This is a genomic window from Nonomuraea sp. NPDC004186 (genome assembly GCF_053603495.1).
On sequence record NZ_JBSGFQ010000105.1, the window covers coordinates 1 to 43,591 of the forward strand.

Sequence of the window (43,591 nt, forward strand, 5' to 3'; positions counted from 1 at the left end):
GACTGGGAGGTGGTCCCGACAGCTCCGGCGCAAGAGGCGCACCGGTGGGTAGTGCTGGGGTCCGATGACCTGGGCACGGGACTGCCCGAAGTGCCGCCCGGGGTCCGGCACTTCGCCGAGCGGGCGCCCGGGGTGGGGAGGTCGACGTCGGGCATCCGGGTGTCCGCCTGCTCCGGCAAGGTGTCCGCGGTCTCCACCAGCCAGCGCAGCAGCACGCCGGAGAGCCGGGCCTCGACGTCGGCCAGGTCGGGGCACCCGGCGAGGTTGTGCGCCTCGTGCGGGTCGGCCGACCGGTCGTAGAGCTCGGCGGGCTCGTACAGGCGCCACACGTACGTCCAGCGTTCGTCGCGGACGGCGGCGGCCTTGCCCACGGTCATCGGCCGCTCGTGCTGCAGCGCCGCCTTGCGGTCGTACGGAAAGCCGCTGCGCTCGAACTTCGGCTCCTCCTCGACGAGGAAGCCGCCCTCGCTGAACGCGTACTCGCGGTGCCCCACGGCGGGATCGCGCAGCACCGGAAGCAGACTGCGGCCGAAGTGATGATGTCCAGGCTCGACCCCGGCGAGATCGAGCACGGTCGGGAAGACGTCGATCAGCTCCACCATGGCGTCGACCGCGCCGCGCGCCGGCAGCCCGCCGCCACTGATGATCACCGGGTCGCGGGTGATGCAGCTGTGCAGCGCCGACGGCCACTTCTCGACCACGCCGAAGTCGCCGAGGTACTCGCCGTGGTCGGAGAAGAACACCGTCACGGTACGTTCGGCCGCACCCGTACGATCCACGCCGTCGAGCAGGCGGCCGACATGTGCGTCGAGCCGCGAGACCATGCCCTGGTAGGTGGCCCGGAGCTCCCGCCACACCTCGGGCGTCGCGCGGTCCGTGCCGTAGTAGTCGCGGATCCCCTGCAGGTAGGCGGGTTCGGGGCCGCTGCCCGACACCGGGTCGCCCACGGAGTCGCGATCGTGCAGGGAGAACCACGGTTCGGGGGCACGGAACGGGCAGTGCGGCGCGACCAGCGGCGCGAACAGCACCCACGGCCCGTCCGGCGGGTCGGCGAGCCACTCTTCGGCGGTGCGCACGGCGGCCTCGTCGAAGTCGATGTCGCTGTCGTCGACCACGCGGCCGTGGTAGTAGAGGCGGTCCCACAGGTCGGGATCGACCTCGGATGCCATCCGCGGGAGCTCCATGGCCGCTCTGGCGCCACCCGCCCATCGGCCGCTGGTCGGCCGCGTGCCGAAGCCGTGCTCGTGGACGCTGAGCTCGGTCGCGCCGGGGCCGAACGTGTCGCCGCGATCCCCGGCCCAGGCCACGTGGTAGCCGTTCTCCTTGAGCGTGCGCAGGAAGTTCGGCTCGTCGGCGAGCAGCGGCGTACCGAACGTGCGGTGCCCCGCCGTGTGCGGATACCAGCCGGACAGGAACGACGCGCGGCTCGGCGAGCACACCGGATGCTGCGCATAGGCGTTGGTGAAGGCGGTGCCTGTCGCGGCGAGGCGGTCGAGGTTCGGAGTGCGCGCGGACGGGTTTCCGAAGGCGCCCACCGCGTCGGCCCTCAGCTGGTCCGCGACCACCACCAGGAAATTCGGGCGATACGTCATGGTCATTCTCCCGTTACTGAATTGGGGGGTAGCGTACCTTACCGAGTACTCGGTAAGGTCTGCCGAAACCGCGAGAACACAAGGAGAATCTCTTGTCAGGAGTGGCACCATCGGTGCGTAACCGCAGGCCGCCAGGGGTGCGGCGGGAGGAGATCCTCAGGGTCGCCACCGAGATGTTCGGCGACAGCGGTTACCGGGGTGTTTCGCTCGCCGACATCGCGGCCCGGGTCGGCATCTCCCAGCCCGGCCTGATCCACCACTTCAAGAACAAGGAAGAGCTGCTGCTCGCGGCCCTCGAACGTCGTGACGAGGACAGCCGCGACCACATGGACGCGATGTTCCAGGAGATGTCCGTCGCGGACGCGCTGATCTCGCTGTGCCGCCACAACGTCGAGGATCCGACGGCGATGCGTCTGTACGCCGTGGAGTCCGCGGAGAGCATCGAGCCGGGCCATCCCGCCCGCGAGTTCTTCCTGCGCCGCTACGCCCGCGTCCGTGAGCGCGTGGCCGAGCGCATCCGCCGCGACCAGGAACTGGGCCGGCTCCCCGCCACGCTCGACGCGGTCGTCCTGGCCGGCGAGATGATCGCCGTGATGGACGGGCTCCAGATCCAGTGGTTGCTCGACCCCACCATGGACCTCCCCGGACGCATGGCCGCCTACCTCGAGCGACTTATCATCAAGGAGGACCGGTGAACGACGGACTCGAGGAGCACCTCGACGCCCTGGTCGGCAAGCTCGACCTCCCGCGGAAGGTGCGGCTGCTGACGGGGGAGTCCCACTGGCGCACGTACGCGGAGCCGGCCATCGGGCTGCGCGAGATCAACGTGTCGGACGGGCCCGCCGGAGTGCGCGGCCCGGAATGGGACAACGGCTCCCCGTCGGCGTGCCTGCCGTGCCCGACCGCGATCGCGGCGAGCTGGGACGTCGACCGCGCCGCCGCGACCGGGCGCGTGCTCGCCGCGGAGGCCACCCGCAAGGACGTCGACGTGGTGCTGGGCCCCACGGCGAACCTCCAGCGCAGCCCGCTCGCCGGCCGCCATTTCGAGTGGTGGTCGGAGGATCCGGTCCTGACCGCCCGGCTCGCCGGCGCGCTGATCGGAACGCTCCAGCGGCACGGCGTGGCGGCGACCGTGAAGCACTACGTCGCCAACGACTCGGAGACCGAACGCGCCACCGTCGACGTCCGCCTCGACGAGCGCACGCTGCGCGAGGTGTATCTCGCCCCGTTCGAGCACATCGTCCGTGATGAACGGCCGTGGCTGGTCATGGCGTCGTACAACGCCGTCAACGGGACCGCGATGACCGAGAACGAGCTGCTCGACAGCCCGCTGCGCACGGACTGGGGCTTCGACGGGCTCGTCATGTCCGACTGGCACGCCGCCCGCTCGGTGGCGCCCGCCGCCTCGGCGGGCCTCGACCTCACCATGCCGGGCCCCGGCGGACCGTGGGGCGCCGCGCTGGTGCAGGCCGTCACCGACGGCCTGGTCAGCGAGGCCGCGGTGGACGCGAAGGTGAAGAACCTCCTGCGGCTCGCCGCCCGGCTCGGCGCCCTCGACTCGGTGCCGGTGACCCGTACGCCGGTCACCGTGGACGTACGCGGTGAGCTGCACGCCGCCGGCGCGGACGCGACCGTGCTGCTGCACAACTCCGATGACCTGCTGCCGCTCGCGCCGGAGCGCCTGCGCCGCGTCGCCGTGTTCGGCGAGCTGGCCGGCAGCCCGCGCATCCAGGGTGGCGGCAGCGCCGAAGTGCGGCCCACCCACGTCGTGTCCCCGCTGGACGGGCTCGAAGCCGCCCTGCCGCCCGGCGTCCGGGTGACCTACACCGCCGGCAGCTACCTCGAAGGCGACCCCGCCCCGGTGCCGCCCGGGATGCTCGGCGCGCCCGTGCTGATCCGCTGGCTCGACGACACGGGCGCCGAGGTGACGCGCGAGGATCGCCGGAGCGCCGCTCTCGTACGGCTCGGCGCCGACGTGCCCGCGGGGGCCACCACCGTCGAGCTGGCCACCCGGATCGTCCCGGACGTCTCGGGCACGTGGCAGCTCGGCCTCAGCGGGGCGGGCCGGATCGTGTTCGCCGTCGACGGCCGGACCCTGCTGGACGACGACGTACGGCCGACGCACGACGGCCCGGGCGCGGAGATCCTCACGCCGCCCGTGCGCACGTTCGACGTGCCGCTCGAAGCGGGCAGGCCGGTCGAGGTGCTGCTGCGGCAGCGGATGCCGAAGTCCGGCTCGGCCGTCGCGATCCGCTCCCGGGCGCCGCGGCGGTCCCGGGCCGAGGAGCTCGCCGTCGCCCGCGAGCAGGCCAGGGCCGCGGACGTCGCGATCGTCGTGGTCGGCACCAGCTCGCAGACGGAGAGCGAAGGCTTCGACCGGGCGGACCTGTCGCTGCCCGACGGGCAGGACGACCTGGTGCGTGCGGTCGCCGCGGAGAACCCGAACACCGTCGTCGTGGTCAACGCGGGCGCCCCCGTGCTGCTGCCGTGGCGCCATGATGTCGCGGCGGTGCTCGTGACGTGGTTCGGCGGCCAGGAGTCCGGCGCCGCGCTCGCGGACGTGCTCCTCGGTCACGCCGAGCCCGGCGGCAGGTTGCCGATGACGTGGCCGGACTGCGGCGAGGACGTTCCGGTGCTGGACACGGCGCCCGTGGACGGCCGGCTGGAGTACGGCGAAGGGGTCCATGTCGGCTACCGCGCGTGGCTGCGTGCCGGGGTCGAGCCCGCGTACCCGTTCGGGCACGGCGTCGGCTACACGTCCTGGGAGCTCGTCAACGTTCACAGCGGACCGGACGCGGCCGTACGGGTCTCCGTGCGCAACACCGGTTCGCGGCCGGGCAAGCAGGTGCTGCAGGTCTACCTGGCGCGGCCCGGTTCGAGCGTCGACCGCCCCGCCCGCTGGCTGGCCGGGTTCGCCGTCGTGCGCGGCGAACCCGGCGAAACGCTCACCGCCGAGATCCCGCTGCCTCCCCAGGCCTTCCAGCACTGGGACGCGGTACGGCACGACTGGGCGGTCGAGCCTGGAACGTTCGAAGTCTCCATCGGATTCTCCTGCGCGGACATCCGTGGCACGACGTCGATCAAGGTTCACGAGGAGTGATCAACCGGGTCTTCCCCCCGGCCCGAGAGAAAGTAAGTGAGGTGGTGCAGCGATGTACCCCAGTAATCGCCACGTCGATTCCATCCCCGGCGCTTCGGCCCTGTCGCGCCGGACGCTCCTCAGCGGGCTGGCCGTCCTCGGTGCGGCCGGCCTGGCCGGATGCCGTTCCGCGGTGAACGAGGGCAAGACGGCCGGCGCGGTGAGCGGCCCGACCCGCGGCGGGACCCTGGTCGCCACCGTCGCCGCGCCGCCGGACCCGGCGGCCTATTTCACCGGCCGCCCCGGCAACATCTTCTGGAACCGCAACGTCCTGGAGACGCTGGTCATGGTCGACCAGGACAACAAGCCGCAGCCCCTGCTGGCGACGAAGTGGGAGCTGCGGGACGACAACCGGACGCTGGTGCTGTCGCTGCGCGAGGGCGTCAAGTTCCACGGCGGCCGGGCCTTCGGCGCGGAAGACGTCGTGTTCACCCTCGAACGCGAGATGGCGGGCGACGGCCTGGCCACGCTCGGCGGCGCGATGAAGGGCTGGAAGGCGAGCGCCACCGGCCAGCACGAGGTCACGATCACCTCGCCGCGGCCGCTCCAGGAAGTGGTGCTGGACATCCTCGACTCGACACCGATCATCGACCGCGAGAGCTACAAGGGGCTCGCGGACGGGTCGAAGGTCATCGGCACGGGACCGTTCCTCTGGTCCGGCTACAAGGCCGGCACGGAGATCAAGATGACGCGCAACGACGCGTACTGGGAGCAGGGGCTGCCCTACCTCGACGGCATCGAGCTCACGGTCATCGGCGACTCCACCGCCCAGCTGGCGGCGCTGCGCTCAGGCCGCGCGCACCTGGCGAACGGGCTCAACATCCAGGACGCCAAGACGGTCGTCGACGACAAGAAGTTCCACCTCGACCTCAACCACGGGCTCGTGTACGCGCTGGGCTTCGACGTCACCAAGGCGCCCTTCGACAAGCCCGAGGTGCGCCGGGCCATCGGCTACGCGATCGATCGCCGGCGCATCAACCAGCAGGTCTTCGGCGGGGTGGGCACGACGACCAGCCTGCCGTGGAGCGAGGACGCGACCGGCTACCCCGCGGAGCTCGCCGCCACCTACGCCTACCAGCCGGACCGCGCGAAGAAGATGATCGAGGACGCCGGGGCGGCCGGGGCCCGCGTCGAGATCGCCGTCCACGCGCTGCCGGTGCCGCGCAACGTGATCGAGATCGTGTCCCGCAACCTGACGGACGTCGGCCTCCGGCCGTCGGCGCTCGAACTGCCCCCCGCGGAGTTCGAGCCGCGCAGGATCGCCGGCAAGCTGGGGCCCGCGTTCCTGACCTGGACCGCGGTGGCCAAGCTGCCACCGGCGCTCTCGCTGTACGGATACCCGGACCTGCGGCCGGCCAAGAACACCTCGAACTACGCCGACGCCGGTTACCGCGAGCGGGCGCAGGCGCTGATCGACAGCGCCGACGAGAGCGAGACGGCGCAGCGGCTGAAGGACCTCTCGCAGTACCTGCTCGACGCCGCCTTCCTCCAGACCATCGCCATCGTGCCGGCCACGGTCGTGCGCGCGGACGCCGCGAGGGACATCCTGGTCAGCCGCTACGGCCGCTCCATGCGCGCCGCCTACCTCACCCGGTGAACGAGGCCGAGCATGATCCATTTCCTGATCCGGCGCCTGCCGTCGGTCCTGCTCGTCCTGGTGGCGACGACCGCCATCGCCTTCCTCCTGCCCCGCCTGGCGCCCGGTGATCCGGCCGCCATCGCGGCGGGGCCGGAGGCCACCGCGGAGCAGGTCGCGGCGATCCGCGTCGAGATGGGGCTGGACCGCCCCCTGGCCGAGCAGTACGTCCACTGGATGGGCGGGCTGCTCACCGGCGACCTGGGCCAGTCGCTGCAGTTCAAGCGCCCGGTCGCCGAGCTGATCGGCAGCAGGGTGGAGAGCACGTTCGAGCTGACCGTCGCGGCCACGATCCTCCTGGTCGCGGTCTCGCTCGGGCTCGGGATCTTCGCCGGGTCGGCGCGTTCGCGGCTGTCCCGGTTCACCGCGGACGCGAGCAACACCGTGCTCCTGGCGATGCCGCCCTTCCTCTTCGGCCTGTTGCTGATCATCCTGTTCGGGGTGGTCTTCCGCCTGCTGCCGATCAGCGGGGAGGTCGCGGTGCTGGACGACCCGGTGATCGGCCTGCAGTACCTGATCCTGCCCGCGGTGGCGATGGCGGTGCCGATGGGCGGCCACGTCGCCATGCTCGTCCAGTCCTCGATGGACAACGCGTGGCGGCAGGACTACGTCGACCTCGCCGTGGCCAAGGGCGTGCCACGAAGGTGGATCACCCTGCGCCACGTCGTCCGCAACAGCCTCGGGCCCGCCGCCGTCACGATCGGCATGCGGTTCGGCGACATGCTGGCCGGCGCCGTCGTCATCGAGATGATCTTCGCGAGGAACGGGATCGGGCAGCTCGGGGTCTCGGGCGTGCTCAGCGCGGACTACAACCTCGTACAGGTGATCATCGTCGGCACGGTGCTGATCGCCGTGGTCGTGCAGCTGCTCACAGAGATCGCCATGGCGGTCCTGGACCCCCGCGTCAGGTTGGGAGCGTGAAACCATGACCACCACCGTCACCGCACCCGGAACCCCCGCGCCGGCGGTGCCGCGCCGGCCCGGCGCCGGGGCGCTGAGGCAGTACCTCACCGCGCTGCGCACCCCGCGCGGCGCGTTCGGCGGCGGGCTGCTGCTGGCCCTCGTCGCCGTTGCCCTCCTGGCGCCGGTGCTGTTCCCCGGCGGGTACGACGACCAGAGCGGCGATTCGCTGGCCGGCGCCTCGGCCGCGCACTGGATGGGCACCGACGAGCTGGGCCGCGACATCCTCGCCCGCACGATCTACGGCCTTCGTACGGATCTGAGCCTGATCCTGGCCGCGGTGCCGGTGAGCGCCGTCATCGGGACGCTCATGGGGCTCACCGGCGTGGTCTCGCGCCTGCTCGGCGCCGCGATGCAGCGCGCGCTCGACATCATCCTCGGCTTCCCGGGGCTGGTGCTCGGCATGAGCGTCGTCCTCGTGCTCGGCACGGGCTGGCTCTCGCTGTTCGTGGCCGTGCTGATCAGCGGCCTGCCCGGGTTCGGGCGGCTGTCGCGGGCCGGGCTCCAGGTCGAGCAGGAGCGCGAGTACGTGCTGGCCGCCAAGGTGCTCGGCGTGCGCAAGCGCACCGTGCTGGTGCGGCACGTGCTGCCGAACATCATGGACCCGATCGTCGTCGGTGCCGCCGTCTACATGGTGGTCGCGATCTTCATCGTGTCCGGCCTGAGCATCGTGGGTCTCGGCATCAAGCCGCCCGTCCCGTCTCTGGGCGCGATGCTCAACGTCGGCGCCCGCTACATCGAGGTGCACCCCGCGTACGTGCTCGGGCCCGGCCTGGTGCTGCTGCTCCTCGCGTTGGCGTTCACCCTGCTGTCCAACGCGCTCAACAAGGCGGTGCTGCGGAAATGACCATCCACCCCCATGGCCACCCCCATCGCCACCCCCACGGCGTCGCGCCGGCGGCCCCGGCGCGTCCCGACGCGGACGTCCTGCTCGAGGTCCGCGGGCTGCGCACCGAGTTCGCGACCGGCGCGGGGATCGTCCACGCCGTCAACGACGTCGATCTCACCCTGCGACCGGGCCAGATCCTCGGCGTGGTCGGCGAGTCCGGCTCGGGCAAGTCGGTGACCGCCCGCTCGATCCTGCGGATGGTGCCCCAACCGGGCCGGATCGCCGCCGGCGAGATCCGCTTCGGCGGCCGCGACCTGCTCGGGCTGTCCGAGGAGGAGATGCGCCGCATCCGCGGGGCCGAGATCGCGATGGTGTTCCAGGACCCGCAGTCCGCGCTCAACCCGGTCCTCACGGTGGGCGCGCAGATCGTCGAAGCCCTCACCGTGCACGGCACGGGCAGGCGCGCGGCCCGCGCACGGGCCCTCGAACTGCTCCGGCAGGTCGGGATCCCGGACGCCGAACGCAAGATCGACGACTACCCGCACCAGTTCTCCGGCGGCATGCGCCAGCGCGCCGTGATCGCCATCGCACTGGCGGGCTCGCCGTCGCTGCTGATCGCCGACGAGCCGACCACGGCCCTGGACGTCACCATCCAGGCGCAGATCCTGCGCCTGCTCAAGCAACTGCGCGACGAGCTGGGCATCGCCGTACTCATGATCACTCATGACATGGGCGTGGTCGCCGAGATGTGCGACGACGTCGTCGTCATGTACGGCGGCCGGGTCGTGGAGCGGGGACCCGTCGAGACGATCTTCGCGCGGCAGGAGCATCCGTACACCGCCGACCTGCTCAAGGCCATGCCGCGGATGGACACCGCGGGCGGCAACCGGCTGCCGGCGATCCCCGGCGCCCCGCCGGACCCCGCCGCGCTGCCGCCCGGGTGCGCCTTCCACCCGCGCTGCCGGCTGGCCGAGGACCGCTGCCGCGCCGAGGTTCCCGAGCTGCTGCCCCTGGCCACGCCGGGGCACGCCGCCGCCTGCTGGGTGACCCATCAGGGCACGCCCATACCGCCGCTCACGCTCGTCACCGCCGACCCGGCCGCGCGGGCCGAACAGGAGCGAACCCCGCTGCTGAGCGTGGAGAACCTCCGGGTCGACGTCGCCTCCGGCCGCAGGAGCCTGCTCGGCCGCCCACAGCCCGTGTACGCCGTGGACGGGGTGAGCCTGACGGTCGTCGGCGGGGAGACACTGGGCCTGGTCGGCGAGTCCGGGTGCGGCAAGTCGACCCTCGCCAGGACGGTCGTCGGGATCAACCGGCCGGCCGCGGGCACGGTCCGCGTCGGTTCCGACGGCGTCGACGCGTTCTCCCCGGCCGGCGCGCGGGCGTTGCGCTCCACGGTGCAGTACGTGTTCCAGGACCCGTACGCGTCGCTCAACCCGCGCCGCACGATCAGGCAGTCGCTCGACGAGGCGCTCGACATGCGTGGCGTGCCGGTCGCCGAACGTGCAGCGGAGGCGGACGCGCTCATCCGGCGGGTCGGCCTGAACGAGTCGCACCTGGACCGCTACCCGCACGCCTTCTCCGGCGGGCAGCGCCAGCGCATCGGCATCGCCCGCGCGCTGGCCGTCCAACCCCAGGTGCTGATCTGCGACGAGCCGGTGTCGGCACTGGACGTGTCGATCCAGGCGCAGATCATCAATCTGCTGGAGTCGCTGCGCGACGAGCTCGGCCTCGGGTACCTGTTCATCGCGCACGACCTCTCGGTCGTGCGGCACCTGTCCGACCGGGTCGCCGTCATGTATCTCGGCAAGATCGTCGAAACCGGCCCGGTCGAGGCGGTCTACGCGGCTCCGCAGCATCCGTACACGGTCGCGCTCATGTCGTCCTCGCCGGTGCCCGACACCACGGTGCGCGGCCGCGAGCGCATCGTGCTCACCGGCGACCTGCCCAGCCCGAAGAGCCCGCCGTCGGGCTGCCGGTTCCGTACGCGCTGCCCGATCGGCCCGCTGGCCCATCCCGAGCGGACGATCTGCGCCGAGCAGGAGCCGCAGCTCGCCGAGACCCCGGGCGGGCAACTGGCCGCGTGCCACTTCGCCGGGGAGCTGGTGGCGACCGGCGGACAGCGGTGAACTCACCGGGCTTCAGAGATCGGCGAGGAGGTCGTCGAGGGCCTTGTTGAGGGCTTCGGCGTTGGCCGGGGTGAACCAGGTGGTGCGGATGCGTTCGTTGTTCCCGTTCGGGGTCTCATGGTCGGCCGCGAGCCGGCGCAGCGAACGGGTCTCGTCACTCAGCGAACGGCCGACCCCCTGGAAGAGGCCGCGGACGTAGCGGTCCGCCTCGTCGGGGTCGATGCCGTGACCGACGGTCCACGACGTGAGCGTGGCGAGATACGAGTAGTGGGTGGTCAGCGTTCCCGTCAGTGCGGACAAGACGTTGAAGGCCGCCTCGTCCGCGACCGGGAGCACCCCACCCAGGTGCTCGAAGAGGGAGTTCACCACCGGGTGCGACGGGTACGTCACCGTGACGGAGCGGCGTTCGCGTACGGTGGGCAGGGGGATGGCCCGCACCAGCGGGGCGTCGGTGGCGAGCGTCCGGCGCAGGTCGTCGTTGCCGACCCCGGCCATCACGTTGACCACCACCTTGTCGCCGTCCACCCTCAGCCCGGCCAGTGCTTCGTGCCGGTCCTGGCGGCGTACGGCGATGATCATCACCTCGGAGCCGTCCACCACTTCCTGGTTGCCGGCGCACACCCGCACGCTCTCGTAGCGCTCGGACAGCGCCGCGACCGTGCCGGCTCCCCGGGGGGAGAGGAACACCTCGGGGGACCGGTCGGCTCCCTCACACAGGCCCGCCACGATGGCTCGGCCGATCTCGCCCACCCCGATGATGCCGATGCGCTTCACTGTGTCTTCCTCCATCGTCTTACCTGTCGCGATCTTCTCCATAGGAGCATGACCGTCAGGAGGCCGGCCGCGCAGGGGCGTTTCCGCTGCGTCCGATGTGCGCTACATCTCATCCGCAGGCCGTTACACCGGATGCGTGGCTGGTGTCTCCCCGGAAGAAGCCCGGGCAGCGTTGAATTCGTTCCGGACCGCGCTCGCGACCGGGGACCTGCGGGGCTGCTCAACGTACTCGCCCCGGACGTCGTCTTCGTCAGCGACGGCGGCGGCCTCAAGCCGGCGGCCCTGCGGCCGGTCGTCGGCGCCGACAAGGTGCTCGGTTACGTGGCAGGCAGTGTCGCCAAGGTCGGCGGCACCTTCACCGGTGAGCCCACGACGGTCGACGGCAACCCCGGGCTCATCCTGCGCCTGGACGGCGTGCTGGCCTTCCGCTGGAGAACGCCCGCGTGACCGGCCTCTACTACGTCCGCAACCCCGAAAAGCTCACGCCCGTCGAGTCCGAAGCCCCTCTTACCTCCCGCTGACCGTGCATTAATTTCATGCGATACCGTATCGAATGAGAATATATCTGGTAGCATGGGTTGATGGCTGCCGACATTCCCCCCAGAGCGACCGACCGCTCTGGGGGTGCATCGCCTTTCGCTCTCGGTTTGCTGCTGCGCCAGGCGCATTGGCGCGCGGCCACGGTGATGACGGAGGCGCTTCGGCCGCTCGGCATAGAGTTGCGGCATTTTGCCGTGCTGATCGTACTGATCGAGCGCGGGCCCACGGTGCAGCGGGACCTGGCGACGGCGACCGGGTCGGACAAGGCCGGGATCATGCGTGTCGTGGACGACCTGGAGCGTAAGGGGCTGGCCGTACGCAAGAGCGTTCCGGGGGATCGACGGGTTCGGGCAGTGGAGATCACGCCTCAAGGCGTCGAGCTCTTCGATGCGGCCCATGTGGCGGCGGAGCCGGCGGATGCGCGTCTGGTTGCCGCGTTGGGGCCCGGCGAGGCCGAACTCCTGAGGGATCTGCTGACCCGGTTCGCCTATCCAGCGGACGGCGAGGCGTAAGCGCGCCCGTGTGCCGGTTGCCCTGCCCTGGCGGCGCCGTTGCGCACCTCGTCGGCTAGCGTTGAATTCATTCCCTCCGCGATGCACGGGGCTCGTACGGTCGCCAGATAGTATTGAATGATACAATCACTGGTGATACAGTCTCGGATGTAGTGACATTAACGCATTGAGGAGGTAGGTGATCTTGGACGTCTATGAGGCAGTCACGAGCCGACGGGCGGTGCGCGGATTCACCGACCGGCCTGTCCCGAGAGAGGTGCTGGAGCGCGTGCTGTCCGCCGCGGCCTGGGCGCCGTCCGGATCGAACCTCCAGCCATGGCACGCGTACGTGCTGACCGGCGAGCCGCTGGCCGAGCTGAAGAAGCGCGCCGGTAAGCGCCTGGCCGCAGGCGACCCCTGGGACGATCGCGAGTACGAGATGTACCCGCCCACGCTGAAGACCCCGTACCACGAGCGCCGATCCGCCTTCGGCCAGGAGCGCTACAGCGCACTCGGCATCGTGCGTGAGGACTGGGAGGCGCGCCAGAGGGCCGCTGCCGAGAACTGGCAGTGTTTCGGCGCGCCCGCCGCCCTGTTCTGCTACATCGACCGCGACCTGGGCCCGCCCCAATGGGCCGACGTCGGCATGTACCTGCAGACCGTCATGCTGCTGCTGCGCGCCGAAGGGCTGCACAGTTGCCCGCAGATGGCGTGGTCGGTGTATCGCAGGACCGTCGCGGAGATCCTGTCACCCCCGGACGACCTCATCCTCTTCTGTGGCATGTCGATCGGGTTCGAGGACGTCACCGTGGAGTACGTCCGTACGGGCCGGGCGCCCCTCGGCGAGACGGTCGCGTTCGTCGAGGGTTAGCCCCGCGCGTCCTCGAGATCAACCTCACCGGCACGTACCCCCTCCTCGATTGATGAGTACGTGTCGTCAAATCCGGCTCCGGGCCTCCTACGTCGCGGTCGGCTCGCCCATGGACTGGGCAGCCACGGCATCTCCGTCACCGAACAGGTGCGCAAGACGTTCCCCGGCACTGCTGTGAGCGCGACGCGGCCGGCAGCCCGAAGACCTCGTCGGCACGGCCTCCTTCCCGCCTCTTTTTCTTGAAAGGAAACGCAATGACCTACATCGTCGGTTACATCGTCGGGAGTCTGTCCCAGAAGTCGATCAACCGGACTCTCGCTCTGGCTCTGAGCCGTCTCGCGCCGCCGGAACTCCGCCTCACGGAGATCCCCATCGGCGAGCTTCCCCTGTACAGCTACGACTACGACCCGGACTACCCCGCCGTGGCCCAGGAGTTCAAGGACGCGATCAAAGCCTCCGACGCCCTCCTGTTCGTCACCCCCGAGTACAACCGGTCCGTTCCGGGCGCGCTGAAGAACGCCATCGACTGGGCGACCCGGCCCTACGGATCCAACGTGCTGAACGGCAAGCCGTCCGCGATCATCGGAGCCTCGCCCGGCCAGATCTCCACCGCGGTCGCACAGCAGCACCTCAAGACCATCCTGTCCTTCACCAACTCCCCGGTGCTGGGTCAGCCCGAGGCCTACATCCAGTTCGCCAAGGGCCTGATCAACGACGAGGGCGACATCCAGGTGCCGTCCGTCGCCGAGTTTCTGACCGGATACATGCAGGCCTTCACGGCGCACATCCGGCGCCACCACCACGACATCCCGGACCTGTAGGCCGCCCTGAGAGCGAGCCTTCATCATCACCGCCGGGAGGAGAATCATGTCCTTGATCGTCAGCCAGATCCTGTTCACCACTGCCATCGCCGCGGCGTTGGCCATGGTGTCGCTGTACAGGCGGACACCGGCCCCGTGCCAGGACTGCTCGCCGCAGGAACGGCAGCTGCTCGTCCTGTTCATCCGCGATGAAATCGACGAGGAGGAGTACCGCCGCCGGCGAGCCTTGAACAGCCGAGTGCCCGGCAGGTTCGCGCACGCGTGCGGCGCGCCGGGCGATCTGCGAAGCGGCGAGATGACGTCATGAGTCCGGGCTCATCGCCGCGGCGGCCGCGCCTGCGCTCGACCCCGGCCCGACTCACCGTCCTGGCCCTGGCCACGGCGATCGCCGTACTGGTCCCGATGGGCATGGTCGGAGCGTCAGCCGCCGGGCAGGCCTCAGCCGACCCCGGCTGGTCGGGCGCCCGCGAGCAAGCCGGGATCACCGCCGCCGCGGCCGGGCGCCGGAATCTGACCGGCACGATCGAGACGCAAACACCCGGCATCGACCTGATCCAGGTGGTGGGAGCCGATCACCGCGTCATCGCCGCTTCTCCCGCGGCACGCGGCCGGGACCCGCTGAGCCAGGTACGACCCTCCCCGGACCACCCTCAGGCCGACGTCGAGGTGTGCGACAAGCACAGCGGCAGACGGTGCCTGCGTCTGGCCGCCGTCCGCCTCTCACCCGCCCCCACCTCCCCGGTGGTCTACGCCGGCCGGATGGTCTCGCCCGTGGCGCCGTCCCGGACGTTCCAACTGCTCTGGATCGCCCAGATCGCGCTGCTGATCCTCCTGGCCACAGCGGCGACATGGAAGATCACCAGCCGCACGTTGCGCCCGATCCAGCTCATACGCGCACAGCTGGCCGCGATCAACGTCAGCGACCTGAGCATCCGCATTCCGCAACCGCACGGCCACGGCGAGATCACCCAACTGGCGCGCACCGTCAACCACACGCTCGGACGTCTGGAGCAGGCCAAAGCCTCGACCCATCAGGCGCTGCAGCGGCAACGCCAGTTCGCCTCCGACGCCTCCCACGAGCTGCGCACCCCGCTGGCCGGCCTGCGCGTGCGCCTGGAGGAGGCACAGATGCATCCCCGCGACACCGACCTGCTCGACCTGATCGGGCACACGCTGGAGGACCTGGATCGGATTCAGGACATCATGACCGACCTGCTCCTGCTTGCCCGCCTGGACGCCACCGCTCCCCAGGCCACTCAGCGCGTCGATCTGACCGATCTGATCCGCACCGAGACCGGCCGGCGTGCCGATCGCCACCCGGCAGTCCTGAACCTCGCCGAACGGGTCGTCGTCGACGCCGTACCAGGACAGATCGCAAGGGTGCTGACCAACCTGCTGGACAACGCGCAGCGGCACGCCACCAGCAAGGTGCGGGTACGGCTTCGCAGCTCGGCAACGCACGCCGAGCTGGTGGTGAGCGACGACGGCGACGGCGTGCCCCCGGCCGACCGAGAACGGATCTTCCAGCGGTTCGTCCGCCTCGACGCCGCCCGCAGCCGCGACCGCGGAGGCACCGGCCTGGGCCTGGCCATCGCCCGGGACATCGCCACCGCCCACCACGGCACCCTGCACGTCGAGCAGGCCGCGATCGGCGGGGCCGGCTTCGTCCTGCGCCTGCCGCTGAGCACTCCCGCCGAGCAGGCCGCCCCGCCGAACCCTGGCGCCTGACCACACGCCGCAGCGCTTGCACGACCACAGTCGGCAAGGCAAGAAGTCGCAGGTGGTTACCGCTGATTTCTGCACTCAGCATCCACCGCCGACCGGTCCGGCTCCGGCTGCCGCTCCGTGACAGTGACCTCACCCATGTCTCCTCCTCAGCCCGGCAATTGCGCCACCGCAAGTATCGATACCGCTGGTAGCGCAATGGTTTATCGTGTGGGCATGACCTCGACCGCATCCGCCAGACCACCCGGTCGCCCGCGCGCCGGCCTCAACGACGTGGTCTTCGCCGCGACACTGAGCACGGTCCAGGAGCTCGGGTACGCGCGTGCCACCGTCGACCGCATCGCCGCCGCGGCCGGGGTCGCCAAGACGACGATCTACCGTCGCTGGCCGTCCAAGGGCGCGTTGATCGTGGACTGCCTCCTGGACGTGTTCGGCCCGGTGCCGCTGGACGGCACCGGTCGAGCCGAGCTCATGTCCTCGGCCATCCGCTGGATCGCGGGGAAGATCAGCGAACCCGGGGTCGGCGACGCGTTCGCCGGCGTGTTCAGCGACGCCGTCAGCGACCCGGCCCTGCGCGAGATCCTGTCCACCCGGTTGCAGGACCCCTACCGGCTCGCGCTCCAGGAGGCGCTCGGCGAGCCGGAAAACCGGGTCCTGTTCTTCATCGACGTCGTCGTCGGAACCCTGCTCCACCGGATGGGCATGACCGGCGAGCCGATGGTGGATGCCGACGTCGCCGCACTGGTCGAGATGGTCCTGTCGCACTTCACCGACGACGCGTCCTGACTGCCGATCGTTTCGACCTCGATGTCGAGCGGGCGCGGAAGGGCAACGGGCCGATGCTCGTCACGTCTCGGCGATCCCTGGCGCCCGGAAGGCATGACGAAACACCCCGCAAGGGGTGGGAACCGAATACGCAAGAAAGGGGCCGCGGCTGACGCCGTGGTTGCGGGCGGGGGCAGCGATTGAGCGGCCCTCCAGGTACGCGGTGCGGACGTCGTCGGTCTTCGCGGCCGCCACGGCGGGCGGCGCCCGCCCTTGCTGCCCTTGGCCTCGGCGGCTCGCAGTCCGTCGTAGGTCAGCTCGCGCTGGAGTTCGCCGGCGGCGGCGAGGGTCTGCACCATGAACTTCACGGTGGGACAGCAACTCCCCGGTGCGCGGGTGACGGGCGGTGAGGTCCATCGCGGAGGACGCGCCGTCGTGGATGCGCAGCGCCACCTGGTCGCGGTGGAGGACGTCGAGCACGTCGAGGATGTGCCCGGTGCCGCGTACGAGGCGGAACATCTCGGAGATGTGCACGGTGTCGCCCGGCCGCGTCGCTCGCTCTTCGCCCCGAGGCAGTGCCGTCCGTGAGCGTGAACAACGGCGGCCATGGCCAGGCCTCGGCTCTGCCAGTCGTTGCGGACCATGTACGGATTTGAGACCACGAGCAGCTCATGGCAGGCTCATGCCGCATGATCGATGAATTCGCGAAAGACAACCTGCACGGGAGGCTGCGGCGGGACCGCAAGGCGCTGCTCTGGAAACTCGACGGCTTGTCCGAATACGACGCCCGCCGACCTTTGACAGCAACCGGGACCAACCTCCTCGGCCTGGTCAAACACGTGGCCAGCGTGGAGGCCAGGTACTTCGGCGAGGTCTTCGACCGCCCTTCCCCGGAACCGCTGCCCCGGTGGCAGGACTCCGACGGCAGCGATCTGTGGGCGACCGAGGACGAGACCCGCGATCAGATCATCGGATTCTACCAGCGCACGTGGGAACACTCGGACGCGACGATCAACGAGCTTCCCCTCGACGCCCCCGGCCACGTGCCGTGGTGGCCGGAGCCTTATCCCAACACGAACCTGTTCGCCGTCATGGTCCATGTCCTCGGCGAGTCCAACCGGCATGCCGGGCACGCCGATATCCTGCGCGAGGGCCTCGACGGCCGGACCGGGGTGCGCCCCGAACACGAGATGCAGATCGACGAGGAAGCCCGTGCAGCCTACTGCGCGAAGATCGAGCAGGCCGCCAGGACTGCCGCACCAATCAAGGCTTAGGTAGACATACCAGGCAGCCTGACATCAGTTCCCCTGCCGGCGCTTGCGATTTCCGAGCACCCCGGCCACCTGATATGCCCGCTTCACCCGATATGGGCGTTCAGTCCACGCCTTCGTCGTCCTCGTCCAGCTCGGGCGCGTCCGGGTCGCGCAGCGGGCGCAGGGCGCCGGCGGCCGGGTCGAGGCGGTGAAGCTGTAGCGGCCGAGCAGGTTCAGGTTGCGGTGCTCGAGCGGGGAGAGCCGGGTGATGTCCTCCTTGCGGATCTCGTGGCCCTTGGCCTGGAACTGGGCGACGGCGGCGTCGATGTAACGGGTCGTCCAGAGCACGAAGGCGTTGAGGACCAGGCCGAGCGAGCCGAGCCGGTCCTCCATGCCGTCCCGGTACGCCTGGTGGATGGTGCCGCGCTTGCCGTGGCACACGTCCCGGGCCAGCTTGTGGCGGGATTCCTGGACGGTGAGCTGCCGGTTCATCTGGCCCCGGTAGGTGCCGCCGTCGACCGGGTCGACCACGCGCAGCAGGTGCTCGGTCTTGGCGATCCGCCCGTACTCCGCGAACGCCGCACCCAGCGGAGTCGGGCTCGCGTCCGGACATGCGCAGCAGGTCGTAGGCACGGACCTGGTTGATGACCAGGGAATCGGCGACCTTCAGCATGTCCGGCCAGTGCGTGATCACCTTGTTCAGGTTCACGCGGTTGCGCGCCAGGTCCTCCACCGCGCCGTACGTGCCCGTCTCGACGCCGGGCATCGTGGCCCGCCAGAACCGCTGGTCGTCCAGGTCGCGGAACCGCGGGCTGAAGTTGTAGCCGTCCAGGTTCAGCAGCGCGTCCAGGAAGTGCAGGGAGTCGCGCGGGGTGCCCGGGACGACCGTCTGCCCAATGCCCGCGACCTGGTCGTTGACGGCGTTGGGCCAGGTGATGCCCCGCTTGAGCCCGAAGTACTTCGGCGACGGCGCAGGCCCACTTCGCCCTTCCGCGCGCACCTGCTGTCCGAGAGCCCGCCGACATCACGGAAAGTCACTACCACGGCCCTCGGCATCGAGAACTCGCGATGGTCGAATAGGTGACTCCACCAGTACCCCCGCCGCCCAGGCGGGTGTGCCGCTCAGCCGTATGTCGTCTCGGAATGTCCGAATGGGCTCAAGCGGTCGGTCAGGAAGGCGATGATCTCGTCCCTGGCCTTCAGCGTGGGATGTCCGTCCTCGTCGACGAGGTGGGCGGTGACCACGCTGTGGGGGGACCCGACCACGTCGCCGAAGAACGGTGGCGGGCTGGTGTTCGCGGAACTGCCCGGAAGAACACGGCCGTCGAAGGCGTCGCCGAGGAGCGCCTGGTAGGCGGCGAAGCGCTGGCCGGTGCACCAGCGGTCGTCATCGAAGCGGTAGGCAAGGACCTTCAGCCCCTCGCGCGCGATGCGGTCTCGGACTGCGCGCGCGTCCTCGTCGCTGATCTCAAGTCCGGCAGGGTCGTCCAGCGGCAGCGACGGGTGGTTGACCACTGGCGCGATGACAGCCGGCTCAAGCGCCATGGTGAGAGCGAAGTTGCCGGTGAAGCACAGTCCGATCGCGCCGACTCCCGGACCGCCGCATTCGGCATGGGCTTGGCGCGCCAGCCCACGTAGCCATGCCGTGACCGGGCTGGTGCCGCCCCCGGCGAACGCGCGGAACTCGGCACTGACACACGCGCGGCGGACGACTTCCGTACCACCCTCAACCGTGGGATAGGCACCGTCGATCCCGAAGAGTGAGGGGACATGAACGGTGAAGCCCGCGTCTCGCACCCACCGCGCCAGTCGAAGGACATCAGGACTGATGCCGGGCATCTCCGGCATCAACACGACGGCCGGCCCGGAACCCGCGGCGTACACCGTCTTCACCACCCCCTCCACATCCACGAGTCGGCGGGAGAAGTCCGTGATCATGTCGTCAAGTCGTCCGCTGGCAGCGCTCATGGTGACAGCGTGGACCGATGCCCCCGCGAGGGCGAGAGGCGACATCGCCATGTATGCGGGTAATCTCGCCATAGGCTGATGGTGAGGAGGCGAGCGTGAGCGCGCTGCGGGTTGGTGTCCTGGCCTATCCAGGCTGCTTCGCGTCCGAGGTGTTCGGCGTACCCGATCTCTTGACGATGGCCACGCACGTTGCCGGTCCGGACGGCTCCGGATACGAGGTGTCGATCGTTTCGCCCCGTCGTCGTGTCGCGGCATCGGGTGGTGCGGTGTTGGACGTCTCTCCGCTGCGCGAGGTAGATGTCCTTGTTGTGCCAGGGTTCGAGCTCGTGCCGGGCCTCGACGTGGACGCGAAGCTCGCACCCCTCGCCCCTGAAATTGCGGCGATCCGTTCACACGCTGCTGCGGGCACTGTCGTCGTCTCGATCTGTGTCGGAGCGTTCCTGCTCGCCGAGGCCGGACTCCTCAACCGACGCCGTGCTACCACAGCCTGGCTCCTCGCGGACGAACTGGCTCGACACTATCCGGACGCTGACGTCCGGCCTGAGAATCTGGTCGTCACCGACACCGGGGTGACGACAACGGCGGCCTTCAGCGCCATGTACGACTTCGCGCTGGATCTGATCCGTCAACACAGTGGTGCCGGCGTGGCACGGACAACCGCGCGGGTGGCGCTCGTCGACGATGCGCGATCGTCCCAGACCCCATACGTTGACGCGCAATGTCTTCCGCAGCCCGGAAACGCGTTCTCCCACAAGGTCATGCGATGGCTCGACCAGAACCTTGCCGCCCGATACGACCTCGCCGCGTTGTCGGACACGTTCAAGGTCAGCACTCGGACGCTGCTGCGGCGCTTCGCGGACGAGACCGGCCAGAGCCCGCTGGAATACCTGCAGTCGTCGCGTGTCCGTCGCGCCCGCCACCTCCTTGAGGCCACGAACCGAACCGTCGGCAGCATCTCCGCCGCGGTCGGATACAGGGACCCCAGCACGTTCGCCACCCTCTTCGCCAAGCACACTGGACGACGCCCGAGGGACTACCGCGCGGCCTTCCGCCGTGTTGACTGATTTAGGCGCATGAAGCCGTTTTGCCGCTGGACATCACGGTCAGTTACTGCCGCCCCCCTCTGCATCGACAGTCGAATACGCGACCTCACCAGCCCCGAGGCCGGGTGAGCGGGATGCTGGTGGTGGCCAGCGCGGTGAGCACGGTCAGCGCGTCGGTATCGAGGTCGGGCTGCGTGGTGTCGGCTGCCGTGGTGGCACCAAAGCCCTCATCGCTACGACAGGGGAGATCGGGGTCGAGGAACCCAGGAACAGTCGTTGGCGGCTACAGCACCTCTGCGGCGTTCCTCAGCATGTTGTCGAGGCGCTGGCTGTGCCTTTCGAGCTGGGAGCGATTCTCCGCGATCAACCGCCGCTGCGCGGCGAGATCGGCGGTCAGCCAACTGCGTACAAAGCCTGACTCGTTTTTGCACATGATGTCGTCGAGCGCGGCCCGGCGTTCGGCTTCGGTGGGAGGGATCCCGTGTTTCCGCTGCTCTTTTGTCGGATTCGGATGCGCGGCCATCCGTTGGGAGGTCCAGTAGGAGTAGGGGGCTTCGACGGGGTCCTCGTAGTCGTGTCCCCTCCGGGTCATGCAGCGTTTCCACTCGGCAGCTGCACTCTGAACGGCCGGGTCCTTCCGCGAGGTCTTCCATGCTCTGGATTCGAGTTCTGGCACCGGGTTCCTCGCCTTGCCCGTGGCGGAGGCGGTCTCACCCCGCTCGAGCCGGCGGTTCGCCGCACCGCGGCAGCCGCCCTGGGGCAGGCCGGCGATCCGGGCCGGGTGCCCTTGCTCGTCCACGCCGCTGACGATCTGGAGCAGCCGGGACTTCCTGTCAATCTGGTCTTCCCACAGAGGGGCAGTGACCGGCGGCGCGTCGAGGGAGTACGCCCAGGTACGGGCGGTACGTACGTCATACATGCCGTACCGGTCGTTCTGCGGTACCCGATGGCGACCGGACTGCCAAGCAGGCAGTTTGACGTGGAACCTGTCGGCACACTGCTGAGTCAGCAGATACCTCGCCCGAAGGGTGGTTTCGAGCTCCGCATCGGTCAACTCGAAGGCGGCCAAAGGGTAGTCGACCTGGTCAAGATCAATGGTCTTCCCGAGGAGCTTCTCTCCCGCCTCCGGAGGGCCGCCTCCGCAACCGACGAGCACCGCCAAGACGGACAGCATCAGGGCGCCGAGCAGGCGACCATCGGCCACGGTGACGACCTCCTGAGAGCCGGGACCAAGGACGGGGACGGTCCGCGCGCCGCCGGGACCAGTGGGACTGACCCCGGACGACGCTTTGCGCTACATTCCGGACGGGGCAGGCTCAGCAGTTGAGCCAAGCCGCATAGCTCCGGTCGTTCTCGCCCGTGGCCACGTTGCGGACACCGGTCCCCGGCCAGGTGCGGAAGGCGAAGTGCCCGTAGTCGTCGGTCACATCGGCGTAGACGTAGGCGCCGCCGTACTGGTTGTCCCAGTACGAGCTCGCCTGCATCTTCATGGGGCCGGTGAAGAAGTGCCGACCGCAGGTCGTCCAGCCCTGGTAGGCGCCCTGGCAGTCGGAGTGCTGGTAGAAAAGGACCCACCCTCGGTCGGGTACCGCGGAACAGGCCGCGGCGTTCTTCGCCCCGGTGTCCGCTTTCACGGCGGTGGGAGCCTGCTGCACTGCCGAGGCGGCGGTAGGTGCCATGGCGAAGCCGATGCCGAGGGCCGCCGCAGCAATACCCACACGGATTTTCCCGTTCACGTGTTGCCCCTTTCGTCTCAGGTACGCCGCAGAAGCCGTCTGCAGGTACCAACGCCGGTCGTCAGTCGGGCGGAGTTGAGCGGGCGGAGAGAGCAGTACTCGTCGGAGGTCCTGGAGAATGCTCAGGTCCTTGCAGGTCAACGTCACGCCCTTTTGGCGATACTTGCCTTTCTGCCTGCGAAACTATCGCGGTGGCCTTTCGCCCCTCTGCCTTCTCACTGTCACGTCACTGTCGCGGTCCGGACCAGGACACCCACAGCAAGGGAACGAGCCCTCGCGACCATGACGAGATTTGAGCGGACACGAAGGCCGCCAAGCAGGCCATCCGTGCGGCCTTACGCACCTCGGACATCGACGCGGCGTGGAACGCGAAGATCGCCTGGTTCGCCCATCTGGGCGAGAACTGGGAACCCCAGCTCAAGCGCGGAGTGGCGGCGGGGCTGGGCATGCGCCGGCCCGGGGGCTCCCTGACAGCCGCCAGTGCTGGACGTCAGCGGCTGACTCACCCGTACCTGGGCCGCATATCGATGGGCGCTGTCGATTTAGCCCTCCAGTTCCTCGGGCGCAGGTCCTCTGCCAGGTGGGGCGGGGTGGTCAGCGACCGCCGTCGTAGATGAATCTGGCGACCGGGTGCTCGGCAACCCGGTCGACGGTACGCCGGTAGGCGTCCTCTTCGACCGGGGTGAGCACGACGTCGGCGGCGGGGCCGGCGGTGGCCAGGCGATCGCGCAGCAGCTCGGTGTCGGCGGTGTCGTCGAGGTCCGGCAGCCCGGCCGGCCGGGCGGCGGCCATCACGAGCTCGGGGCCGGACATGTTCACGCCGCCGTCCTCCAAGCCATCACGCACGAGCTCGTGCGCGTGCGGGGCGCCGAGCACCCGGGCCGCGGCGGACAGGACCTGAACGCCGGCCTGGTCGACGTCGACCAGGCGCAGCGGCGCGAACTCGTGGCGGCCGTCCGGGGCGAGCAGGCGGCCGGTGGTGCCGGCCTCTTGATGGCGCGCTCGCCCCGTGTGGGCGCGAGGGCGGTCTGAAGTCGTCGCAGTGCCTCCAGCGCGGCGCCGCTCGGCGAGCGGGGCGGGTACTCGCCGGGCTCGACCTGGTCGGTGTTCTCCCGCACGGCGTAGGTGAGCAGCAGCTCTTCCAGCTCGTTGAGCACGTGCCACAGGTCGTTGTTCAGGTCTGGCACCAGCACGGTTCGGATGGTGGGGCTCATGGGGTGTCCTTCCCCTTGATGGAACGCGGTCCTGGTGGACGCTGTCAGGGCCAGTGGATGTCGTCGACTAGCTCGCCGACGGGTGAGTTTTCGCCTTCGGGTGCTCTGTACAGCGTGGAGCGTCCGACGCCGAGTTCGCGAGCGATCTGGGTGACGGACTGGCCGCGGTCGCGGCGGGCCCTGGCGGCGGCGAGCACGGCCACGGTCACCATCACCGGGCAACCGCCGACGCGGCCGGCAGCGCGGGCGGCATCCAGGCCCTCCAGGGGCGCTCCTGGATGAGGTCGCGTTCCATCTCGGCGGCCATGGCCGCGACCATGAACAGCACCTTGTCCGCGATGCTCTGCCTGTTGGGCTTGTGGATGCCGGCGCAGATGCCGATAGCGGCAGAGCGGCGAATTCTTTATCCGGAGCTCCGCGGACTCTCCGTCGCCGGGCGCCGGGCCGTGCGAACCTGAAAGCCGTGGGACTTCTCCGGCTCGCCGTGCTCGTGGGGCTGACGGTGCGGCACCTGTGCCAGGGCGCCCCTCGGCCGCCTCAGAAGAATCTCCCTGTGCCCGGGCCGGCGGCGAGGCGCCCGCGCAGTCACCGGCTGATCATCGGGATGTTCGCGCTGTCCACGCTGCTCGGCGCGGCTGCCTGGAACTTGTACCAGACCGCCGCGCCCGTGCCCCTGTACACCCGCTTCGACGGGAGCATCGGCGTGTACGTGACCGTGCCGGAGGGCGAACGCGCCCTCGACCTCCTCACGCTGGCTGTCAAGGCGGATCCCTGCGGCGAACTCCAGGCGGAGGGGATCGCGCTCGACGAGAAGGAGCTGGCGCAGTGCGGGCCGGACACGTACGCGTTCGTGATGACCGGCCTTGCGACGAAGGGAGCTCCGCCGTGCTATGGCTATCGCATCACCCTCGACGGCGATGCGCGGTTGTCGGAGATGGAGCTCAACGACCGGCCTCGGCGGGTCACATCGGTGATCGACGGGCAACTCTGCCGCTCTCGCGCGGATTCCCTGCTCCTGGAGCCCGTCCACATCAGCGGGCGGGCGAGGAAGCCACTTGTGATCTCCCGCGGATACACGACCGTGCTCGCCGCTCCATCGGTCATGTACGGGGGCGCCACGAACGCCGACGAGACGCACATCTCCTGGCAGCTCGGCCGCATGCCGGTCGACAGCGTCGTGGAGTCCGGCACCGAGTACGGCCGCGACAGGTCCGACCCGCTACGGCTGGCCTGGTACCACCCCAGCCCGGAGACCGTCCCCGAGCCCACGACGGGCCTCGAGTGGCGGGCTGACCCCGATGAGCCGGCCGGGGACTCCGACCGGGGAGGATATCTCGCCGGACCGCACGCCCGGCTCATCTCCATCCCCGGCAAGCAGACCGCCGAACAGGCTCTGTTCTGGGCCGGTCTCCTGGCGGGCGCCGCCGTGTCGACGCTCACGTGGGCGGGGGAACTGCTGCTGGAAAACCGGCGATCAAGGCGATGAGGCAGGGCATGGCTTCTGCTCGCTCGATGGCTGCCGACGCCAGAGCAACGGTCTGTCATTGGGAGTCTGGCTGCGCTGGGAGCGCGGCCTGCGCGAGCTGACCGGCCTGGCGCCCTGCCCCGCCGCTGACGACCCGGCTGACGACCCGGAAAGATGCCTGCTGTTCGGCGGCCACCCGGGCGACCACTCCTTCGACCGGGCCGTGGTGATCGCGGGAATCCACAGTGAGGCATCCCCCGAGATGCCGGCCAGGATGGACGCTCTGCTGGCGGACCAGGCCGAAACTCCATGACCACCGCGTGCACGACCCGGCCTTCGAGGAGGCTGAGTGCAGAAGTTGGCGCTCTGAACTTGATCTTTTTTCGGTTCGATGACGAGAGCTGTTTGCCCTGGTGGATGGGCCTACGGCCGCCCAGCTCGGCGCGCCGTCGCCGAGAACTGGGGTTCGGGGACAACGTCACCCTGCTCGACGTGGCGACCGGCCCCAAGTCACCACTCGCCGTGACTCAAAGGGTGAGTGGTGACTGGTCCGGCAGCACGGCTCGCTGAAACTATGGCATGCCGTGGAGGAAGTGATTTCGACCCGGCTGCGCGCGAGTTGCCCACACCAAACGGACTTCGGGCTCACCGTGACACGAGGAACAACGGTGATGGCTCAGTGCCCCGGACGGACCTTTCTGTAATCTGCCTGCCTGGCGATGGGCATGTGGTCGGGAGTACGGACTATTCAGGACGCTGCCCAGAAGTACCAGCCCTGGTCATCAAAGCAGGGATGGGTCTGTGTCCCACCTGCCTGCACGCCGTTCCTCCAGTATTCGCAAATTCCCTTGGTGGAGTAGGGGCCGTACCAGTGACCTGCCGTCTCCTTGGCCTGTGCGGGACTGACGGAGAGCAGCAGAGCCGCGAGGCCGCCGATCGCGGTAATGGCAATTCTTCCGGTGACGTTTCGCTTCATTTCTCCGCTTCCTTTCGTCGTTTCTTCGTCATACGGCCGGCCATGTCAAGCGCGGAACCGGAATAGGCGACCACTACTTGCCCAGCAGAGAAGCGACAGCCAATTCGGTTCCGCGCGATTGAAGACAGACGTATGTCTGGAGGTGCCGATAATTTCGTCACCCGTGTGTCATTTACGCTAATGTCCAAGAAGGCTTGGTGCCAGGTAACCAGCAGGACATTCATAGGACATTTCGTCGCTGACAGGAGCAGTTCGTGAGAGTCAGACGCACCTGCTCCCCGCAGACGTTGGCCGCCAAGCCTCTGGAGGGGCATGGTGTTACTCGCCGCGTACACAGGTTGAATTCGTAGGGTCGGTCATGGGTTTGCCGGGGTATCGAGGGTGAGCCCGGTCTGGGCCAGGCAGCCGGTGAGCAGATGGGGCCGGTACTGGATCTTCTTCAGTTTGCGTTTGACGATCCGGACGAGTCCAGGCAGGTCGGTGACGGCGAAGTTGGCCAGGGCCCGGCGGAGCAGGGACCAGACGCCCTCGACGGGGTTCAGTTCGGGAGCGTAGGCGGGTAACTGGACGATGCGCAGCCAGTCGGCGTGCTCGGCGGCGAACTCGGCGAGCTGGCCGGCCAGGTGCACGTTGAGGTTGTCCCAGCACCAGACCAGTGGTGCGCCCAGGTGCTGGTGGGTGGCCACGATCAGGTCCCGGTAGTCGATCCAGGAGAACGACTTGGGCTCGCCCTTGCGGCCGCGGTAGATGTGCAGGCGGTAGAACAGGTGCGGGCGTTCGCCGTCCCGGTAGGCCACAACGCGGCCATGTTGACCCGGCCGGAGCCCTTGCCACGTACCGTCACCACCGGACGGGCACCGACCGGCGCCCAGGTGCGTCCCTTCGGTGGCCTCAGCCCTTGCCCGGCTTCGTCTTCGAAGCAGAGGTAGGCGCCCAGGTCCGCCGCGGTGCTTTTACCACCGGCCACACCTGCTCCTTCCAGGCAGCGATGGCCTCCTCGTCCCGCTCCAGAGCCCGCCGCACCGGGGCCTGGACCGACCAGCCATGGCGACGCAGCAGCTTGCCCACGCCCTCGATGGTGTAGCCGATGTGGAACAGCCGGCCGATCAGCGTCTTGACCCGGGCCAGCGTCCAGCACTGGTTCTCGTCGTATCCCCAGGCCAGCGGCCCGCGCCGTAACTCGGCCTCCAACCGTTGCCACTGCCGGTCCGACAGCTTCTCCTTCGACACCGGCCCCTTGGAGCGCAGCGCCTGAGTCCCGCCCTCGCGCCAGGCCTTACGCCAGCGGGTCACCGACCGCTCGTGCACCCATAACCGTGCGGCGACCGTCGTGGTTCGACTCCCCGGCCTCGAACCACTCGGCCGCTTGCAGCCGTACACGCTCCCGCCGTTCCTGCTCGGCAGGCGTATACCCACCCCTTTGCCCGTACACCCTGGGATACCGGTCACCGGCAGAGGTCTATAGTGACCTTCTGACCAGCGGTGATGCATCGACCATTTGAGACCACCATCGTTTTTTGAAGATCTTGAAACTGCCGTTTCAGAGCCCCCGAAACGCCTTCAAAAACGCGTTCAACAACCCGGTGATTCAACAACCTCCAAACACCGTTTGTTGAGTGGGTGTTGAACAACCTCGGATCTTGGCTGAGGGCCTCCGGAGATATGAGGCCGGGTGCGAGATGGTGGCGGCTTGGGTGCTGGCGACCGCCTGCGTCGTCGGGTCATTGTCGATTTCTGGAGTCGGCTGCGCAGACGTCCGAAGTCCTCTGCGCAGCACTGCCGGCGGTGCGAGGGCGCGAGTGTTGCTTGCCGCTCGATTACGACGGCCTCCTGGCGTCGAACGCCAGGAGGCCGTAGGCAAGCGAGCGGATGATGTGGGGTGCAGATCGCCGCAATCTGCATTACTGGCCCAGAATCACCTGACCGGCAGGAATTATGCTGTGGTCATAGCGCTGCTGGGCCGCGATGACCTCGGGGGTGTGCGCCGAAATCCAGCGGACCAATTGGGCGAAGGGGCGGGACAGGCCTTGACCCAACTCGGTCAGCTCATAGCTGACTTGCGGCGGGGTGGTTGGCTCCACGGTGCGCTCTACCAGCCCGTCGCGGACCAGAGTCCGCAGTTTGGCGGAAAGCATCTTCTCGCTGATGCCCTCGATGCGCTGGCGCAACTCGAAGAAGCGCATTGGCCCAGGCGTCAGGGCGGCCAGGATCAGCGGCACCCACCGTCCGGTGACGTGTTCCATCACCTCCCGCCCGGGGCAGTCGTTGTGAAATGTGTCACTGATCCACCGGGCGTCGCTCTCGTCCACCTGCTCACCTACTGCTGTCTCTCGGGCTTACCTTGAGGTGCGTACTTACAAAATGTAAGCCCAAAACCTAGCGTCTCTCGCGTCTTCGTACGACGAGTCAGGAGAGACAGATGAACAGCAAGCAGGTGGCGCTGGTTAGCGGAGCCAGCCGGGGGATCGGGGCCGCGACCGCGCGCGAGCTGGGTCGGCTCGGCTATCACGTGATCGTCAACTATCTGCGCGACGCCGAGTCCGCAGAGCTGGTGGCCAAGCAGATCGGCGCCGCGCAGGCGATCCAGGCCGACGTGACTGATGAGGCCCAGGTGACCACGCTGGTGGACCGGGTGGTCGCCGAACACGGGCGGATCGACGTGCTGGTGGGCAACGCCCACACCGCGGCGCCGCCTTTCGGCCCGCTGGAACATGTGCCGTGGGAGGCGTTTGCAGCCAAGATGAGCGATGAGCTGGCCGGCGTCTACCACCTGACCCGGCGGGTGCTGCCGGTCATGCGCCAACGGCGGTCCGGCCGGATCGTCTACGTCTCCGCTACCGCGGCCGAGCTGATCATCGGCAGCCCCGCCCAGTCCACTGCCAAAGCCGCCGTGAACGCCTTCGCCCAGCAGGTCGCCGGCGAGGCCATACGGGACGGCATCACCGTCAATGCCGTCGCCCCTGGCGCGGTTGGTACCGATGCCACCGCTGAGGTGTTCACCGATGGCATCCGGCGCCACTTCGGCGACCGGTCGGTGACCGGCACGATGCTGCGGCCGCAGGACCTGGCTCGCCCGATCGCCGCGCTAGTGGACGGCGCGTTCGCCATGGTCACCGGCCAGGTGATCCGCATCGATGGCGGATACCCGCTGCTGAGCCAGTTGCTGGACGGCCTGCCGGCCCAGTTCCCCACGGCTTCGTGAGCCTCACAACAGAGAGTGCGGCTCAACCTCCAGGTTGATGACGTCGACCAGGCCGCAGCTCGGGGGAATGCGCTGATGAGGCGGTCGTGCTCATGTCCGAGCTCCACTGGCTGACGGGCCTACGGCTGTCGTCGGCCGGTCCCAGCCGGACCACGTCCAGCGGCGCCGTCCATGAACTGCGGCCCATCGTCAGCGCTGCGACGAACGAGTACGGCCAACCCGGGATGAACTGGGAGGCGCTCTTGGCCCGGCCGTAGACGTGGCAGAACAGCCGCTCGGCTGAGCAGGTGGCGTCCGAGCGCAGCCATGGCGACACATCCACCGCGAGTACGATGCGCCCGTCCGGCCAGCGCGGTAACGGCAGTCTGGGCAGCACGTCACGCAGCTGGCGAGGTTGTTGCGGGAGGTCAGGGTGTCGGGGTGGTCGCCGAGCACCCGCTCCCGCTCGGCGAGCGTCGCCTCGTACAGAGGGATCGCCCGGTCCAGGTCCTCGGCCAGCGCGGTGCGGGTGTCCAGGCCGAGGAAGACGCTGCGGCTGGTGCGGCCCTTGCCGCGCACCCCGCTCAGCTTGGCCTTCTTCACCCGCCGCAGCTGGGCGCGGTCGCGTGGCTCCAGCTGGGCCAGGTCCAGGCCGGCGTTCTCGGCGCGGCGCAGCCTGGTGCCCAGCATGGTGTGCACGGTGGCACGATCACGCAGTGGCCGGGCATGGCGGTGCGTGGTGGCCGGGCCGGCGCCGCGGTGGCAACGGCCGGTGAGCTGGTGGAAGGACTCCAGCCGGTCCAGCACGTTCTTGACGGTGCAACGGAGTGCCCGGCGGAAGGGCGAACAGGTCGCGCGGCAGCCAGTGCGCGTGGACGTCGATGATCCCCGCGCGGAGGTCTCCTGTGATCGCCATCTTCCGCTCCTGGCCTCCAGGGCAGCCGTCGTCGCCGTCGCGTTCGCGCGGGTTGTCTCAGGTTGGCTTGCCCGGCCGCTCGCGTGCGGCGCGCGTGATCGCGCGTCTGATGGGTTCGTAGCCGGTACACCGGCAGATGTTGGAGCCGACCAGGGCGGCGACGCGCTCCGGGTCGTCGCCGATGCCGGGATCGCGCTCCAGCGCCCCGGCGGCCACCATCAGGAAGCCCGGCGTGCAGAAGCCGCACTGCAGGGCGTGCTCGGCGGAGAAAGCCCGCTGCAGGGGATGGGGCTCGCCGTCGGGACCGGCCAGCCCTTCCACGGTACGCACCGAGCTGCCGTCGCACTGCACGGCCAGCATGAGGCACGATCGCACGGCCCGGCCGTCGACCAGCACCGTGCACGCCCCGCAGACGCCGTGCTCGCAGCCCAGATGCGTGCCGGTAAGGCGGCAGTCGTCACGCAGCACGTCGGCCAGCACCCGGCGGGGCTCCACGTCGAGTGGGTATTGCTCGCCGTTCACCGTGAGAGTGATCTTCATCAGTGGCCTCCCTCGCTCGCGGCGACCCGCGCGCGCTGATCTCGCGCCGCCTCGCGCAGGGTCCTGCCGACCAGGACGGCGATGGCCTGCCGCCGGTACTCCACGTCCGCGTAGGGTTCGGCCACAGGAGCCGCGTCCTGCTCGGCGGCGATGCGGCCCGCCCGGGCGAACGGGTGGTCGCCGGGCACCCGGCGTCCTGCCGGGGGCGCGAGGTCGGTACCGATCAGCGCCCGCTCGGCGGCCCTGGCCCGCACCGGCCTGTCGGCGCAGTTGACGAGTCCGATCCTGGCCCCGATGATCACCCCGTCGCGTGCGGTGAGCGTCGCCGCCACGGCCACCTGGGCGAAGCAGAAGTGCGTGCGCCGGTGCTCGATGAAGCCGACCCCGGTGTCGCCGGTGAGCAGCGGGAACCGCACAGCGGTGATGAGCTCGTCCGGCCTGCGGGCGGTCTGGAACGGCCCATGGAAGTAGTCGCGGGCCGGAATCTCGCGTGGACCGCCGGTGCCGTGCAGCTCGAGGTCGGCGTCGAGCGCGAGGGCGAGGGCACACCATTCCGAGGCGGGGTGCGCCCAGGCGAGGCTGCCGACCATGGTTCCGCGGGAGCGGATGGGCGGGTGGGCGATGTTGGCGACAGCGCGTGCGAACAGCCTGCCGATCGGGCCCGGCACGGCCTGCTCCGACTCGAAGGCGTCGTGGCGGATCAGGGCGCCGATCCGCAAGGTGCTGTCGTCCCCGTCCATTTGCACGTCCATGCGGTCGAGCTCGGCGACGCGGTTGATGTCGACGACCAGTTCAGGACGGATGCGTTGCAGGTGCATCTCCAGGATGAGGCTCTGCCCACCGGCCAGGACCTGGGTCCTGCGCCCGTTGCCCGCGAGCGCGTCGACGGCCTCGTGCACGGTGCGCGGCGCGACGTAGTCGAAGGCGGCGGGCTTCACCGGACCTCCTCCAGTTTCGGGGCGCGGGCCGCTCGCCACACCACGTCCGGGGTGAGCGGCATCTGCAGCAGGTCGGGGTCGGCGACGCGCAGCGCGTCCGCCACAGCGTTGACGATCGCCGCCGGCGTGCCGATGCAGCCCGACTCGCCCGCCCCTTTGGCACCCAGCGGTGTGGTGGGGCTCGGCGTGCAGGTGTCCTTGATCTCGATGGGCGGGATCTCGGTGAACGTCGGCAGCAGGTAGTCCAGCAGGCCGTTGGCCAGCAGGGGAACGCCGTCCTGGCCGAAGGGGATGCCCTCGTAGAGTGCCTGGCCAATGCCCTGCACGACCGATCCGAAGGCCTGCCCGTGCACCACCATAGGGTTGAGCACCCGTCCGCAGTCGTCCACGGCCACCACCCGCAGCACGCGTACGGTGCCCAGCTCCGGATCGACCTCGATCACGGCCGCGTGGGCGCCGAACGGGAACGCCATGCCCGCCTCGAACCGGTCGTCCACGCGCAGCGGCCCGGTCGCCTTCACCAGTTCGGCCAGGTCCATGGCCGCCGAGCCGTCCCGGACGGGGTGCACGGTGCCGTGGGACCACGCCACCTCCTCCGCCGGCATCCCCCACAGGGCTGCGGCCCGCTCGCGCGCCTGCTCGATGAGCAAGGTGGCGGCGTGCTGCAGCGCCGCTCCGTCGACCTGCGCCGAACGGCTGGCGAAGGAGCCCAGCCCGTCGGGCTGGGCGTCGGTGTCGCCCTCGACCAGCCGCACCCGCGCAGCATCCACGCCGAGGGTCTCGGCGACCAGCTCGGGGAAGACAGTCTCGTGGCTCTGGCCACTGGGGGAGGCGCCGCATCGGGCGGTGAACGTGCCGTCCTCGCCCGCCTCGACGCTGACGAACTCGTGCAACCCTCCGGGTTCGCCTCCAGAGCGCTCCACGTAGCAGGACAGGCCGATCCCCACCGGCAGGGCGTCAGGATCAGCCCGGCGGCGGTCCTGTTCGGCCCGCCACACGTCGTAATCGAGGGTCCGCAGCGCCAGGTCGAGCGCGGCGGCATAGTTCCCGCTGTCGTAGCGCCGCCCAGTGGGCGTCTGGTACGGGAAGTCGTCGGGCGAGATGAAGTTGCGCCGCCGCAGCTCCGCAGGATCCATCCCCAGCCGCCGGGCCAGCACGTCCATTGACCGCTCCAGCGCGATCGCGGCCTCCGGACGGCCCGCGCCTCGATACGGGTAGGTCACCATGGTGTTGGTGAGCACCGAGCGCACGACGGCATGAACCCGGGGCGTGGCGTACGGCCCGGTCGCCATCCAGGCCGTCTGCATGGGCAGGCCGACCCCGAGGTGGGGGTAGGCGCCCACGTCGGCGTCGATGGTCAACTCGTAGGCGAGCAGGCGCCCATCAGCGTCCGCGGCGAGCCGGACCCGCTGATCCTGCCCCCGGCCCCGGCTGGCGACCAGCATGGACTCCAGCCGGTCCTCCACCCATCGAACGGGACGGCCGAGCCGCACCGCCAGGAAGGCGACCGCGACGAACTCCGGGAACGCCGCGCTCTTCGACCCGAACGCGCCCCCGGTGTCCGGCACCACGACCCGTATCCGCTCGGCCGGCCAGCCCAGCAACGCGGCCAGTTCCCGGCGCAACCGGTGCGGCATCTGGTGCCCCGACCACACGGTCAGCCGGTCGTGTCCGGGCACGCACAGAATGGCCCGGCACTCCATCGGCGTGGGCATCAGCAGTTGCTGGCGATATCGTGCCTCCACCACGATCGCCGCCTCCCGCCACACCGACTCCTCGATCGGCTCCCCGGCCTCCCCTAGAAACGCGATGTTGCTCAGACCGTCGAACAGGCGAACGGAGTCAGCCGCCGCGGCTGACGGCGACACCACCGCCGGCCGGGGATCAATCTGGAAGACGACCTCGGCGGCCCCGTCCTCGGCCTGGTAGCGGTCCTGTCCCACGACCACCGCCAGCGCCTCACCGGAGTATCGCACCCGGTCCTTGACCAGCACCGGCCACTCCCGGCCGGCCACGGCCTCTTCCGTGGACAGCTTGGCCAGCAGCGTGTGCGGCACCGGAGGCAGATCCTGCAACGTGGCGGCCGAGTGCGGGCACATGGGAAGATCCGCGAGTTCCGCGGCGGACCAGGCCCCCACCACACCCGGCACCTCACAGGCGACGGAGCAGTCCACCTTGCGCAATATGCCGTGCGCGACATCGCTTCTCACAAAAGCGGCGTCCAAACAGCCCGGCACGTGCATATCGGCGACATAGCGGCCCGCGCCGGTGAGCAATCGTTCGTCCTCACGCCTCGACCAATGCTCCACAACCGAGACCTCCGCTCCGCCCGTGTTCCACGGTTGGCCAGATTTTATCTTTCGACGTGAATAAGAATCGAATATCCATATCCGACCCGCCATGGCAAGCTAGTCCCGATTCGACGGTACATGTCAGCTCGAAGGGTCCTCGATAGGCCGTGGGAAAATTTCGAACCGATTTTGCCTGACCTGTACCGATAAGGGACGTACAACGCAGTCCGCCCTCACGGCGCACCAGGCAGCCCATCTCCTCCCGCGCCAGCCGCACCCCCAGTTCCTGTTCAAGAGCCCGCGCCGTGCCGGACACCGCCGACTGCACCAGCACCTACCCGAATGGCATTCCATCCCATGCCCGGTCACGTCGATGTCCTTCGTCGGAATTCACCGACCCGGAAAAGCACAGACCCCACCGTCCACCTCCTTGGACGACCCGGCGATAAGGCGCGCGTTACTTTGACTTTCCCTCAGGGCGATTAGCGTACGAAGCGAACGTATCCACCAGACCAGCCATCTATATGTTCGAAGGGTGCGTCGACATGCCCACGACGGACGCCAACTCACCAGGAACGACGTGGTTCATCACCGGCACCTCGCAAGGCTTCGGGCTGGAGCTGGTCAAGCAGCTCCTGGCCGGCGGGCGCCGCGTGGCAGCCACCGCCCGCGACACCGCCCGTCTGCGTGAGAACCTCGGCGAGGACGCCTCAAGCGACTTGTTCCTTCCCCTGCAGGTCGACCTCGCCGATGCGAGCAGCATCGACAGTGCCGTGCATCGAACCGTCGAGCACTTCGGCTCCATCGACGTCCTCGTCAACAACGCCGGGTACGGCCTGCTCGGCTCCGTGGAGGAGACGAGCGACGCCGAGGCCCGCGCGATGTTCGACATCAACTTCTTCGGGCTCTGGAACGTGACACGTGCCGTACTCCCGCAGATGCGCGCCCAGCGCAGGGGGCGCATCATCAACATGTCCTCCATCTTCGATCTGGTCTCCGGGGCCGGATGGGGTCTGTACAACGCGACCAAATTCGCCGTAGAAGGCCTCTCCGAGGCGCTTGCGCAGGAAGTCGAGCCGTTCGGCATCTCGGTCACTCTCATCGAGCCCGGATACTTCCGGACCAGCTTCCTCGGCGGCGGATCTCTCGCACTGCCCGAGAACACCATCGATGCCTACACCGCGGTTCGCGACATGACCGAGGAGCACAACAAGATGGAAGGAAATCAGATCGGCGACCCCGTACGTGCGGCCGAAGCCATCATTGACGTAGCCTCACGCACTCCCGCCCCGCTGCGACTCCTGCTCGGATCGGATGCGCTGCGACTGGCGACCCAGAAGATCGAGAACCTGGCGGCCGGGATCGAGCAGAACAAGGAGATCACCCTGTCCACGGACCACCGCTGACCCGCCCCCGCTACGGGCCACCGCGAGTCCTTCGCCGGCACGCGCGAGCGGGACTCGCCCTCAGCCCGACGGCTCACTGACCAGCGAGGAAATGCCGGTCCAGGGCGTCTCTACTCCCGAGACCCTTCCCGTACGCCGCGGCGAAGGCCTCCTCGCCCAGCGCGGCCCGCCCCCGGCGGGTGAGCTCGCGAACCTGCTGATCGGTGCGGTCGTGCGTGCCGCGCAGCCGGGAGGCGGCGCCGAGCAGGACGGCCGACTCGTCATGCCGCCCGTGCGCCTCGGCGAGCGCGGCCGCGTTCACCGCCACCAGCGACAGGATCGGCAGGTCCCCGGTCTCCAGCGCTGCCGCGTACGCCTTCGCCAGCGCCTGCTCCGCGCCGGCCAGGTCGCCCAGCTCCAGGCAGAGCGAGGCCCGTACGTTGCTGACCAGCGTCCGCACGTGGTCACCGGGGAACGTGGCGTCGCCGTGCAGACCCCGTTCGGCGTCGTCGAGCAGCTGCCGCGCCCGGTCCAGGTCGCCGTACCGCAGCCAGAAGCCGGACTCCCGCGCGTCGACCAGGATCAGCATCTCGTTCGAGGCCGCGCGCCGGGCCCGCTCCCGGGTCGAGTCGATCATGGCGATCGCCACGTCGGTCTCGCCGCGCCGCAGGTGCAGGTCGATCCAGCGCAGGTCCCTGTACACCTCGTCGCGCAGGCTGAGCGAGCCGAACTCGCCGGCCAGCGTCCGGGCCTCGTGCAGGTCGGCCAGCGCGCCGTCGAGGTCGTCGTCGTACTGCCGCAGCTGGGCGCGCATCGGCAGCGCGCCGGCCTGGCCCCAGCGGTCGCCGGCCCGCCGGAAGCAGGCCAGGGCCGCCTCCACGTCGGTGCGCATCGTGTCGAGCTCGCCCGCGTTCTCGGCGAACCGGGCCCGGAACAGGCGGGCCAGCCCGGACAGCCAGACGTCGTCGCCCTCGGCCAGGCGCTCGATGATCGCGAGCCTGGTCTTCTCCTCCTGCATGAGCGCGGTGATCACGCCGTACGGTCCCGGCAGCTCCGGGTACGCGAGCAGCCGGGCGGCCAGCTCGCGCATCTGCGCCTGGTCGTCGGCGACCTCCTCGGCGGTCATCCCCGGCCGGGTCTCGAGCCGGTCGATCAGGTAGATCGCGTGCGCGCAGTCGCGGGCGGGCGTCGGCCCGCCGCCGGGCACCGCCAGGGCCTCGCCCAGCCAGTAGGCCGCATCGGGCTGCCGGCCGAACATCTGCCAGTACCAGGTCAGGTTCAGGGCGAGAGCGACCGCGCCGGGGGCGTCGCCGGTGTCGCACCGCCGGCGCAGGGCGGCCAGCGCGTTGTCGTACTCGGCGCTGATGACGCGCATGGCCGCCAGCTGGCCGGGCCCGCGCAGCTGCGGGTCGTAGCGGGCCATCAGCTCGGCGAAGTGGCTGGCGGCCAGGTCGCGGACGGCGCCGAGGTCGCCCGTCTCGGCCAGGCGGTCGGTGCCGTACGCGCGCAGCGTCTCCAGCATGCGGTAGCGGCCCGGGTCGGGCGCGAGCTGCAGCAGCGACCGGTCGACCAGGCCCGCGAGCAGCTCGGGGATCTCGGCGGCCGGCACCGCGGTGCCGGCGCAGAGCGCGGTGGCCGAGGCCGGCGTGACGCCGCCGGGCAGGATCGAGACGCGTTCGGCGACCGTACGCTCGTGCTCGCTCAGCAGCTGCCAGCTCCAGGCGATGACCGCGCGCAGCGTGCGGTGCCGGGGCAGAGCGGTACGGCTGCCGGTGGTGAGGAGCCGGAAGCGGTCGGACAGCCCGTCGGCCAGCTCGGGCAGCGACAGCGTCCGCAGCCGGGCCGCGGCCAGCTCCAGCGCCAGCGGCATCCCGTCCAGGCCGCGGACCACCCGCCGGACCTCGGGCAGCGTCGCCTCGTCCACCTCGAAGCCCGGGCGCACGGCCGCGGCCCGCTCGGTGAACAGGCGTACCGACGCCGCCCGCCGGGCCTGCTCGACGCCGGCGTCCGGCTCGGGCAGCGCGAGCGGGCCGAGCGGCACCAGCGCCTCGCCGTCGACCGCGAGGGGTTCGCGGCTGGTGGCGAGCACGCGCAGCCCGGCGCAGCGGGACAGCAGCGCCGCGACCAGGTGGGCCACGGCGTCGATCAGGTGCTCGCAGTTGTCGACCAGCAGCAGGCTTTCCCGGCCGCCGAGCCGGTCGGCGAGCACGTCCAGGTCGTCGCCCTCGACCCGCATCCTGGCCTCGAACATCGCGCCGCCGCGCAGCCCGATCCCGGCGAGCACGGCCGCGCCGACCTTGGCCGGCTCGGTGACCGAGGCGAGATCGATCATCCAGGCGCCGTCGCGGTATTCGTGGCGGTGGCGACGGGCGGCCTCCAGCGCGAGCCGGGTCTTCCCGGCGCCGCCGGGACCGAGCACGGTGACCAGGCGCCCGGCGGCGAGCAGCGTGTCGATCCGGGCCAGGTCGTCCTCGCGCCCGATGAAGCCGGTCAGCGGCGCGGGCAGGTTGCCCGACCTGGTCCGCGAGGCGTCCGGGGCGGGCCGCTCGGCGCGCAGCAGGCGCAGGTGGCGCTCGTGCAGGGCGGTGCCCGGATCGGCGCCGAGGGCGTCGGCCAGGGTCTCGCGGACCCGCTCGTACAGAGCCAGGGCCTCGGCCTGGCGCCCCTGGGCGGCGAGCGCGTCCATGAGCAGCGCGGCCGCCCGCTCGTGGACGGGGTGCTCGGCGAGCAGGGCGGTCAGGCGGGCGGCGGCCGCGTCGGCACGGCCCAGGGACAGCTCGGCGTCGGCGAGGTCGGCGACGGCCTCCACCGAGGCGTGGGCCAGCCGGGTCGCGGCGGCGGGCGCCACCGCGGCGACGACCGCGGGCTCGGCGCCGGGACGGTCGCCCCACAGCGCCACGGCCTCGCCGAGCACGGCCGCCGCGGCATCCGGGTCGCCTGCGCGCCGGCGGTCACGGCCGGCTGCGGTGAGCTGCTCGAACCGCAGCGCGTCCACGTCGGCCGCGTCCACCTCCAGCCGGTAGCCGCCCACGACCTGCGCGACGTCGCCTGCCGAGCCGAGGGTCCGGCGCAGCCGCGAGACGAGGGCCTGCAGGGCGTGGGCCGGGCCGGCCGGCGGGTCCTCGGCCCAGATCGCGTCGACCAGCACGCCCGGCTCGACCGCGCGCCCGCCGGCGAGCGCCAGCCGTACGAGCAGGCCCTGCAACCGCGCACCCTGAACGGGCAGGGCCACGTCACCGCGAGACGCCTGAAAGGCGCCGAGCAGCGTGACGCGAAGCCGCGCATCCCCGTCCATCGCTCGATCCTCGCGCACGCACCCTCGAGTCCCCAAATCCGTGTCAGCGCCGTGTGTGCCCCGTGTGAGCGGCCCGCGTCAGTCTTCACCTGCCTCGGAGAAGAGGCTTCTGAAGGGAGTTTCTCGTGCATGACGTAGTGATCGTGGGCGCCGGCCCGGTCGGTCTTTTCCTCGCCTGCGAGCTTGGCCTCGCGGGCTGCTCTGTCCTGGTGCTGGAGCGGGATCCGGAGCCGCGCTCCCCGTGGAAGGCGGACCCGCTCGGGATGCGGGGCCTGTCCGCCGCGTCGGTCGAGGCGTTCTACCGCCGCGGGATGCTGGACCCGCTGCTGAAGGCGTCGGGCGTCGACGACTATCCCGGCGCGGACGAGCAGGGACCCCCTCGTGGCGCGGGCCACTTCGCCGGCATGATGCTCGATCCGGCGAAGGTGGACGTCGCCGCCCTGCCCTTTCGGCTTCCCAGCCCGGCGATGGAGGGCGTGATGACGAACCTCGAAGCGGTCGAGACGGTGCTGTCCGAGCGGGCCTCCGCGCTCGGCGTGGAGATCAGGCGCGGCGTCGAGGTCTCGGCCATCGCGCAGGACGACGAGATCGCGGTCGCACGGGCCGGCGAGCACGAGTACGCGGCGCGCTGGGTCGTCGGCTGCGACGGCGGGCGCAGCGCGGTGCGCGGGCTCGCGGGCTTCGGCTTCGCCGGCACCGAGCCGCAGTTCACCGGCTACGTCGTGCTCGCCGACATCGCCGATCCCGGGAAGCTGCGCCCAGGGTTCAATCTGACGCCGACGGGCATGTACCTGCGCACGCCCGCGGAAGGGTACGTCGGCATGCTGGAGTTCGACGGCGGCGCGTTCGACCGCTCGCAGCGGCCGACCCGCGAACACCTCCAGGCGGTTCTGCGCCGTGTGTCCGGCACCGACGTGACGCTGGACGACGTCCGTCTCGCTTCGAGCTTCACCGATCGGGCGATGCAGACGACGACGTACCGGCAGGGGCGTGTCCTGCTCGCGGGCGACGCCGCGCACATCCACTCTCCTCTCGGGGCGCAGGGACTCAACCTCGGCCTCGGCGACGCCATGAACCTGGGATGGAAGCTCGCGGCGACCGTGCACGGGTCCGCGCCGGACGGGTTGATCGACACCTACACCCGCGAGCGCCATCCGATCGGCGCCCGGGTGCTCGACTGGACGCGCGCCCAGACGGCCGTCATGAGGCCGGACCCGCATGCCCAGGCGATCCAAGGACTGATGCGCGACCTGCTCGGGACCCGCGACGGAACGACCTACGTGTTCGACAGGATCTCGGGATCGTCGAGCCGCCACGACCTCGGCGGCGAGCACCCCCTGGTCGGCCGCAACGCCCCGGACTTCCGTCTTGAGGACGGCACCCGCCTCGGCGACCTGATGCAGGACGGACGAGGCGTCGCCCTCGATTTCAGCGGCGGCCGACGCCTGCATGGTTCGGCGACGGGCTGGGAGAGCCGGATGCGGTATGCGGCCGGGCCGGCGAGAGACGACCTCGGACTGGGTGCCGTGCTCGTCCGGCCTGACGGCGTGGTCGCCTGGGCAGGGGATCGGGCCCCTGACCGTGAAGCGTTCGAGCGGGCCGCCGGCCATTGGTTCGGCAGCCCGTGAACGGGGGTCGAGGAGCTGCCGTCTCCTTGAGGTCCTCGATGAGCGGCAGGTCAGGACTCCAGGAAGTGCAGCACGGCCAGCACCCGGCGGCTGTAGCCGGTCGTGTGCGACAGCCGCAGCTTGTCGAACAGCGAGTTCACGTGCTTCTCCACCGCGCTCTGCGACACGTGCAGCGCCTGGGCGATCGAGGCGTTGGTCAGCCCCTGCGCCATCCGTTCCAGCACCTCGCGCTCCCGCGCCGTCAGCCGGGCCAGGGGATCCACCTGCGTCGTACGGGCCAGCAGCTGACGCACCACCTCCGGGTCGAAGGCCGCCCCGCCCGCGCCAACCCGCTCCAGCGCGTCCAGGAAGTCGCCGACCTGCGCCACCCGGTCCTTGAGCAGGTAGCCGACGCCCTCGACGTCCGCGCTCATCAGCTCGGTGGCGTACCGCTTCTCCACGTACTGCGACAGCACCAGCACCTTCACGGCGGGCCAGCGCCGCCTGATCTCCAGCGCCGCCCGCAGGCCCTCGTCGGTGTGGGTCGGCGGCATGCGGACGTCCACGACCACGATGTCCGGCCGGTGCTCGGCCACCGCGGTGACCAGCGCGTCGCCGTCGCTGACCGCGGCCGGCACCTCGTGGCCCTCCTCCAGCAGCAGCCGCACCAGGCCCTCGCGCAGCAGCGTGGAGTCCTCGGCCAGGATCACCCGCACGGCAGCACCGCCGTGATCGTGGTCGGCCCGCCGATCGGGCTGCTCACCTCGAAGCCGCCGTCCAGCGCCGCCACCCGCCTGGCCAGCCCCGACAGGCCGCCGCCGGCCGCCCGCGCGCCGCCCGCGCCGTCGTCTCGCACCCGTACGAGCACCGCAGCGTCCTCCTCGTGCACCTCGACCGTGATGAGCGTGGCGCCGGCGTGCTTGGCGGCGTTGGTGACGGCCTCGCACACCACGAAGTACGCCGCCGTCTCCACCGCCATCGGCGGCCGACGCCGCAGGTCGCAGGCTACCCTGACCGGAACGCTCGACCGTTCGGCCAGCCCCGCCAGCGCCTCGCCCAGGCCCAGGGTGTCCAGGCCGCTGGGATAGACCCGCCAGGCCACCTCGCGCAGCTCGGCCAGCGCCTGCTGCGCCTCCTGGTGCGCCTGCTCCAGCAGCTCCGGCCGGCCCCGCCTGGCCCGTCCGACCAGCATCGACAGCGCCACCAGCCGCTGCTGCAGCCCGTCGTGCAGGTCGCGCTCGATCCGGCGGCGTTCGGAGTCCACGGCGGTCACGATGCCGGCGCGGCTCTCGGACAGTTCGGCGATCCTGCGTTCGAGGGCCTGGGTCGGGTCGGGGGCGAGCATGCGCACCGCCAGCCGGCGTTCCAGCGCGTGCACGCCCACCACGCCCGACAGGGCCAGGAACAGCAGGACGATCCCGCCGACCACGAGGTAGGCGACCAGCGGGAGCGAGGGCGCCATTCCGTCGAACCGCTCGCCGCGCGCCCAGGCGGTGAGGAGGAGGACGTAGGCGCGAGCCCCGTACACGAGCAACGTGATCACCAGCCCGCCCAGCACCCCGACCGGGACGCGGGCGGCCAGGTAGGGCACGGGCCTGCCGTCCTGGAGGGCGTCGGGGTCCAGGCGCAGGCGGCGCGCCTCGAGGCGGGCCAGCCTGCGGGCCGCGGCGGTAACGTTCGGATTGCCCAGCAACGGCAGCGCCAGCAGCAGGAAGACCAGCTCGGCCGGCGCGGTGACGGCGCCCAGCGTCACCGCGCCCAGCAGCCGCAGCCCCTCAGCGGCGACTCGCATGCCTGCCCTTGCGCCGCTCGGCCAGCCGCACCCCGACGAACACCACGAATGCCAGCACCACCAGCGCGAGCACCACCTTGGAGCCGATGCCGACGTACGCCTCCACCAGCGACCAGTTCTCGCCCAGCAGGTAGCCGGCCATCACGAAGATGGTGTTCCAGATCAGGCTGCCGGTGGCCGTCAGGAGCGTGAACGGCACCAGCGGCATCCGCTCGACGCCCGCCGGCACGGAGATGAGGCTGCGGAAGATGGGGATCATCCGCCCGAAGAACACCGTCTTGCGGCCGTGCCTGAGGAACCACGCCTCGGTCTTCTCGATGTCGGACGTCTTGACCAGCGGCAGCTTGGCGGCGATGGCCAGCGTGCGCTCGCGGCCCAGCAGCGCCCCCACCCAGTACAGCGCCAGCGCCCCGATCACGGAGCCGAGCGTCGTGCACACCAGCACGTCCAGCAGGTCCATCTCGCCTCTGGACGCGGTGAAGCCCGACAGCGGCAGGATCACCTCGCTGGGCAGGGGAGGGAAGAGGTTCTCCAGCGCGATCGCGAGCCCGGCCCCGGGCGCGCCGAGAGTCTCCATCAGTCCAACCAGCCAATCAGTCATGGGCTCAAGCCTAGGGATGATCGGATATGCCCGGAATGAGGAGGACTTCTGATCGCGGGGTGCGGTAAACCACACCCCTACGTACCGTACACTGTACGGTCGTGAGCTTCCCGACGGATCTGGCCCAGCACGCGGCAGTGTTCCAACCCGGCGACCCACCCAGGTCCGGTCATGTCACCTTCCTCGACCCGGACGGGCCGTCCGCGGTGACGGTGGCCGACGAGCACGACGGCACGTTGCGCACGCGCGAGGTCGCGGCCACCCGCGTCCCGGTCGGGGAGGCGGTGGCGGGGCTGGCCAGGGCCCGTATGGACTCGCGGGCCCACCCGGCGACGCGCTTCTGGGGGGCGGCCGCGCTGGTGGCGCTCCAGCTGGTCACCCGGGGCCGCATCCTGCCGGGGGTGTCGGCGGGGGAGCACGACTCGTGGCGCGCGGGCCCGCTCGACGCCGCCGACATCCAGCGGGTACGCGAGCTGGCCGCCGCCATGCCCGCCGCGGCCCGCGCCATCCCTCTGCAGCCCGGGCAGCAGGCGGAGCCGTGGCTGCCGGAGGCGGAGCCGCTCGTACGCGCGTTCCTCGACGCCGTCGCCGACGCCATGCCGCGCTCGCCCGGCGCCGTACGGGCCACCGGCGCCACCGCCTTCGCCGCCGCCAAGCCCGTCAAGGTGCCGCACCTGCGCCCCTGGGCCGAGGAGGTCGCGGCCGGCCTCGACTCGGGCGTACGGCTGTCGCTGCGCCTGGAGGCCGACGACCTGGCCGCCGCCGAGTTCCGCGCGATCGTCCAGCTGCACAGCCTGGCCGACCCCTCGCTCGTCGTCGACGCGGCCGACCTGTGGCAGGGCCGCGAGGCGGGTTTCGGGCCGCGCGCCAGGATCGAGGCCACGCTGGCCGTGCGCCGGGCCGCCCGTATCTGGCCGCGCCTGGAACGGCTGCTCGACAACGCCGTCCCCGACGAGCTCGCGCTCACCGACGGCGACGTCGAGCAGCTGCTCGCCGGCGCCGCCGAACGCCTGGCCGCCGCCGGCCTTCGTGCCCGGGTAGCTGTCATGAGGCGGTCCAGAGCGGTGGCAATCGTTATCTTGGGTTGCCAAGCGAAACCGCTGGTCAGCCGCTTGAAG

General features: G+C 70.2%; 41 protein-coding genes and 2 pseudogenes. 22 read left to right on the forward strand and 21 right to left on the reverse strand.

All coding sequences use genetic code 11. The features are described from left to right. The coding region (locus ACWEPL_RS50810; RefSeq protein ID WP_452440610.1) for a sulfatase-like hydrolase/transferase at nucleotides 1-1,592 on the reverse strand (1,592 nt) is incomplete at its 3' end. Nucleotides 1,593-1,705: 113 nt separating this feature from the next. Here ACWEPL_RS50810 and ACWEPL_RS50815 point away from each other — a divergent pair. From ACWEPL_RS50815 to ACWEPL_RS50840, 6 genes are read left to right on the forward strand one after another with little or no spacing between them, the layout of a single operon-like run. Next, nucleotides 1,706-2,287, forward strand: coding sequence for a TetR/AcrR family transcriptional regulator (locus ACWEPL_RS50815; protein WP_350730408.1), 582 nt, complete (start codon nucleotides 1,706-1,708; stop codon nucleotides 2,285-2,287). Then, the gene (locus tag ACWEPL_RS50820) at nucleotides 2,284-4,692 is read left to right on the forward strand and encodes a beta-glucosidase (RefSeq protein ID WP_452440611.1); all 2,409 of its coding nucleotides are present in this window, start codon (nucleotides 2,284-2,286) and stop codon (nucleotides 4,690-4,692) included. The genes ACWEPL_RS50815 and ACWEPL_RS50820 overlap by 4 nt, the downstream gene beginning before the upstream one ends. Nucleotides 4,693-4,744: 52 nt before the next feature. Then, entirely contained in the window at nucleotides 4,745-6,328 is a 1,584-nt protein-coding gene (locus ACWEPL_RS50825) for an ABC transporter substrate-binding protein (protein ID WP_452440612.1), read from the forward strand. Between the two features lie 12 nt (nucleotides 6,329-6,340). Next, the gene (locus ACWEPL_RS50830; RefSeq protein WP_192784182.1) at nucleotides 6,341-7,288 is read left to right on the forward strand and encodes an ABC transporter permease; all 948 of its coding nucleotides are present in this window, start codon (nucleotides 6,341-6,343) and stop codon (nucleotides 7,286-7,288) included. Between the two features lie 4 nt (nucleotides 7,289-7,292). Next, the gene (locus tag ACWEPL_RS50835; RefSeq protein ID WP_452440613.1) at nucleotides 7,293-8,174 is read left to right on the forward strand and encodes an ABC transporter permease; all 882 of its coding nucleotides are present in this window, start codon (nucleotides 7,293-7,295) and stop codon (nucleotides 8,172-8,174) included. Next, nucleotides 8,171-10,285 carry a dipeptide ABC transporter ATP-binding protein gene (locus ACWEPL_RS50840; RefSeq protein ID WP_452440614.1) on the forward strand — a complete coding sequence of 705 codons (2,115 nt, stop codon included), beginning with the start codon at nucleotides 8,171-8,173 and terminating at the stop codon, nucleotides 10,283-10,285. Before ACWEPL_RS50835 ends, ACWEPL_RS50840 begins: the two co-directional genes overlap by 4 nt. 12 nt (nucleotides 10,286-10,297) lie before the next feature. On the opposite strand, the gene ACWEPL_RS50845 is transcribed toward ACWEPL_RS50840, so the two are convergent. Beyond that, a complete protein-coding gene (locus ACWEPL_RS50845; protein WP_452440615.1) occupies nucleotides 10,298-11,074 on the reverse strand; it encodes an NAD(P)-binding domain-containing protein in 777 nt (258 codons plus the stop codon). Between the two features lie 117 nt (nucleotides 11,075-11,191). Between ACWEPL_RS50845 and ACWEPL_RS50850 the strand changes: the two genes are divergently transcribed. From ACWEPL_RS50850 to ACWEPL_RS50890, 9 genes are all read left to right on the forward strand, one after another. After that, nucleotides 11,192-11,506, forward strand: coding sequence for a hypothetical protein (locus tag ACWEPL_RS50850; protein ID WP_452440616.1), 315 nt, complete (start codon nucleotides 11,192-11,194; stop codon nucleotides 11,504-11,506). Between the two features lie 134 nt (nucleotides 11,507-11,640). Continuing rightward, a complete protein-coding gene (locus ACWEPL_RS50855; protein ID WP_452440617.1) occupies nucleotides 11,641-12,111 on the forward strand; it encodes a MarR family winged helix-turn-helix transcriptional regulator in 471 nt (156 codons plus the stop codon). Nucleotides 12,112-12,295: 184 nt separating this feature from the next. Then, on the forward strand, nucleotides 12,296-12,961 hold the full coding sequence (locus ACWEPL_RS50860; protein WP_452440618.1) for a nitroreductase: 666 nt from the start codon (nucleotides 12,296-12,298) through the stop codon (nucleotides 12,959-12,961). Between the two features lie 254 nt (nucleotides 12,962-13,215). Continuing rightward, complete coding sequence (locus tag ACWEPL_RS50865) at nucleotides 13,216-13,782, forward strand: NADPH-dependent FMN reductase (RefSeq protein WP_452440620.1); 567 nt, start codon at nucleotides 13,216-13,218, stop codon at nucleotides 13,780-13,782. A gap of 46 nt (nucleotides 13,783-13,828) precedes the next feature. Next, the gene (locus ACWEPL_RS50870) at nucleotides 13,829-14,089 is read left to right on the forward strand and encodes a hypothetical protein (RefSeq protein ID WP_452440621.1); all 261 of its coding nucleotides are present in this window, start codon (nucleotides 13,829-13,831) and stop codon (nucleotides 14,087-14,089) included. Next, nucleotides 14,086-15,510, forward strand: a complete 1,425-nt coding sequence (locus tag ACWEPL_RS50875; RefSeq protein ID WP_452440622.1) for a sensor histidine kinase — start codon at nucleotides 14,086-14,088, stop codon at nucleotides 15,508-15,510. The genes ACWEPL_RS50870 and ACWEPL_RS50875 overlap by 4 nt, the downstream gene beginning before the upstream one ends. A 213-nt stretch (nucleotides 15,511-15,723) precedes the next feature. After that, nucleotides 15,724-16,293 carry a TetR/AcrR family transcriptional regulator gene (locus ACWEPL_RS50880; RefSeq protein WP_452440624.1) on the forward strand — a complete coding sequence of 190 codons (570 nt, stop codon included), beginning with the start codon at nucleotides 15,724-15,726 and terminating at the stop codon, nucleotides 16,291-16,293. A 336-nt stretch (nucleotides 16,294-16,629) separates the two neighbouring features. Continuing rightward, a complete protein-coding gene (locus ACWEPL_RS50885; RefSeq protein ID WP_452440626.1) occupies nucleotides 16,630-16,860 on the forward strand; it encodes a hypothetical protein in 231 nt (76 codons plus the stop codon). A 101-nt stretch (nucleotides 16,861-16,961) separates the two neighbouring features. Then, entirely contained in the window at nucleotides 16,962-17,546 is a 585-nt protein-coding gene (locus ACWEPL_RS50890; protein ID WP_452440627.1) for a DinB family protein, read from the forward strand. A gap of 100 nt (nucleotides 17,547-17,646) precedes the next feature. Here ACWEPL_RS50890 and ACWEPL_RS50895 read toward each other — a convergent pair. Both ACWEPL_RS50895 and ACWEPL_RS50900 read right to left on the reverse strand, forming a co-directional pair. Further along, a pseudogene (locus ACWEPL_RS50895) lies at nucleotides 17,647-18,498 on the reverse strand (Tn3 family transposase); the annotation flags it as partial. A 149-nt stretch (nucleotides 18,499-18,647) separates the two neighbouring features. Further along, entirely contained in the window at nucleotides 18,648-19,493 is an 846-nt protein-coding gene (locus ACWEPL_RS50900; RefSeq protein WP_452440628.1) for a dienelactone hydrolase family protein, read from the reverse strand. Between the two features lie 95 nt (nucleotides 19,494-19,588). Here ACWEPL_RS50900 and ACWEPL_RS50905 point away from each other — a divergent pair, with 95 nt between their 5' ends. Continuing rightward, complete coding sequence (locus ACWEPL_RS50905) at nucleotides 19,589-20,557, forward strand: GlxA family transcriptional regulator (protein WP_452440629.1); 969 nt, start codon at nucleotides 19,589-19,591, stop codon at nucleotides 20,555-20,557. A 262-nt stretch (nucleotides 20,558-20,819) separates the two neighbouring features. Here the strand turns inward: ACWEPL_RS50905 and ACWEPL_RS50910 are convergent, their stop codons facing one another. From ACWEPL_RS50910 to ACWEPL_RS50930, 5 genes are all read right to left on the reverse strand, one after another. Then, nucleotides 20,820-21,740: a hypothetical protein gene (locus tag ACWEPL_RS50910; protein ID WP_452440630.1), complete on the reverse strand. Its 921-nt coding sequence runs from the start codon at nucleotides 21,738-21,740 to the stop codon at nucleotides 20,820-20,822. 112 nt (nucleotides 21,741-21,852) lie between these two features. After that, nucleotides 21,853-22,254, reverse strand: a complete 402-nt coding sequence (locus tag ACWEPL_RS50915) for a hypothetical protein (RefSeq protein WP_363980562.1) — start codon at nucleotides 22,252-22,254, stop codon at nucleotides 21,853-21,855. Nucleotides 22,255-22,866: 612 nt separating this feature from the next. Beyond that, entirely contained in the window at nucleotides 22,867-23,091 is a 225-nt protein-coding gene (locus tag ACWEPL_RS50920; protein WP_452440631.1) for a hypothetical protein, read from the reverse strand. Next, a complete protein-coding gene (locus tag ACWEPL_RS50925; RefSeq protein WP_452440632.1) occupies nucleotides 23,088-23,486 on the reverse strand; it encodes a hypothetical protein in 399 nt (132 codons plus the stop codon). Before ACWEPL_RS50925 ends, ACWEPL_RS50920 begins: the two co-directional genes overlap by 4 nt. A gap of 44 nt (nucleotides 23,487-23,530) precedes the next feature. Continuing rightward, entirely contained in the window at nucleotides 23,531-23,698 is a 168-nt protein-coding gene (locus tag ACWEPL_RS50930; RefSeq protein WP_452440650.1) for a helix-turn-helix domain-containing protein, read from the reverse strand. A 251-nt stretch (nucleotides 23,699-23,949) separates the two neighbouring features. Here ACWEPL_RS50930 and ACWEPL_RS50935 point away from each other — a divergent pair, with 251 nt between their 5' ends. Both ACWEPL_RS50935 and ACWEPL_RS50940 read left to right on the forward strand, forming a co-directional pair. After that, nucleotides 23,950-24,972 (forward strand): hypothetical protein, encoded by a 1,023-nt coding sequence (locus tag ACWEPL_RS50935; protein WP_452440633.1) that lies wholly within the window; start codon nucleotides 23,950-23,952, stop codon nucleotides 24,970-24,972. A gap of 58 nt (nucleotides 24,973-25,030) precedes the next feature. Continuing rightward, complete coding sequence (locus ACWEPL_RS50940; RefSeq protein WP_452440635.1) at nucleotides 25,031-25,264, forward strand: hypothetical protein; 234 nt, start codon at nucleotides 25,031-25,033, stop codon at nucleotides 25,262-25,264. 435 nt (nucleotides 25,265-25,699) lie between these two features. On the opposite strand, the gene ACWEPL_RS50945 is transcribed toward ACWEPL_RS50940, so the two are convergent. The 4 genes from ACWEPL_RS50945 to ACWEPL_RS50960 form a co-directional block, all read right to left on the reverse strand. After that, on the reverse strand, nucleotides 25,700-25,927 hold the full coding sequence (locus ACWEPL_RS50945) for a hypothetical protein (protein WP_363980548.1): 228 nt from the start codon (nucleotides 25,925-25,927) through the stop codon (nucleotides 25,700-25,702). Nucleotides 25,928-26,283: 356 nt separating this feature from the next. Next, complete coding sequence (locus tag ACWEPL_RS50950) at nucleotides 26,284-26,724, reverse strand: transposase (RefSeq protein ID WP_452440636.1); 441 nt, start codon at nucleotides 26,722-26,724, stop codon at nucleotides 26,284-26,286. Nucleotides 26,725-26,818: 94 nt separating this feature from the next. Continuing rightward, nucleotides 26,819-27,220, reverse strand: coding sequence for a helix-turn-helix domain-containing protein (locus tag ACWEPL_RS50955; protein ID WP_452440637.1), 402 nt, complete (start codon nucleotides 27,218-27,220; stop codon nucleotides 26,819-26,821). A 608-nt stretch (nucleotides 27,221-27,828) separates the two neighbouring features. After that, nucleotides 27,829-28,236, reverse strand: a complete 408-nt coding sequence (locus ACWEPL_RS50960; protein ID WP_363980539.1) for a winged helix-turn-helix transcriptional regulator — start codon at nucleotides 28,234-28,236, stop codon at nucleotides 27,829-27,831. 110 nt (nucleotides 28,237-28,346) lie between these two features. Here ACWEPL_RS50960 and ACWEPL_RS50965 point away from each other — a divergent pair, with 110 nt between their 5' ends. Further along, nucleotides 28,347-29,129, forward strand: a complete 783-nt coding sequence (locus ACWEPL_RS50965; protein ID WP_452440638.1) for an SDR family NAD(P)-dependent oxidoreductase — start codon at nucleotides 28,347-28,349, stop codon at nucleotides 29,127-29,129. Between the two features lie 22 nt (nucleotides 29,130-29,151). Here the strand turns inward: ACWEPL_RS50965 and ACWEPL_RS50970 are convergent, their stop codons facing one another. The 4 genes from ACWEPL_RS50970 to ACWEPL_RS50985 all read right to left on the reverse strand — a co-directional run bounded on the left by ACWEPL_RS50970 (nucleotide 29,152) and on the right by ACWEPL_RS50985 (nucleotide 33,904). After that, a complete protein-coding gene (locus ACWEPL_RS50970; protein ID WP_452440639.1) occupies nucleotides 29,152-29,505 on the reverse strand; it encodes a transposase in 354 nt (117 codons plus the stop codon). Nucleotides 29,506-30,081: 576 nt separating this feature from the next. Then, nucleotides 30,082-30,564 carry a (2Fe-2S)-binding protein gene (locus ACWEPL_RS50975; protein WP_452440641.1) on the reverse strand — a complete coding sequence of 161 codons (483 nt, stop codon included), beginning with the start codon at nucleotides 30,562-30,564 and terminating at the stop codon, nucleotides 30,082-30,084. After that, nucleotides 30,564-31,502 (reverse strand): FAD binding domain-containing protein, encoded by a 939-nt coding sequence (locus ACWEPL_RS50980; RefSeq protein ID WP_363980530.1) that lies wholly within the window; start codon nucleotides 31,500-31,502, stop codon nucleotides 30,564-30,566. The genes ACWEPL_RS50975 and ACWEPL_RS50980 overlap by 1 nt, the downstream gene beginning before the upstream one ends. After that, a complete protein-coding gene (locus ACWEPL_RS50985) occupies nucleotides 31,499-33,904 on the reverse strand; it encodes a xanthine dehydrogenase family protein molybdopterin-binding subunit (RefSeq protein WP_452440643.1) in 2,406 nt (801 codons plus the stop codon). Before ACWEPL_RS50985 ends, ACWEPL_RS50980 begins: the two co-directional genes overlap by 4 nt. A gap of 434 nt (nucleotides 33,905-34,338) precedes the next feature. Between ACWEPL_RS50985 and ACWEPL_RS50990 the strand changes: the two genes are divergently transcribed. Then, on the forward strand, nucleotides 34,339-35,199 hold the full coding sequence (locus ACWEPL_RS50990; protein ID WP_452440644.1) for an oxidoreductase: 861 nt from the start codon (nucleotides 34,339-34,341) through the stop codon (nucleotides 35,197-35,199). Nucleotides 35,200-35,272: 73 nt separating this feature from the next. On the opposite strand, the gene ACWEPL_RS50995 is transcribed toward ACWEPL_RS50990, so the two are convergent. Next, the gene (locus tag ACWEPL_RS50995) at nucleotides 35,273-38,473 is read right to left on the reverse strand and encodes a BTAD domain-containing putative transcriptional regulator (RefSeq protein WP_452440645.1); all 3,201 of its coding nucleotides are present in this window, start codon (nucleotides 38,471-38,473) and stop codon (nucleotides 35,273-35,275) included. A 125-nt stretch (nucleotides 38,474-38,598) separates the two neighbouring features. On the opposite strand from ACWEPL_RS50995, the gene ACWEPL_RS51000 reads away from it, so the two are divergent. Next, the gene (locus ACWEPL_RS51000) at nucleotides 38,599-40,101 is read left to right on the forward strand and encodes an FAD-dependent oxidoreductase (RefSeq protein WP_452440647.1); all 1,503 of its coding nucleotides are present in this window, start codon (nucleotides 38,599-38,601) and stop codon (nucleotides 40,099-40,101) included. Between the two features lie 50 nt (nucleotides 40,102-40,151). Here ACWEPL_RS51000 and ACWEPL_RS51005 read toward each other — a convergent pair whose 3' ends face one another. The 3 genes from ACWEPL_RS51005 to ACWEPL_RS51015 are packed head-to-tail and all read right to left on the reverse strand — an operon-like array spanning nucleotide 40,152 to nucleotide 42,473. Continuing rightward, nucleotides 40,152-40,796: a response regulator gene (locus tag ACWEPL_RS51005; RefSeq protein WP_192784190.1), complete on the reverse strand. Its 645-nt coding sequence runs from the start codon at nucleotides 40,794-40,796 to the stop codon at nucleotides 40,152-40,154. Then, entirely contained in the window at nucleotides 40,787-41,872 is a 1,086-nt protein-coding gene (locus ACWEPL_RS51010; protein ID WP_452440648.1) for a sensor histidine kinase, read from the reverse strand. The genes ACWEPL_RS51005 and ACWEPL_RS51010 overlap by 10 nt, the downstream gene beginning before the upstream one ends. After that, on the reverse strand, nucleotides 41,856-42,473 hold the full coding sequence (locus tag ACWEPL_RS51015) for a DedA family protein (RefSeq protein ID WP_452440649.1): 618 nt from the start codon (nucleotides 42,471-42,473) through the stop codon (nucleotides 41,856-41,858). Before ACWEPL_RS51015 ends, ACWEPL_RS51010 begins: the two co-directional genes overlap by 17 nt. A 101-nt stretch (nucleotides 42,474-42,574) precedes the next feature. On the opposite strand from ACWEPL_RS51015, the pseudogene ACWEPL_RS51020 reads away from it, so the two are divergent. After that, nucleotides 42,575-43,591, forward strand: a pseudogene (locus tag ACWEPL_RS51020) (hypothetical protein); the annotation flags it as partial.

Coding starts and splice junctions, on each gene's coding strand:
- ACWEPL_RS50825 (WP_452440612.1), top strand. CDS start 4,745: ATGTACCCCAGTAATCGCCACGTCGATTCCATCCCCGGCGCTTCGGCC.
- ACWEPL_RS50830 (WP_192784182.1), top strand. CDS start 6,341: ATGATCCATTTCCTGATCCGGCGCCTGCCGTCGGTCCTGCTCGTCCTG.
- ACWEPL_RS50835 (WP_452440613.1), top strand. CDS start 7,293: ATGACCACCACCGTCACCGCACCCGGAACCCCCGCGCCGGCGGTGCCG.
- ACWEPL_RS50840 (WP_452440614.1), top strand. CDS start 8,171: ATGACCATCCACCCCCATGGCCACCCCCATCGCCACCCCCACGGCGTC.
- ACWEPL_RS50845 (WP_452440615.1), bottom strand. CDS start 11,074: ATGGAGGAAGACACAGTGAAGCGCATCGGCATCATCGGGGTGGGCGAG.
- ACWEPL_RS50850 (WP_452440616.1), top strand. CDS start 11,192: ATGCGTGGCTGGTGTCTCCCCGGAAGAAGCCCGGGCAGCGTTGAATTC.
- ACWEPL_RS50855 (WP_452440617.1), top strand. CDS start 11,641: ATGGCTGCCGACATTCCCCCCAGAGCGACCGACCGCTCTGGGGGTGCA.
- ACWEPL_RS50865 (WP_452440620.1), top strand. CDS start 13,216: ATGACCTACATCGTCGGTTACATCGTCGGGAGTCTGTCCCAGAAGTCG.
- ACWEPL_RS50870 (WP_452440621.1), top strand. CDS start 13,829: ATGTCCTTGATCGTCAGCCAGATCCTGTTCACCACTGCCATCGCCGCG.
- ACWEPL_RS50875 (WP_452440622.1), top strand. CDS start 14,086: ATGAGTCCGGGCTCATCGCCGCGGCGGCCGCGCCTGCGCTCGACCCCG.
- ACWEPL_RS50880 (WP_452440624.1), top strand. CDS start 15,724: ATGACCTCGACCGCATCCGCCAGACCACCCGGTCGCCCGCGCGCCGGC.
- ACWEPL_RS50885 (WP_452440626.1), top strand. CDS start 16,630: ATGAACTTCACGGTGGGACAGCAACTCCCCGGTGCGCGGGTGACGGGC.
- ACWEPL_RS50890 (WP_452440627.1), top strand. CDS start 16,962: ATGATCGATGAATTCGCGAAAGACAACCTGCACGGGAGGCTGCGGCGG.
- ACWEPL_RS50900 (WP_452440628.1), bottom strand. CDS start 19,493: ATGAGCGCTGCCAGCGGACGACTTGACGACATGATCACGGACTTCTCC.
- ACWEPL_RS50925 (WP_452440632.1), bottom strand. CDS start 23,486: ATGAGCCCCACCATCCGAACCGTGCTGGTGCCAGACCTGAACAACGAC.
- ACWEPL_RS50930 (WP_452440650.1), bottom strand. CDS start 23,698: ATGGTGACCGTGGCCGTGCTCGCCGCCGCCAGGGCCCGCCGCGACCGC.
- ACWEPL_RS50945 (WP_363980548.1), bottom strand. CDS start 25,927: ATGAAGCGAAACGTCACCGGAAGAATTGCCATTACCGCGATCGGCGGC.
- ACWEPL_RS50965 (WP_452440638.1), top strand. CDS start 28,347: ATGAACAGCAAGCAGGTGGCGCTGGTTAGCGGAGCCAGCCGGGGGATC.
- ACWEPL_RS50975 (WP_452440641.1), bottom strand. CDS start 30,564: ATGAAGATCACTCTCACGGTGAACGGCGAGCAATACCCACTCGACGTG.
- ACWEPL_RS50985 (WP_452440643.1), bottom strand. CDS start 33,904: ATGGCGGGTCGGATATGGATATTCGATTCTTATTCACGTCGAAAGATA.
- ACWEPL_RS50990 (WP_452440644.1), top strand. CDS start 34,339: ATGCCCACGACGGACGCCAACTCACCAGGAACGACGTGGTTCATCACC.
- ACWEPL_RS50995 (WP_452440645.1), bottom strand. CDS start 38,473: ATGGACGGGGATGCGCGGCTTCGCGTCACGCTGCTCGGCGCCTTTCAG.
- ACWEPL_RS51010 (WP_452440648.1), bottom strand. CDS start 41,872: ATGCGAGTCGCCGCTGAGGGGCTGCGGCTGCTGGGCGCGGTGACGCTG.
- ACWEPL_RS51015 (WP_452440649.1), bottom strand. CDS start 42,473: ATGACTGATTGGCTGGTTGGACTGATGGAGACTCTCGGCGCGCCCGGG.